At 67.0% G+C, this 55341-nt stretch carries 54 protein-coding genes and 2 pseudogenes (1 of these 56 only partly in view); 21 read left to right on the top strand and 35 right to left on the bottom strand.

Annotated elements, in window-relative coordinates; translation table 11 throughout:
- Positions 1-758, bottom strand: partial view of an ATP-grasp domain-containing protein gene (locus tag BLU84_RS26990; protein WP_074861603.1) — the 5' portion only. It extends 4 nt beyond the left edge of the window; 758 of the gene's 762 nt are visible here — the first part of the coding sequence; its start codon is at positions 756-758; the stop codon falls past the left edge of the window.
- Between the two features lie 172 nt (positions 759-930).
- Between BLU84_RS26990 and BLU84_RS26985 the strand changes: the two genes are divergently transcribed.
- A complete protein-coding gene (locus BLU84_RS26985; RefSeq protein ID WP_074861602.1) occupies positions 931-1878 on the top strand; it encodes a hypothetical protein in 948 nt (315 codons plus the stop codon).
- Between the two features lie 230 nt (positions 1879-2108).
- Here BLU84_RS26985 and BLU84_RS00245 read toward each other — a convergent pair whose 3' ends face one another.
- Positions 2109-2621, bottom strand: coding sequence for a DUF1697 domain-containing protein (locus tag BLU84_RS00245; RefSeq protein WP_074863182.1), 513 nt, complete (start codon positions 2619-2621; stop codon positions 2109-2111).
- Positions 2622-2806: 185 nt separating this feature from the next.
- On the opposite strand from BLU84_RS00245, the gene BLU84_RS00240 reads away from it, so the two are divergent.
- Complete coding sequence (locus tag BLU84_RS00240; protein WP_139174493.1) at positions 2807-3682, top strand: tetratricopeptide repeat protein; 876 nt, start codon at positions 2807-2809, stop codon at positions 3680-3682.
- 4 nt (positions 3683-3686) lie between these two features.
- Positions 3687-4658 (top strand): tetratricopeptide repeat protein, encoded by a 972-nt coding sequence (locus BLU84_RS00235; protein ID WP_139174491.1) that lies wholly within the window; start codon positions 3687-3689, stop codon positions 4656-4658.
- Between the two features lie 206 nt (positions 4659-4864).
- Here BLU84_RS00235 and BLU84_RS00230 read toward each other — a convergent pair whose 3' ends face one another.
- Positions 4865-5410 (bottom strand): DUF2058 domain-containing protein, encoded by a 546-nt coding sequence (locus BLU84_RS00230; protein WP_074861599.1) that lies wholly within the window; start codon positions 5408-5410, stop codon positions 4865-4867.
- A gap of 178 nt (positions 5411-5588) precedes the next feature.
- On the opposite strand from BLU84_RS00230, the gene BLU84_RS27435 reads away from it, so the two are divergent.
- Both BLU84_RS27435 and BLU84_RS00220 read left to right on the top strand, forming a co-directional pair.
- Positions 5589-6257 carry a hypothetical protein gene (locus BLU84_RS27435; protein ID WP_074861598.1) on the top strand — a complete coding sequence of 223 codons (669 nt, stop codon included), beginning with the start codon at positions 5589-5591 and terminating at the stop codon, positions 6255-6257.
- 128 nt (positions 6258-6385) lie between these two features.
- Positions 6386-7303, top strand: a complete 918-nt coding sequence (locus BLU84_RS00220; RefSeq protein WP_074861597.1) for a hypothetical protein — start codon at positions 6386-6388, stop codon at positions 7301-7303.
- 28 nt (positions 7304-7331) lie between these two features.
- Here the strand turns inward: BLU84_RS00220 and BLU84_RS00215 are convergent, their stop codons facing one another.
- From BLU84_RS00215 to BLU84_RS00205, 3 genes are all read right to left on the bottom strand, one after another.
- Positions 7332-8564, bottom strand: a complete 1233-nt coding sequence (locus BLU84_RS00215) for an MFS transporter (RefSeq protein ID WP_074861596.1) — start codon at positions 8562-8564, stop codon at positions 7332-7334.
- 77 nt (positions 8565-8641) lie between these two features.
- The gene (locus tag BLU84_RS00210) at positions 8642-8890 is read right to left on the bottom strand and encodes an Imm32 family immunity protein (RefSeq protein WP_074861595.1); all 249 of its coding nucleotides are present in this window, start codon (positions 8888-8890) and stop codon (positions 8642-8644) included.
- Positions 8887-9495 carry a hypothetical protein gene (locus BLU84_RS00205; protein WP_074861594.1) on the bottom strand — a complete coding sequence of 203 codons (609 nt, stop codon included), beginning with the start codon at positions 9493-9495 and terminating at the stop codon, positions 8887-8889. Before BLU84_RS00205 ends, BLU84_RS00210 begins: the two co-directional genes overlap by 4 nt.
- A gap of 92 nt (positions 9496-9587) precedes the next feature.
- Here BLU84_RS00205 and BLU84_RS00200 point away from each other — a divergent pair, with 92 nt between their 5' ends.
- The 4 genes from BLU84_RS00200 to BLU84_RS00185 all read left to right on the top strand — a co-directional run bounded on the left by BLU84_RS00200 (position 9588) and on the right by BLU84_RS00185 (position 14112).
- Positions 9588-10265, top strand: a complete 678-nt coding sequence (locus BLU84_RS00200) for a winged helix-turn-helix domain-containing protein (RefSeq protein WP_074861593.1) — start codon at positions 9588-9590, stop codon at positions 10263-10265.
- Positions 10249-11493, top strand: a complete 1245-nt coding sequence (locus BLU84_RS00195; RefSeq protein WP_139174489.1) for a sensor histidine kinase — start codon at positions 10249-10251, stop codon at positions 11491-11493. The genes BLU84_RS00200 and BLU84_RS00195 overlap by 17 nt, the downstream gene beginning before the upstream one ends.
- A gap of 344 nt (positions 11494-11837) precedes the next feature.
- The gene (locus tag BLU84_RS00190) at positions 11838-12971 is read left to right on the top strand and encodes an agmatine deiminase family protein (protein ID WP_211664489.1); all 1134 of its coding nucleotides are present in this window, start codon (positions 11838-11840) and stop codon (positions 12969-12971) included.
- 490 nt (positions 12972-13461) lie between these two features.
- Positions 13462-14112 carry a DUF2306 domain-containing protein gene (locus BLU84_RS00185; RefSeq protein ID WP_074861591.1) on the top strand — a complete coding sequence of 217 codons (651 nt, stop codon included), beginning with the start codon at positions 13462-13464 and terminating at the stop codon, positions 14110-14112.
- 29 nt (positions 14113-14141) lie between these two features.
- On the opposite strand, the gene BLU84_RS00180 is transcribed toward BLU84_RS00185, so the two are convergent.
- From BLU84_RS00180 to BLU84_RS00165, 4 genes are all read right to left on the bottom strand, one after another.
- Complete coding sequence (locus BLU84_RS00180; protein WP_074861590.1) at positions 14142-14390, bottom strand: hypothetical protein; 249 nt, start codon at positions 14388-14390, stop codon at positions 14142-14144.
- 148 nt (positions 14391-14538) lie between these two features.
- Entirely contained in the window at positions 14539-15237 is a 699-nt protein-coding gene (locus tag BLU84_RS00175) for a hypothetical protein (protein WP_074861589.1), read from the bottom strand.
- Positions 15238-15530: 293 nt separating this feature from the next.
- Positions 15531-16106 (bottom strand): hypothetical protein, encoded by a 576-nt coding sequence (locus tag BLU84_RS00170; protein ID WP_074861588.1) that lies wholly within the window; start codon positions 16104-16106, stop codon positions 15531-15533.
- A gap of 176 nt (positions 16107-16282) precedes the next feature.
- Entirely contained in the window at positions 16283-16975 is a 693-nt protein-coding gene (locus tag BLU84_RS00165) for a hypothetical protein (protein ID WP_074861587.1), read from the bottom strand.
- Positions 16976-17316: 341 nt separating this feature from the next.
- Between BLU84_RS00165 and BLU84_RS00160 the strand changes: the two genes are divergently transcribed.
- Positions 17317-18858 carry a tetratricopeptide repeat protein gene (locus tag BLU84_RS00160; protein ID WP_074861586.1) on the top strand — a complete coding sequence of 514 codons (1542 nt, stop codon included), beginning with the start codon at positions 17317-17319 and terminating at the stop codon, positions 18856-18858.
- A gap of 167 nt (positions 18859-19025) precedes the next feature.
- Here the strand turns inward: BLU84_RS00160 and BLU84_RS00155 are convergent, their stop codons facing one another.
- The 4 genes from BLU84_RS00155 to BLU84_RS00140 all read right to left on the bottom strand — a co-directional run bounded on the left by BLU84_RS00155 (position 19026) and on the right by BLU84_RS00140 (position 22133).
- Positions 19026-19505: a VOC family protein gene (locus tag BLU84_RS00155; RefSeq protein ID WP_074861585.1), complete on the bottom strand. Its 480-nt coding sequence runs from the start codon at positions 19503-19505 to the stop codon at positions 19026-19028.
- A 181-nt stretch (positions 19506-19686) separates the two neighbouring features.
- Entirely contained in the window at positions 19687-20361 is a 675-nt protein-coding gene (locus BLU84_RS00150; RefSeq protein WP_139174486.1) for an SRPBCC family protein, read from the bottom strand.
- Positions 20362-20571: 210 nt separating this feature from the next.
- A complete protein-coding gene (locus BLU84_RS00145; protein ID WP_139174479.1) occupies positions 20572-21132 on the bottom strand; it encodes a hypothetical protein in 561 nt (186 codons plus the stop codon).
- Between the two features lie 374 nt (positions 21133-21506).
- Complete coding sequence (locus BLU84_RS00140) at positions 21507-22133, bottom strand: hypothetical protein (protein ID WP_139174477.1); 627 nt, start codon at positions 22131-22133, stop codon at positions 21507-21509.
- A gap of 72 nt (positions 22134-22205) precedes the next feature.
- On the opposite strand from BLU84_RS00140, the gene BLU84_RS00135 reads away from it, so the two are divergent.
- The gene (locus BLU84_RS00135) at positions 22206-23405 is read left to right on the top strand and encodes an XVIPCD domain-containing protein (RefSeq protein ID WP_139174475.1); all 1200 of its coding nucleotides are present in this window, start codon (positions 22206-22208) and stop codon (positions 23403-23405) included.
- 232 nt (positions 23406-23637) lie between these two features.
- On the opposite strand, the gene BLU84_RS00130 is transcribed toward BLU84_RS00135, so the two are convergent.
- The 8 genes from BLU84_RS00130 to aceE all read right to left on the bottom strand — a co-directional run bounded on the left by BLU84_RS00130 (position 23638) and on the right by aceE (position 33020).
- Positions 23638-24057 carry a DUF6869 domain-containing protein gene (locus BLU84_RS00130; protein ID WP_074861580.1) on the bottom strand — a complete coding sequence of 140 codons (420 nt, stop codon included), beginning with the start codon at positions 24055-24057 and terminating at the stop codon, positions 23638-23640.
- Between the two features lie 220 nt (positions 24058-24277).
- Positions 24278-25255 carry an HNH endonuclease gene (locus BLU84_RS00125; RefSeq protein ID WP_074861579.1) on the bottom strand — a complete coding sequence of 326 codons (978 nt, stop codon included), beginning with the start codon at positions 25253-25255 and terminating at the stop codon, positions 24278-24280.
- A gap of 643 nt (positions 25256-25898) precedes the next feature.
- On the bottom strand, positions 25899-26147 hold the full coding sequence (locus BLU84_RS00120; RefSeq protein ID WP_139174473.1) for a hypothetical protein: 249 nt from the start codon (positions 26145-26147) through the stop codon (positions 25899-25901).
- A 77-nt stretch (positions 26148-26224) separates the two neighbouring features.
- Complete coding sequence (locus tag BLU84_RS00115) at positions 26225-26572, bottom strand: helix-turn-helix transcriptional regulator (RefSeq protein WP_074861577.1); 348 nt, start codon at positions 26570-26572, stop codon at positions 26225-26227.
- Between the two features lie 114 nt (positions 26573-26686).
- The gene (locus tag BLU84_RS00110) at positions 26687-27628 is read right to left on the bottom strand and encodes a 5'-nucleotidase (protein ID WP_074861576.1); all 942 of its coding nucleotides are present in this window, start codon (positions 27626-27628) and stop codon (positions 26687-26689) included.
- Between the two features lie 656 nt (positions 27629-28284).
- The gene (locus BLU84_RS25985; protein ID WP_139174471.1) at positions 28285-29217 is read right to left on the bottom strand and encodes a sce7725 family protein; all 933 of its coding nucleotides are present in this window, start codon (positions 29215-29217) and stop codon (positions 28285-28287) included.
- 26 nt (positions 29218-29243) lie between these two features.
- Entirely contained in the window at positions 29244-30098 is an 855-nt protein-coding gene (locus BLU84_RS25980; RefSeq protein WP_139174469.1) for a sce7726 family protein, read from the bottom strand.
- A 216-nt stretch (positions 30099-30314) separates the two neighbouring features.
- Positions 30315-33020, bottom strand: a complete 2706-nt coding sequence (gene aceE, locus BLU84_RS00105; RefSeq protein WP_074861575.1) for a pyruvate dehydrogenase (acetyl-transferring), homodimeric type — start codon at positions 33018-33020, stop codon at positions 30315-30317.
- Positions 33021-33398: 378 nt separating this feature from the next.
- Here aceE and BLU84_RS28055 point away from each other — a divergent pair.
- Positions 33399-33854, top strand: a pseudogene (locus BLU84_RS28055) (REP-associated tyrosine transposase); the annotation flags it as partial.
- A 182-nt stretch (positions 33855-34036) separates the two neighbouring features.
- On the opposite strand, the gene BLU84_RS28050 reads toward BLU84_RS28055, so the two are convergent.
- Both BLU84_RS28050 and BLU84_RS00090 read right to left on the bottom strand, forming a co-directional pair.
- Positions 34037-34297 (bottom strand): DMT family transporter, encoded by a 261-nt coding sequence (locus tag BLU84_RS28050; protein ID WP_233431058.1) that lies wholly within the window; start codon positions 34295-34297, stop codon positions 34037-34039.
- A 65-nt stretch (positions 34298-34362) separates the two neighbouring features.
- Positions 34363-34983 (bottom strand): glutathione S-transferase C-terminal domain-containing protein, encoded by a 621-nt coding sequence (locus tag BLU84_RS00090; RefSeq protein WP_074861572.1) that lies wholly within the window; start codon positions 34981-34983, stop codon positions 34363-34365.
- Positions 34984-35069: 86 nt separating this feature from the next.
- On the opposite strand from BLU84_RS00090, the gene BLU84_RS00085 reads away from it, so the two are divergent.
- Both BLU84_RS00085 and BLU84_RS28990 read left to right on the top strand, forming a co-directional pair.
- Positions 35070-35951 (top strand): LysR family transcriptional regulator, encoded by an 882-nt coding sequence (locus BLU84_RS00085; RefSeq protein ID WP_074861571.1) that lies wholly within the window; start codon positions 35070-35072, stop codon positions 35949-35951.
- Between the two features lie 15 nt (positions 35952-35966).
- Positions 35967-36017 (top strand): DUF6053 domain-containing protein, encoded by a 51-nt coding sequence (locus tag BLU84_RS28990; RefSeq protein WP_484502527.1) that lies wholly within the window; start codon positions 35967-35969, stop codon positions 36015-36017.
- Here BLU84_RS28990 and BLU84_RS28045 read toward each other — a convergent pair.
- Both BLU84_RS28045 and BLU84_RS00080 read right to left on the bottom strand, forming a co-directional pair.
- Entirely contained in the window at positions 35999-36049 is a 51-nt protein-coding gene (locus tag BLU84_RS28045; protein WP_425479309.1) for a DUF6053 domain-containing protein, read from the bottom strand. The two genes, BLU84_RS28990 and BLU84_RS28045, sit on opposite strands and share 19 nt — an antisense overlap.
- Before the next feature lie 120 nt (positions 36050-36169).
- Positions 36170-37072, bottom strand: a complete 903-nt coding sequence (locus BLU84_RS00080; protein WP_074861570.1) for a LysR family transcriptional regulator — start codon at positions 37070-37072, stop codon at positions 36170-36172.
- 104 nt (positions 37073-37176) lie between these two features.
- Here BLU84_RS00080 and BLU84_RS00075 point away from each other — a divergent pair, with 104 nt between their 5' ends.
- Positions 37177-37806: a flavodoxin family protein gene (locus tag BLU84_RS00075; RefSeq protein WP_074861569.1), complete on the top strand. Its 630-nt coding sequence runs from the start codon at positions 37177-37179 to the stop codon at positions 37804-37806.
- A 152-nt stretch (positions 37807-37958) separates the two neighbouring features.
- Here the strand turns inward: BLU84_RS00075 and BLU84_RS00070 are convergent, their stop codons facing one another.
- From BLU84_RS00070 to BLU84_RS00045, 7 genes are all read right to left on the bottom strand, one after another.
- A complete protein-coding gene (locus BLU84_RS00070; protein ID WP_074861568.1) occupies positions 37959-38312 on the bottom strand; it encodes a hypothetical protein in 354 nt (117 codons plus the stop codon).
- A 115-nt stretch (positions 38313-38427) separates the two neighbouring features.
- Positions 38428-38493, bottom strand: a complete 66-nt coding sequence (locus BLU84_RS28040; RefSeq protein WP_425479308.1) for a DUF6053 domain-containing protein — start codon at positions 38491-38493, stop codon at positions 38428-38430.
- A 1-nt stretch (position 38494) separates the two neighbouring features.
- Positions 38495-39499, bottom strand: coding sequence for a glycosyltransferase (locus BLU84_RS00065; RefSeq protein WP_074861567.1), 1005 nt, complete (start codon positions 39497-39499; stop codon positions 38495-38497).
- 60 nt (positions 39500-39559) lie between these two features.
- Positions 39560-41872 (bottom strand): NADP-dependent malic enzyme, encoded by a 2313-nt coding sequence (locus BLU84_RS00060; protein WP_074861566.1) that lies wholly within the window; start codon positions 41870-41872, stop codon positions 39560-39562.
- 236 nt (positions 41873-42108) lie between these two features.
- Entirely contained in the window at positions 42109-43254 is a 1146-nt protein-coding gene (locus BLU84_RS00055; RefSeq protein ID WP_083382199.1) for an ABC transporter substrate-binding protein, read from the bottom strand.
- A complete protein-coding gene (locus BLU84_RS00050) occupies positions 43251-44669 on the bottom strand; it encodes a sensor histidine kinase (RefSeq protein WP_074861564.1) in 1419 nt (472 codons plus the stop codon). The genes BLU84_RS00055 and BLU84_RS00050 overlap by 4 nt, the downstream gene beginning before the upstream one ends.
- Entirely contained in the window at positions 44662-45366 is a 705-nt protein-coding gene (locus BLU84_RS00045) for a response regulator transcription factor (RefSeq protein WP_074861563.1), read from the bottom strand. Before BLU84_RS00045 ends, BLU84_RS00050 begins: the two co-directional genes overlap by 8 nt.
- A gap of 354 nt (positions 45367-45720) precedes the next feature.
- Here BLU84_RS00045 and BLU84_RS00040 point away from each other — a divergent pair, with 354 nt between their 5' ends.
- From BLU84_RS00040 to phbB, 3 genes and pseudogenes are all read left to right on the top strand, one after another.
- Positions 45721-46917: an OprO/OprP family phosphate-selective porin gene (locus tag BLU84_RS00040; protein ID WP_074861562.1), complete on the top strand. Its 1197-nt coding sequence runs from the start codon at positions 45721-45723 to the stop codon at positions 46915-46917.
- 104 nt (positions 46918-47021) lie between these two features.
- A pseudogene (locus BLU84_RS00035) lies at positions 47022-48359 on the top strand (CitMHS family transporter); the annotation flags it as partial.
- A 122-nt stretch (positions 48360-48481) separates the two neighbouring features.
- Complete coding sequence (phbB, locus tag BLU84_RS00030; protein ID WP_074861560.1) at positions 48482-49222, top strand: acetoacetyl-CoA reductase; 741 nt, start codon at positions 48482-48484, stop codon at positions 49220-49222.
- Positions 49223-49444: 222 nt separating this feature from the next.
- Here the strand turns inward: phbB and BLU84_RS00025 are convergent, their stop codons facing one another.
- Both BLU84_RS00025 and rsgA read right to left on the bottom strand, forming a co-directional pair.
- Positions 49445-50719, bottom strand: a complete 1275-nt coding sequence (locus tag BLU84_RS00025) for a flavohemoglobin expression-modulating QEGLA motif protein (RefSeq protein ID WP_074861559.1) — start codon at positions 50717-50719, stop codon at positions 49445-49447.
- 90 nt (positions 50720-50809) lie between these two features.
- Positions 50810-51940 (bottom strand): ribosome small subunit-dependent GTPase A, encoded by a 1131-nt coding sequence (gene rsgA, locus BLU84_RS00020; protein ID WP_074861558.1) that lies wholly within the window; start codon positions 51938-51940, stop codon positions 50810-50812.
- 233 nt (positions 51941-52173) lie between these two features.
- Here rsgA and BLU84_RS00015 point away from each other — a divergent pair, with 233 nt between their 5' ends.
- From BLU84_RS00015 to BLU84_RS00005, 3 genes are all read left to right on the top strand, one after another.
- Entirely contained in the window at positions 52174-53424 is a 1251-nt protein-coding gene (locus BLU84_RS00015; protein WP_074861557.1) for an aminotransferase class I/II-fold pyridoxal phosphate-dependent enzyme, read from the top strand.
- 11 nt (positions 53425-53435) lie between these two features.
- On the top strand, positions 53436-54050 hold the full coding sequence (locus BLU84_RS00010; RefSeq protein WP_074861556.1) for an SGNH/GDSL hydrolase family protein: 615 nt from the start codon (positions 53436-53438) through the stop codon (positions 54048-54050).
- 167 nt (positions 54051-54217) lie between these two features.
- The gene (locus BLU84_RS00005; RefSeq protein ID WP_074861555.1) at positions 54218-54889 is read left to right on the top strand and encodes a methyltransferase domain-containing protein; all 672 of its coding nucleotides are present in this window, start codon (positions 54218-54220) and stop codon (positions 54887-54889) included.
- Positions 54890-55341: the final 452 nt, after the last annotated feature.

Here is a 55341-nt window from a genome sequence, read left to right as displayed (position 1 = left end):
GCGCCGGCCAGCGCCCGCGTAGCCATCAGCTGCGCCCAGCGCGCCAGCAGCAGATCGGTGTACGGCACGGCGTCGACGGCGTAGGCGCCCAGCGCGTAGCCGTCGTTGGCTTCGATCAATGCGGTGCGGCCGTCGTCGAGGACGCCGAAGTCGATGCCATAACCCGCCGGCGCCGCACCGCTGGCGTGGTAGGCCCGCACGGCCTCGGCGATCTCGCGCTCGCACGGGCGCAGCGCCGGATCGCCGTGGTAATGATCCAGCGCGACCACCTGCGCGCCGATCACATAGGCGCGGAATTCCGAGCGCCAGCGCACTGGCTGCGAGCACCATACCGTCTGCCGGCGCGACGCGCCGCCGAGAAAGTACAGATCGCCCGGATGGTCGAACACCCGCCCGGTGAAGGTCTTCAGCCGTTCGGCCGGCTTGACGAACACGCCGCCTTGGGCGCCTTCGCTCACCCGGTTCGCGACTGCGTCCAAGCGCTCGCGCCATACGCGCCGCCGCAGCCAAGGCTGCAACGACTCGGGGTAATCGTCGGGCGTCGGCACCGCGATGCCCAACTGTTTCATCGCTCCGCGCACGCATGGCTCGGTGCCCATCACGAAACAGGTCTCGTCCAGCGGCAGCACGCGCCGCTCGATCTGCTTGCGCCGGTACAGGCGGACTTCGATCCCGCGTTCGGCCAGGACGCCGGCGGCCAGGCGCTCCTCGTGACCGAGTCGGTCCCCGCGTTGTTCGAGATAAGCGATGCGGAACATGCGGCTGGGCCAGCGATAAAGCGATACCGGCAGTGTAGCCAGTGCGCCGGCGGTTGCGTCCGGCCCGGCGGCCGGCTTCGCCCAGGACTGGCCGCTAACCCGCACCCTCGCCGATAATCGCGCCGTCCCGTTCCGCCGCCGCTGCGGCGGCCCCGCGCCAGGAGGCCGGTCCTTGTCGATCCAGTGCCGCAGTTGCCACCGGCCCATCCGCTCCGGCGATTGGCGCTGCCCGCATTGCGGCATTCCGCTGCCGGCCGGCGGCAAGGCCTCGACCTGGGGTTGGTGGCTGGCCAATCCGATGTACCGGCGCATGGTCCCGATCCTCGCCGCGGTCGTGCTGACGCTGCTGGTGGCGTCGACGATCCGCGACGACGTCGTCGAGTTCATCGACACGCGCAACAAGGCCCGCAACGACGCCGCCGACAGCCGCGAGCTGCTGCTGCGCGAACAGCAGCGCCTCAACCGGCCCGACGGCCGCGAAAACCTCGCCGGGCCGATGCCCTCGGCCGCGACCGCGCTGCCGCTGGCGCGCACGCCCGAGGCGGTGCGGGCGGGCATCGGCACGATCATGCGCGAGGTCGGCGACCGCAGCCGCTATCGCCAGGCCCAGGTCGAGGCGCGCATCGCCGCGCTGCGCCTGGACAACCAGCTGATGCCGGAAACCCTGCTCGGCGCCCAGGGCACCGCGGCCGCGCGCCGCGCCAACCAGCAGTACGCGCAGTTGCTCAACTACTCGCTGTCGATCAAGCGCGCCAGCCAGCTCGACGCGTCGCGGCGCCTGCAGGCGCTGGTCGGCGAAGGGCCCGACGCGCGCGCGCTGATGAGCGAGTTCGCGCGCAACCTCGCGCGCGAGAGCGAGGAAGACGCGGCGCTGATGAGCAACCGCCGCGCCACGATCGAGAAGACCCAGCGCGTCTACGACCTGGTCGACGCGCAACGCCAGCACATCGATCTCAACGACGACGGCAACCTGGTGTTCGCCGATGCGCAGGCCGGCGAGCAGTACAACCGAATGATCGCAGACATCGCCCAGTTGATCCTGCAGCGCCAGCAGATCGAGATCCAGCGCCAGGCGCGCACCCAGGCGGCGCTGGACGAAATCGGCAAGATCCGTCGCTGAAGGATCGTGCGCGGCGGCAGCGGCGCGCGGTATCCCTGGTTGCAGGCAGCGCATCGGCCGGCGATGCGGCCGCGTCGCGGCTCGCGCCGCTCCTACAGCGGCTGCGGAAGGTTGCGATCTACCTGTAGGAGCGGCGCGAGCCGCGACCGCGGGGTAACAGGTCGCAGCGAAAACACCCGCGTGACGGCATCGGTTCGCTGAAAAAGCCGCCGCTGCGTGCTCACCGATAGCTATTGGCCCGCCGCCATCTCGATCAGCTTGGCCACGGTGTTGAGATTGCGCGCCGTGCCGGCCTTCGCCGCCGGGACGACCAGCCTGGAATCGGCCATGCCCTCGCCGTAATGCACGTAGATCTCGCGCGCGCCGAGCGCGATCTGCTCGTCCTTGCGATGCTTGACCGCGTCCAGCGCATCGGCCGGCGGCGGCGCGTCGAGGAAGATCAGCACCGCGCGGTTCGGCGCGGCGTCGGCGAAGGGATTGGCCGCCAAGGCCGCAGCCATGTCCTGCGCCGTGCGCAGCACCGCGCCGACCGGCTTGCCGGCGTAATCGCGCAACGCGTCCTCCAGCGCCGCCTTGGCCTTGGCCTCGCTCAAACCCGTGCGGAACACCACGTTGCCGCTGGCGATGTAGGTGCGCACGTCCTGGAAGCCGAGCGCTTCGCACATCGCGCGCAGATCGGCCATCGGCAGCTTGCCGGTGCCGCCGACGTTCACGGCGCGCAGCAGGGCGATGTAGGTGCGCAAGACGGGCATGGATGCGGCTCCGGGACGGGATCGCCATTTCAGGCCAGCGCGCGCCGTCGCGCAAGCGCCGTCGGGGCCGCGTGCGGCGGCGCCGGTTTCGCGTTCGTCGGCAAAGGGATGACGCCGCCCGCGCGCGCCGGGCACACTGCCCGCGCACGCTCACGGACGAACAGGAGAACACGGCCATGCGCATCGTCATGATCGCGACGCTCGCCCTGCTGATGCTGGCCCCGGCCGGCGCGCGGGCCTGCCTCAACGAAATGGCCACCGACCGCGCCGGGCGGCCGTACTCGTCCGACGGCCTGGTCGGCGCGAGCCTGGTGTATTCGCTGACCCATCCCTCTCGCGACCCGGAGATGGACCGTTTCCTGATCCAGGAAACGCGCAAGGAGCCCAGCTTCCGCAACCTCAACAACATCGGCGTGCTGCTGGTCCGCCAAGGCAAGCTCGACGCCGCCCTGCGCCATTTCCGCACCGTCGAACGGCTGTTCCCGGGGCGGCCGCAGACCGCGGCCAACCTCGGCACCGCGCTGGAGCTGGCCGGGCAGGACAAGGAAGCGCTGCACTGGATCCGCACCGGCCTGCAACGCAACCCGCGCGAGCATTACGGCTCCGAGTGGCTGCACGTGCGCATCCTGGAAGCCAAGCTCGCCGCCGCCGGGAACCCCGCCTATTTTCGCCGCCATTCCATCGCCGGCCTCGCCTTCGGCCCCGGCCTGGTGCCGCCGTTTCCGCGCAAGCTGCCCAACGGCAACGACGGCAAACCGCTGCTGCCTTCGTGGCTGGATTCGTCCCTGGACTACCAACTGCACGAACGCATCGGCCTGGTCAAAGCGCCCGACCCGGTCGTCGCCAACCTGCTGAGCGACTGGGCCACGCTGCACCTGTCCGGCGGCTCGCTGGAAACCGCGAAAGCGCTGTACGAGTTGGCGGCGACCTACGGCGCTCCGCGCGACGCGCTGATGCAGCGGCGCATCGCGCATATCGACCAAGTGGTGGCCAGGGCGGAGAAGCGGCCGACGCCGGGCAAGCCCGATTGCCGGCTGTGCGGGTGGGATTGAGACAGTGAGGCGCAGCGCCACGCTGGAATCGAAAATACCGGGACAAGGAACGATGAGACTATTAAGGACGATCGCCGCACTGGCCCTGCTGTCGCTCGCACCCGCGGCGCCGGCTTGCATCAACACCATCGGCACCGACCACAGCGGACATAGATTCTTCCCGAACTGGTATGCCGGCGACGACCTGACCGCGCTGATGAAGCCGCATCCGCCGCGTCGGGATTGGGTGGAGTTCGCGATCGAACGGGTCCGCAAAGATCCGGACTTCGGCAATCTCGTCAACATCGGCGTGGTCCTCATTCGCCAGGGCCAGCACGTCCGCGCCGTCGAGCACTTCCTCACCGTCGAGCGCCTGTTCCCCGGGCATTCGGAAACTGCGGCCAATCTCGGCACCGCGTTGGAACTCAGCGGCCACGACCGCGTCGCTCTGCGCTGGATCCGCATCGGCATGCGGCGCGATCCCGACGAGCACCATCGCACCGAGTGGCTGCACGCACGCATTCTCGAAGCCAAGATCGCGATGGCGTCCGATCCCGGCTACCTGCAAGGCCGATCCATCGCCGGCGTCAGTTTCGCAGCTGACTTGGTGCCGCCGCTGCCGGCCCAACTGCCGCCGGGGAACGACGGCCGCCCGGTCGCGGCGTGGGAATTGAACAAGGCCTTGAGCTACCAGTTGTTCGAGCGCACCGCATTCGTTGCGCCGCCCGATCCGGTGGTAGCGAACCTGCTCATGGACTGGGCGACCTTGAATCTGGCCGGTGGTCCGATCGAAAGCGCCGCCGCGCTCTATCCCATGGCGGTGCGTTACGGCGCCCGCCGCGATGCGCTGATGGAGCGGCGCCTGGCCCACATCCGCCGCGTGTTGGCCAAGGCAGGGAATCGGCGCCCGGCAGGAGACTACGCTTGCGCAATCTGCGACCCGCCGCCACCGCCGTTGCCTCCGCCGCCCCCACCGCCGCGGAAGCAAAACGGCTGACAAACGTGCGGAACGTCGGCAAAGGTACTGACGCTTTCAGCGTCGTTCCGGCGAAAGCCGGAACCCATTTTGACTGTGCTCCGGTCAGCCAGAGCCGACGCGACTTCGCCAGCGACGCTCAGTCCGACTGCAAGAAGTCACACCACTGCAAGTTCCCGCGTGTGGAGTTTCAGGCCCGACGCTCTCGCCCCGTTCGCCGCGCAGCCTTACCAGACCAAATCGTCCGGCACCTTGAACTGCGCGTAATACGCCTCGTCCTCGCTCAACTCCTGCGCGGCCGCGGCGGGCTTGGCGCCGTGATCGAGCACGACCATCGCCGCGTCGCGCTCGCGCACCTTCTCCGCCGCTGCGCGCGGGATCAGCGCGTAGTCGTCGCCGTGGCGCACGATCGCCAGCGCGCCGCTGGCCAGTTGCGTGCGCAGCGCGGTATCGACGTAGAGCGTCCTGATCGCTTCGCCGTCGGTGAAGCGATAGGCGATCTCGCCCTGCCGCTTGACCTTGTTCTGCTCGACGATCTGATGGATCTGCGCGCGCAGCTCGTGCGCGTGCGCCTGGGCCTTGCGCTGCGCTTCCAGCGCGCGGTCGCGCTCGACCTTTTCGGCGCGGGCGCGTTCGGCCTCGCTGGGTTCGGCGGCGGGCGCCTGCGGCTGCTTGGACTGGCGCTGTTTGTTCTGCTCGCGCACGGCCTGGGTGGCCTGCGACTTTTTCGCCAGGCCGGCCTTGAGCAGCTGTTCTTGTAGGGGATTTCGCATAGGCCGCAGTCTAGTACGCCGGCCCGGCGCGCCGGAAGCGGGTGGCGGCGCGCGCCCCGGCCCCCACCCGCCGCGCAACACCGCCCGCGCGGCTCTGGCTAAAATCGGGCGGCACCGCCGGCGCCGGTCGCGCGCCGGACGCTGCGCATCCCCCGCTTCAAGGAACGACAGGAACGTCATGAAGATCGCTCAGTCTCTGCTCGCGCTGGCCGTCGGCCTGCTCGCCGTCGGCGCCCAGGCCGCCGAACCCAAGGTCCGGTTCCGGGTCCACACCGATGCCGCGCCTTCCACGCCGGCGGCCGCCGCGGCGCCAGCCGCCACGGCCGCCGTGAAACCCGCAGCAGCGCCGGCCGCCGCAGCCCCCGCGCTGTCCGCGGCCACGGTCGCCGCCCCCGCCGGCGGCGCGCGCGCGCCCTGGCAGGGCGCGGCGGTGCCGGCCCAATCGGTGCCCGCGGTCTATCTGGCCGAGTGGAAGAAAGCCAAGAACCGCGACCGTTGCGCGCCGCTGGCGCTGGTCGGCGCAGAAAAGGAAGCCGGGCTCAAGGTGCGCCGCGCCAGCTTCTCCGACGGCTGGGCCGTGGCCTACGACGCGCCGGACCAGCGCAGCGCCTTCGGTATCGCCGGCACCGGCCTGGACATCGACGGCAAGGGCTACCGCTTCCCCAACAACCTGAGCTGGTCCGACGGCAGCAAGGTCAGCTACGGCCTGGAGGGCGGGACCGGCCCGGGCTATCTGGGCTATCTGGAAGTCGCCGGGCAGCGCTGCCTGTACAACATCTGGTCCGCGCGCGGGCAGAAGCATCTGGAATCGTTGCTGCTGAGCCTGCGCAAGGTGCAGACGCCGTAACACAGCGACTGCGCTGGCGGCCGGCTCCCGACTGCCGGCCGCCATCCTGGCTGACGCCGCCGGCGCGGCCTCGCATACTGCCCCCACGCGGAACGCAATCCCGCCGCGGCGCATCGCCTGGGGGCACGATGGCTTCGAACCTGTGTGGGAATTGCAAGCGGGCGCTCGATCGCGCCCGCACCTGTCCGAACTGCGGCTGGACCTCGCCCGCCGCGCAGCCGCGCGCGGCGTACTCCAACACTTCCGTACTGCTGTTCGCGCTCGGCGCAGTGGTGCTGGTGATCAGCATTCCGTTTTGCTACGGCGTCTATCAAGGCTATAGCGGATTCAACACCGCGACCGCAGAACGGCGCGAACTGCTGGCTCGGCGGAACGATCGGTTCGTGAGCGACGCGCAGGCGGAGCGACAAGACCGAGCGCCGGCTGCGCCTTCGCCCGCACCGTCGCGCAGCCAAACTCACGCGGCCGGCAACGAGACGGAATTGCAACGCGGCCTCAACGCGATCTATCGCGAAGAAGGCCCGCTCGCGCAGCAAGCGCAAGCGCGGGTGTACGCCCGGATCGACGAGCTGCAACTGGAGCAGGTTCTGGAAGCCAAACGACTGACCAGCCCCGCGGATATCGCCGACGGGCGCGAGCGGCTGCGCCGCTACCGCGAATTGCTCGACGAACTGGTGCGATTGCGCGTGGAGCACCGCGCCATCCTCGGGCAACGGCTGCGCACCCTCGCCGGCGATCTGCCGTCCGGGCAGTTGGTGCTGCAAGGCTTCGAATCGGCGGGGCGCGAGATCTCCGTACTGGAAACCCAGACCGACGACAACCGCCGCGCGATGGCCGATGCCTTCGCCGCGCTGCTGGAGTTCGCCGCCACGCACCAGGACCGCATGACCGCCCAGGGCGATCAACTGGCGTTCTACGAGCAGGCCGATGCCGACGCGTACGGCCGCCTGATCGGCGTGTTGGCATCGACGCAAGAAGTGGAAAGCGCGCTGGCGGAACAGCGCCGGGCGGAGTCCGTCAAATTGCGCGACGCGGCAGCACTGTGATCGCCGAGCAAGCGGCGCAACCGGCGGTTTACTCGGCTTCGCCGGCCAGCACCGCATCGGCGCGCGCATCCGCGCGCGCCCACAGATAGATCATCAACCCGCCCAGCGCCGTCATCGCGCCGACCACGCCGGTCGAGGTCCAGCCGAACCCGGCGTTGATCGCCATGCCGCCCAGCCACGGGCCGAGCGCGTTGGCCATGTTGAAGGCCGAGTGGTTCGACGCGGCCGCCAGCGTCTGCGCCGAGCGCGCCACGTCCATCAGATGCGCCTGCAACACGGTGGCCAGCGCGCCCATCGTCCCGACCGCCAGCACCGCCGGCAGCACCGTCCACACCGAGCGCGCGGCCAGCGGGAACAACAGCAGAATCGCCATCGACCACAGCAAGATCCACGCCGCCGCGCGGAACTGCAGCTTGTCGAACAGCCAGCCGCCGCCGAGCGTGCCGAGGATGCCGCCGATGCCGAAGGCCATCAGCCCGAACGGGATGAAGGATTCGCGCACGCCGGTGACGTGGACGAGGGTCGGCGCCAGATAGGCGAACACGCAGAACATGCCGGCGAAGCCGATCGCGCCGATGCCCAGCGCCAGCCACACCGGCTTGCGGTTGAAGTCGCGCAACTCGCCCAGCACGTCCGGACGCGGCGCGTGCATGCCCGGCGGCAGCACGCGCGCAGTCATCGCCACAGTCGCCAGGGCGATCAGCGACACCAACGCGAACGCCCAGCGCCAGCCGAAGCTCTGGCCGAGCCAGGTCGCCAGCGGGTTGCCGACCAACAGCGCGATCGACAGCCCCAACATCACCCGCCCGACCGCGGTGCCGCGCTGCTCCGGCGGGCTGATGCGTGCGGCCACCAACGCGGCGATGCCGAAGTACGCACCGTGCGGCAAGCCGGCGACGAAGCGCGCCAGCGCGAGCGTGTAGTAGCCCGGCGCGAGCGCGCTGGCCAGATTGCCGACCGCATAGAACCCCATCAGCGCCAGCAGCAGGCTGCGGCGCGGCATTTTCGCGCCGAGGATCGCCAGCGTCGGCGCGCCGACCACCACGCCCAGCGCGTAGGCGCTGATGACATGGCCGACCTGCGGCTCGTCCACGCCCATCGCGCGCGCGATCTCGGTGATCAGCCCCATCACCACGAATTCGCTGGTGCCGATGGCGAAACCGCCCAGGGCCAGGGCGAACAGGATCAGGCCGACCTGGCGCGGGGACAGGACGGGCGCGGGCGCGGTGGCGCCCGGGGCGGTGGGGGTGGCGGGGGTCATGGGGGGATTATTGTGCTTTGCAGCATCTGGCGCCATGACGGGATCGGCCGGGACGGTTCAGCGTCGGCCCGCCGGGGCTAGCGGGCGAACAATTCGGCGTTGAACACGACCAAATGCGGGGAGTCGTCGAAACCGGGCTGACGGTCGGACAGATGCTCGTGGCTGTAGGTCGGCCCCATGCGCTCCATGGTATCGGCCGCATTGCTGAAGAACGCAGCCATGCGGCGCAGCTCGGCCGGGGTCGCCAGCAGGGTGATCTCGGCCAGCTCGATATGACGAATCTCTTCGATGGGCAGGCCTTCATCGCGGTAGCCGGTAATTTTCATGGCGCAACGTCCTGGGAATGCGGTCGATCAACGCGCAGGCTGGCACGCTCGCGCAGGCGCTTCAACACGTCTTGCAGGAAATGGTTCGGTGGCGCCAGCGACAAGGCCTGTCGCGGATCGTCCTGCAACACCACCTGCGTCTGGATTCCGTGCTTGGCGAGTTCCGCGCGAGCGTGACGCAGGCAGCGCCCGGTGCCGGTGAGCCAATCCCTGTTGGCGGCGTCCAACAACCAACGCGCGTCGATCAGCGAGCAGCCCAGGCGCTGATGCAGATGGACGATCGCCCGCTTGTCGCCGGCCGCGCAGTCCGGCCGCAGCACATAGTGAGCGCCGGCCGCGTCGTCGCGGTCGTAAATGTCCTGGATGCTCTCGTGCCAGGTCTCGTAGCTGGGCGTGACGTCCAAACGCCCGCTGGCGACATGGACCAGATACGCGCCGGCGCCCACCAGACAATGGTCCCACCGCCCGTTGACCACGTACTCGTACGAGTTGGCGTGGATCACCCAATACTGGCCGCGCGGATCGAGCTCGCACGCGGCGATGGCGCCGCGCGTTTGGGTGAACCCGGCCAGGACCAGGTCGCAAGCTTCCTGTTGCGTCAACATTCTCGCCTCCGTGAGCTGCATCATAGTCGCCGCCCGGCGCCCTGGCTGCGGGCTTCATCTTCTCCCGCGCCCGCGGCGGTAAGCTCCGCCCCATGCGCATCCTCCTGCTCGAAGACCAAGCCGACCTGCGCGAAGCCGTCGCCGGCCGCCTGCGCGCGCACGGCCACGCCGTCGACGAAGCCGGCGACCTCGCCGAGGCCGAATCCTTCGTGCAGTCCTACGCCTTCGATGCATTGGTGCTCGACCGCACCCTGCCCGACGGCGATGCGCTGGGCGCATTGCAGCGCTGGCGCGAGCGCGGCATCGCCTCGCCGGCGCTGTTCCTGACCGCGCGCGACGCGGTCGCCGACCGCGTGGAAGGCTTCGCCGGCGGCGCCGACGACTATCTGGTCAAACCCTTTTCGATGGACGAGCTGATCGCGCGCATCGGCGCCATCGGCCGGCGCGGCGGCGCGATCCGGCCGAGCACGATCCGCATCGCCGATCTGGAAATCGACCTGGGCCGGCGCGAGGCGCGCCGCGCCGGCATCGCGCTGCCGCTGCGGCCGAAGGAATTCGCGCTGCTGCAATTGCTGGCCGAACGCGCGGGCCAGGCGGTGCCGCGCCAGGACATCCTCGCCGCGTGCTGGGGCGAGGAGCAGCAGCCGGCGTCGAACGCGGAGGAAGTGTTGATCGCTACCTTGCGCCGCAAACTCGGCGAGCCGGCATTGCTGCGCACGGTGCGCGGCTCGGGCTACCTGCTGGATGCGCCCGATGCCGCGCGCGCGTGACCGTCTGCTGCGGCGGCTGCATCTGCGCCTGACCGCGGTGTGGACCGGCGCCTGGCTGCTGTGCGTGGCCGCGCTGTGCGCGGTCGCGATCTTCACCCATGCGCGGCTGACCCAGCTCGATCTGGCCTCCAACCTGCGCTTGCGCGCGACCGCGGTGTACGGGCTGGCGTGGTTCGACGCCGAAGGCCGCTTGCACGACGAGGTGCTGCGCAAGGAGCCCGGCCTGCTCGATGGCGACGCCGACATCTGGGTGATCGGCAACGGCGCGCCGGCGCGAGTGCTGCTGGCGCCGGCGCGGCCGCGCTTCGATCTGGCCGATCCGTTCGCGCTCGCCGACGCGGCGATGAGCGACGGCCCCGAAGGCCTGCGCGAAGGCCGCGACCGCAACGGCCGCGCTTACCTGCTGCAAGGCAAGGAGACTTACGACGATCGCGACCGCCCGGTCGCGACGATCCTGGTATTGGCCGATCCGGCCGCGCGCGACGCCGCGCAAGCCGCGTTCGTGCGCAACACCTTGTTGCTGGCCGCGGCGTTCGCCGCGCTCGGCATCGTGCTCGGCAATGTGTTGTCGCGGCGTTCGCTGCGGCCGGCCATCGCTTCGTTCGAGCAACAGGAACGTTTTCTCGCCGCGGCCGCGCACGAGTTGCGCACGCCGGTGGCGCGCCTGCAGGCGCTGTGCGAGAGCGCGCACGACGGGCGCGAGCCGGCCGAACGCGTGCTGGGCAAGGTCGAGCGCGTCGCCGGGCAGACCGCCGGCCTGGTCGACAAGCTGTTGCTGTTGGCGCGGCTGGACGCGGCGGCCGCGCCGGTGAGCAAGGAGCCGGTGCGGCTTGATCTTCTGGTCGAAGCGGTGATTCCCGAAGACCGCGCCGTCGAGTTCGAGGCCGTCGAATCGGTGATCGAGGCCGATGTGCGCCTGCTGCAGACCGCCGTGCGCAACCTGATCGAGAACGCGCTGGTGCACGCGGCGAAGAGCGGCAGCGCCGAGCCGGTTGTCGTCACCGTCGAAGCCGGCAAAGTGATCGTCGAAGATCGCGGGCCCGGTTTCCCGGCCGAATCGCTCGCGCGCTTGCGCGAACCGTTCGTGTCCGGCCCCGGCAGCCCGGGCAGCGGGCTGGGCTTGTCCATCGTCCAGCACATCGCCGAGCTGCATGGCGGCGAGTTGCGGCTGTTGAACCGGGCCGGCGGGGGCGCTCGCGTGGAGCTGATTTTGAAGGCGCGGATTTAGCGCGGACGCGAAAGCGGCTCGGCCATGAGCCCGCGGGAGCAAGATCAAAATGGATTCCGGCTTTCGCCGGAATGACGGTGGTGGGAATGCCGGACGAGTGGTGGGGATGCCGCACTGGTGGTGGGGATGCCGTGCGGGTGCTGGGAATGCCGTGCGGGGGGTGGGGTTGCCGCATGGGCATCGGGGATGCCGTATGCGCCGAGGGAATGCCGCAGAGCTTGGGGCGGCGCTTGGGGTTGTGGCGCCCCGGCCGGATATCAGCTGGATATCAGGTTCGCTGGATAAGGTGCGTCCCGTTGTCCGGTTCCCCTTTCCCCCGACCCGAAACCCACAGGCCCGCCGCCATGCCCACTCCGAACCTCCCCGCCGCCCGCCCCGCCTGGCTCGCCCTCGCCGCCGGCGCGCTGTTCGCCGCCGCCCTCGCTCACCCCGGCGCGGCCCGCGCCCAGTCCGGCTACATGCCCGACGAGACCGCGCGCCACGACGCCACCTGGCTGCAGTGGCCGCACGCCTATACCTACGGCCGCGCCTACCGCGACCGCCTCGACCCGACCTGGATCGCGATGACCCGCGCCCTGATCGCCAGCGAGCAGGTCAACATCGTCGTCTACGACGCCGGCGAACAGGCGCGCGTGCGCAAGCTGCTCGGCGCCGCCGGCGTGCCGCTGGCGAAGGTGAAGTTCCTGGTCCGCGCCACCGACGACGTGTGGGTGCGCGACAACGGCCCGCTGTTCGTGTTCGACCGCAACGACCGCCTGAGCATCGGCGACTGGGGCTTCAACGGCTGGGGCCTGGACGCGCCGTATCGCAAGGACGACGCCGTGCCGGCCGCGGTCGCGCGCGACCTGGGACTGCCGAGCGTGGACTTGAACGACGTGGTGCTGGAAGGCGGCGCGATCGAAGTCGACGGCCGCGGCGTGCTGATGGCCACGCGCAGCTCCACCCGCGAGCGCAACCGCAACGCCGAACTCAGCGAAGCCGAACTCGAAGCGGTGCTGCGCGACCAGCTCGGCGTCAGCAAGTTCATCTGGCTCGACGGCAAGGACGGCGGCAAGGACGACATCACCGACATGCACATCGACGGCTTCGCCCGCTTCGGCACGCCGGACACCCTCGTCACCATGAGCCGCGCCGACCTGCGCGAATGGGGCCTGTCGGCCAGCGATATCGACCGCCTGTACCGCGCCAGCGACGTCGACGGCAAACCGTACCGCTTCGTGCAGTTGCCGCTGACCGCGAACGATGTGGTGACGACGTATGGCTACGAGCTGGGCTACAAGGGTTCCTACGTCAACTTCTACGTCGGCAACACCGTGGTGCTGATGCCCGAGTACAAGGATCCCAACGACGCGGTGGCCAAGGCGATCCTGCAACGCGCCTTCCCGGGCCGCACGGTGGTGGGCATCGACGTGCGCAACCTGTACCGCAACGGCGGCATGGTCCATTGCGTGACCCAGCAGCAGCCGGCGGCGTTGTAAGCCGCGGCGCGGATGAGGAGCGGTGCGGTGCGGTGCAGTGCAGTGCAGTGCAGTGCAGTGCAGTGCGCATCGATGATGATGCGAAAACCGCCATCGACGCTACCGCTCCTCTTCCGCGCCCTCTCCTACCGTCATTCCCGCGAAAGCGGGAATCCAGGGCTCCATCGCGACATAACTCCGAAACCTCGGGATTTTTCTTCCTCTGAGATTAAAGACCAGAGAGATGGCGCTTAAGTCTCTGGATTCCCGCGTTCGCGGGAATGACGGAATGTAGACGACGCCGAAACGGTCGTTTTTTCGCAGAACAGCTTCAATGCCACTGGATTTCCGCGTTCGCGGGAATGACGGGGGTAGGGACAGCGGCGAAATCCCTGGATTGTTACAGCCAAATTGCAACCGCCATCCGGTCGGCACGCCGACGAATGGCACAGGCGCACCGACACCGCCGACCGCTTAGATGCGAGCGCCGCAACGATCCGCAAGGAAGCCGATGTCCACGCCGCACCTGCTCAACATCGCCCTGCACGTGCTGGCCGGGACGATCGCGATGGCCATCGGCTGCTACCAGCTCGGCAACGCCAAGGGCGGCGATGCGCACCGTCGCTGGGGCCGGCGTTTCTGCTACGCCGGCTTCGTGGTCTGCGCGTCCGCTGCCGCGGGCCTGGCCGCATTCCGGTTCCTGCCGAACTTCGCCGTGCTGACGGTGCTGGTGCTGTATCAGTTGGTCGGCGGCTGGCGCTCGGCGCGCACGCGCGAGCGCGGGCCGCAGGCGGCCGACGCCGCCTGGACTATCGCCGCCGTCGCCGTCGCGGCCTGGCTGGCGCCGATCGTGCTGCGCGCGGGCGGCAACGTCCTGGTGTATTCCTCGCTCGGCGCGCTCGCCACGCTCATCGTCTACGACACCGCGCGCTGGTGCTTCCCGCGCCGCTGGTTCGGCACGCTGTGGCGCTACGACCACAGTTACAAGCTCATCGCCTCGCTGTTCGGGATGCTGTCGGCGCTGGTCGGCAATGTGGTGCGCTTCGGCCAGCCGTGGTCGCAGATCGTGCCGTCCGCACTGGGCCTGGCGACCGTGGCGTTTTTCTTCGCCCAGCTGTACCGCCAGGACGCCGCGCGGCGCGCGGCGCGGCCGCCGGCCTGAGCCGCGGATCAGACGGCGAACCGCACGGATCAGGCGCGCTGCAATAGACTGACGCCCGCGTCCTCGCTCAGGCGTTGGGCCGGGTAATGCACCAGCCCGGCCGCTTCGGCCCGCACCACGCAGCCCTCGCCCAGGTACGCCCACTCGTCGGCGAAGTAACCCTGCACAGCGGTCTGCGCGTCGATCAAGACCACCACCTGGCAAACATCGCCGTCGCCGAAACTGGCAACGTCGCCCAACTGCACGTCCTGCCCGTCGTGATAACGCATCGTGGCCATGCTCGGCTCCGCTGAGAACGTCCGCCGCGGCCTCGGGTGCCGCGGCGGACGTCAGCTTATCGCCGCCCGATCGATTCGGAGCGTCGCCTGGTTGGCAAAACTCCACGCGCGACCGGCGTCGGGCGGCGCGGCACAGCCGCCTGCGGCCTCACTCGGCGTTTTGCCAATCCTGCAACGCGCCGGACACGGCGCCCGAGGCCGCGCCGGCCGCCGGGCCCGCGGCCGGTGCGGTGGCGGGGAACGACCCGACCAGGGCCGCGGTCGCCGCGTCGGCGACCACGGTGGCGACCACGCGCACCACCACCTTCAACCACTTCGGCCAGCGCGCAGCGGCATTGCCGGACTCGCGCGCGGAGTAATACGGCGTCCAGAATTCCAGCGAGTGGCGCGCGGTGCTCAGCGAACCCAGGATCGCGCGCGCGCCGGTGCTCTTGTCGCCGAGCTGCGCCAGCGCCTGCGTTTCCAGTTCGGCCAGGGCCTTGTCGATCTCCTCCGGCGACTGCGCCTGCGGCGACAGCGCCGCATCGATGCGGTCGACGAAGGCGTACTCGGCGGCGGTGAACTGCGCGCGATACGGCGCCAGCCGCTCGCGGTAGGTGGACGTGGTGTCCTTCGGCATGAACGGCTGATAGGTGCGGATGAAGTCGTCGACCGAACCCTCCGGGCGATAGCCGCAGCGATCGACCAGCCGCTTGAGGGTCGGCATCTTGCCTTCGTCGGCCATCAGGCAGCCCAGGTAGGCGTTGTGTTCCACGCCCACCTTGTCCATCGGATTGGCGGCCCAGGCCGGCGAAGCGAAGCCGGCGGCGAGCGCCAGCGCGAGCGCGATGCGGTGCGTCTTGTTCATGGAAACGTCCTCTGCGTGAAAGTGCGGTGGGATGCGGACCGCAGTCGAGAGCCGATGCGGCACGGCCAGAGAGCCACGGCCGCAGCGGCGCTGACGAGGACGTTGTCGGGACGGTTCCGGGCAGGCGGGCAGGAAAAGTCAGGCCGATCCCGGGAATAAATCGACGCGGATGTGATGCAAGGCGCGGACCGCGCCGGATCGGCGTCAAGCTTCGGCGAGGACGCGCGAACGCACGGCGGCGCGCGATCCGGGCGCGATGCCGGCCGCGCGCGGCGCGGCCGGCGGCCCATCGCTCACGGTTGGCACTGGCCGGCGAATTTCCCGGCGCTCTGCACGAAGCGCTGTTCGTCGTCGTCGGCCGCCGCGGCCGGATGATCGACCCACTGCGCCCGCCAGATCTGGTTCGCGCCGCCGTTCCACGAGAAGGAAATCACCGGATTGCCCTCGCCGGTGCCCGACTCGCTGATGTCCACCACCGCGCCGTGGTACGGGTCGTTGAGCGCGAACCAGCATTGCTCGACGAAATCCACCGCGAACTCCGGCGGAGCGATATGGTCGCCGTCCTGCGGCTGGGTCAGCTGCTCCAGCACCAGTTGATCGCTGGCGGTGCCTTCCCACGACAGGTACTGGCTGGTGTCGCCGTCCCAGGCCAGGCTGAAAGCGCTGCGGCCGAGCGCGTTGACCCGCATCAGCGTCTGCCCGCCGCTGCCGGCCGACAGGCGATGCACCGCGGCGACCGACCAGCCGGACGAATCCGGCGTCGGCGGGAACACGCCCAGCGCCACGTCCGGATCCAGGTAGGAGATCAGGCGGATGCGCTTGTTGCCGGAAAATTCGTCGATGCTGGTGAGATTGCCGTAAGCGTCCATCGCGGGGCCCCTGTGCGCGGCGGAGTGCCGCCACCGTTCAACGCGGGGCCCGCGGCGGACAGGCCAGCCGCGGCGAACGGCGGGTTCGGCATCCCTGCGCGAACCCGCCCCGAGCTATCGGCGCGATGCGGCGGCCGCTCGTCCACCGACGCACCGACGCCCGGACAGCGCGCGGCTTACAGCTCCTTGGCCACGATCCCCGATGCCGCACCGGCGGCCGGGCCGGCCGCCGGCGCGGTCACCGGATTGGAGCCCAGCAGCGCGCCGACCGCAGCGTCGGTGGCGACGGTGGCCACGACCTTGATCACCACCCGCAGCCATTTCGGCAATTTCGCGTGCGAGTCTTCCAGGCGATCGATGTAGTACGGCGTCCAGAACTGCAGCGAATGCCGCGCCACGCTCAGCGAGGCCAGGATGCCGCGCGCGCCCTGCGACTTGTCGCCCAACTGCGCCAGCGCCTGCGCTTCCAACGCCGCCAGCGCCCGGTCGATTTCTTCCGGCGACTGCGCCTGCGGCGACAGCGCGGCTTCGATGCGCTTGACGAAGGCGTACTCGCCCGCGGTGAACTGGCTGCGGTACGGCTCGATGCGCTGGCTGTAGCTCAGGCTCGCGCTGGTCGGCATGTACGGTTGGAAGGTCTTGATGAAATCCTCCACCGAACCCTGCGGCCGGTAGCCGCAACGGCTGACCAGCAGTTGCAGCGACGGCGGCTGCGACGCGTCGGCCATCAGGCAGCCCAGGTAGGCGTTGTGCTCGACGCCGACGTTGTCGAGCGGATTGCCGGCCGCCGCGGCCGAGGAACTGAAGCCGGCGGCGGCGAGCGCGAGAACCAGGGTGGCCGACAGGCCGAGGCGATGCTTGGCGATCATGACGGGATCCTTTGCGAAGTCGTTCGGGTTGAGGGGAAAGCCGCATCCGCGTCCTGCGCAACCGGTGCGGTGCCGGCACAGTGGCCACCGCCGCGGCGGCAAAGCGAGGAAGGATTGGGGAGGTTTTGGGGAAGCACGCGGAACGCGGCGGGCGTTATCGGGAACGCTTCGCGCAAGCTGTGAACGGCGGCCGCGGCGACGACGACGCGCGTCAATATTCATTTTTGGCGACAGACTCAGCGCATCTGGCTATCCTCGCCGCTCAGGGCCGCCCCGACGCTCGCGCGCCGGCCGCGGCCACGGACCGGCGCCGCCGCGCCGGCATGAACCGGGAGACTTCCATGCGCCATCGCTTGCGTATCGCCGCCCACGGACTGAACCTGGCGCTCGCTTTCGCCGCCGCCGGCGCCTGCGCGCAGACGCCGTCCGCCCGCAGCGACGCCGCGCCCACGCGCAACGAAGTCGATCACCGGTCGTTCTATCAACGCCTCGCCGACGCGCACGCGCTCGCCCGCGACGGCCAGCCGCAGCAGGCCGGCAACGCCTTCGCCGAATTGATGGCGCAGCCGCCGTTCGCCGTGCTGCCCGACGCCGAGCGTCGCGCCGCCCTGGCCGCGGCCGGCGAAAGCGCCATCGCCCGCGACGACTTGCCGCTCGCCGCCGAGCTGTATCGCCTGGCCGCGCAAGCCGACGGCACAGCGGATGAGTGGTACCGGCTGGCGCTGATCGAATTCGACCGCCAGCGCCCGGACGCCGCCGCACAGGCCATGATCCACCTCGTCGAGCACTGGCCGGAAACCCTGCCGCGGCTCAACGAAACCGTGCTGTTCCAACTGCAGTACCGGCTCGAGCCCGCGTCCGACACGCGCCTGGCCCTGCTGCACGCGCTGTTCGACGCCAACTGGACCAGCCGCACCAGCGACCTCAGCGCGATCTGGCTCAACCTCACCCAGATGCTGGTCGAACGCGGCCACCTCGACGACGCGCGCGTGGCGGCGCGGCGCATCCACGGCCCGCTGCAACTGGTGGCGCTGCGCAGCGACAAGCGCTTCGACTTCATGGTGCGCAGCGACAGCCCGACCTTCGACGTCGACAACGCCGCGCGCCGCCTGGTCGAGACCTTGCGCGAAAAAGCCGAACTGGCGCCGCGCAGCCTCGACGCGCGCAGCCAGCTCAGCTACGCGCTGCTGATCGCCGGCCGCGACGCCGACGTGCTGGCGCTCAACGACGAGGTGAAGCGGCGCATCGCCGGCGCGCCGGCCGACCAAGCGCCGTACGACGACCTCGACGAACGAGTCTGGGTGATGAACAACGCCGCCATCGCCCTGCGCCGCAGCGGCCGCATCGACGAGGCCCTGGCCGAACTCGACCGCGCCAGCCGGCTGAGCGAGCAAGGCTCGGTCAACGTCAGCCAGACCCTCAACCTCGCCACCACGTACTGCAGCCTCGACCGCCCCGACGACGCGCTGGCCACGCTGGCGCGCACCGGCGACAGTGTCACCGGCTACGCGCGCCTGATCGTCCACGGCGTGCGCCTGTGCGCCGCCACCGCCAAGGGCGAACGCGCGGTGGCGCAAAAAGCCCTGGACTACCTGCGCGAACACCGCAGCGAGGGCCAGCAGGTCTACCTGGAAGCGCTGCTGCGCACGCAGCGCCTGGACGACGCCGCCCGGCTCGTGGCCGAACTGATGGCGTCCAGCACCGATCGCCTGGAAACGCTGAGCTGGCTGCAGGACTACCGGCGCGCCGACGCGCTGCCCGGCGATGTCGCGTTGCGCAAGGCGCGCGCCGAGTTGCTCGCGCGCGAGGACGCGCAGGCGGCCATCGCATCGGTCGGGCGCATCGAGCGGTATGCGATTTATGGCTCGGGTGAGATGGACTGAGGCGCCGCGTTCCATCGCAGCGCAGCGCACGATGCGTTCGTGCGCCAGCACATCGCAGCAGCGGTCGACCCGTCAGAAGTATCGACCGCTCCCGGCAACGCTCACTGAGCCGGGCGCGCGGAAGAAACATCGCTCCGCCACGCGCCCGATCCGCAACGCGCGGCGCCTCAACCCCGCCGCGCCGCCTCGATCTTGGCGATATCGATCTTGCCCATCTGCATCATCGCGTCGAACGCGCGCTTGGCCGCGGCGCGGTCCGGATCGGTGAAGGCTTCGAGCAGCGCGCGCGGCGTGATCTGCCACGACAGCCCCCACTTGTCCTTGCACCAACCGCAAGCGCTTTCCTTGCCGCCGTTGCCGACGATGGCGTCCCACAAACGATCGGTCTCGGCCTGGTCGTCGGTGGCGATCTGGAACGAAAACGCCTCGTCGTGCTTGAACGCCGGCCCGCCGTTCAAGCCCACGCAGGGAATGCCCGCCACGGTGAACTCCACCGTCAACACATCGCCCTGATGGCCGTCGGGATAATCGCCGGGCGCATGATGCACCGCGGTCACCGCGCTGTCCGGAAACGTCTTCGCATAGAACTCGGCCGCTTCCAGCGCGGTGCCGTCGTACCACAGACACACGGTGTTCTTCGCGATCATCGCCGCTCTCCTGCCGTAAGGATGGAACCTGCGTAGGTACCGCATGCACCGACAGCGGCGCTAGTGCCGAAGCAACCGAAATCGCCATGACACCGCCACGCGCGCACGGCCGGCAGCGAATCACATCGATGAACGGGGCCCCGCGTCACACCCCGCACGGCCGCCGAGCGGACGCGCCCACTCAGTCTTCCAGACCCCGCGGCAACGCCAGACCCGCCGAACCGGCCACCACCTTGCGCACGCTGGAGACCGCCGCGGACGACAACGTCCCTTTGACCACGAACGCCGGCGTATTGCCGCCGATATCGGTCAGCGAGGCGTACACCAAGCGCGTTCCCGCGGCCGTCGGCGTCATCAGCCACTCCCCGCGCGAACGCAGCGCGATGCAATCCGCAGGCGGCTTCGCCTCGGCCCCGTCCAACGACGCGAACTTCACCCGGATCGCCCCACCGGCCAAGGCCTCGCGCTCGAAGCGCATCGAATAACAACGATCCGCCGCCACCGGCGCGCTGAGCACGTCCGACCACACCGCCACCTCCGGCGAGCGCTGGAGGAAACTGCGGCGGATGCTCTTGTTCTTCGCGTCGAGGTACTTGCCAAGCAGAAAATCCGCGACCGCATCGGGCGAGACCTTCACCGACGTGCTGACCCGCAGCTCATCGAAGCGCTCGCCGGGGATGCGGCGGGCTTCCAGGTGGATGCCGCCTTCGTTGCTGAGGGTGCGCCAAGGCGCGGCCTGCGCGCTGGCTGCCAGCGGCCAGACGATCGCCACGCACAGCAGCGCCGCCGCGCAACCTGCCGAGACGCTGCGGACAACGGGATACCGGCCCTGGGCTGGAATACGGATCGACGCCATGGCTCGTCTCCTGGCACGGGGGCCGTTAGCCGGATTCGATGCGATGGGTGTGACAGGGGCAAGACACCGGCTTATCGGATGGGTGTCGTTCTGGCCGGCCCCTGTCGTACGGGACGTCGTGGCCACACTCGAATGATTGGTATCAAACGGCTGCGGCGCAGTGGGGTTGCGGGAATTTCCCAAAATCCACCTGTAAGCGAGGCCGTAGACTCAGTCCGCACTGTGGACGGAAATGGATTCCAGGCAAGTCTTTTCGGCCTCACCCTCGCGCGGTGCAGGCATTGCCCATTCACGGATGACGACGTACACCTTTCCTCGACTCAGCGAGTAGTTCTCCAGTTGCCCTATCTCGCCGTATTCGGGTCCGCCCACGAACCCGGCCCGTTTCAGTTCGGCAAGGGCATCGTTCAATCCGACCTCGCACACCGCGCCCGCATCGCTACCTCGCTGATCGTTCGCGAAGTCCAGACTGAAGGTCGTGCGCTTCGGCCGATCGGACTTCAGCAGATCGACCCCATATGACCAGCCGCTGTCGGGAAGAACGATGCGGAAGGCGTAGCCGCCGGAGGCGGTCCGCTTCATTGGAAAACCCAGTCCTCGGGACGCATCGGCCGGAGACAGATCTGAAACGCTGTTCAGAGACGCCAAGTATCCGAGAAATCTACGAGACACCGCACCGGGCGTCAGATCGGGATACTCAGTCGGAGAATTCGGCTTGAAAGCGTCGTTGAACGCCGCAGCCTGATGCTCTTTGTTGGATACAGGATGCAAAAACTTCGGCTCGTGCGCGCACGCACCGGCCAGTACGAGGAGAGTTCCTGTCAGCGCACATCGAACTATGCAGCCGATCCTGAAGCGCACCCCGCTTCCGCAGAACGACCAAAGCCTCGACCGCGTGAGGCCACCGCGAACCGCTCCGAAGCCACCCGCTGAGCACTCGTGACATCCATGTAAGCGAAACCGAAAGTTGCGCATTCCAAGCCCCGCTGACGTCTTGCAGATGGCGCAAGCATAAGCGAGCTCTCAGGCAGACATCAGCGCCCCTTGAGTTCGGCTAAACGGCAATGCAAGGGACGATCTCAAAATGCGTGTTTTCGACGCGTATGCATGACGACGACAAAACGCAGAAAGCGAGACCGCGCAGCTTAATGTCCCGCGCTTCTCGGACCGAGGTTCTTGGCTGGAAGATCAACATCGTTGTCTTCGATGAATTTCCGTGCCTTCTGGACGTCCACCAACCGGATCTCCGTCAGGCACTTTTCGCCGGCGGCGAATCGTCCAAGATTCACTTCCACTCCCATCCCGATCGCCGACCGCGTGTCGTAGTTGGGTCCCTCGGCGTACGGGTAGCTGACCGCCGCCACCGGTTGCGCGCCGGTAATGGCGGCAGCCCTGTCCAGAGGGAAGCAAGGTATCTGGGCCACCGCGATACCGAGTACACCGGCATTCGTGTAGTCGACGATAGCGCTCAGGCGATAGCCATCGGCAAGCGTCAGCCCGTCCTTGGTCACGATATCGCCGGCCAGGGTTCCCGGCTGTTTCGGATAGCCCGCCTGCTTGAACAAATCCGTCGTCACTTGGAGCAATCCACCCGGACCTTGTGCCAACGGCTGCTTGAGAATGCGCTCCAGCGTCATCGATTGAGTGACCGCAGATGATGTGTCAGTGCGCTCGGCCCGGGGTTGACCTGAAGAACACGCGCTACCGGCTGCGACCATGGCTATGATCGCAATTAACCTGGCGTGCGATCGGGGGCTTTCCTTGATATCCATGATCTCTCCGTTTCTCTTCCAGGCCGTGAGCGAAACCGGTGTCGCGATATCTTTCAGACAGGAGCTGTAGCGATGACGTCAACGACTGACGACCCTCAGGCTCACGCCGACAACAAAAATTTCCTCAACCGTACTTCGCAATTTGACCAGCTTCCGGAACGGGTGCGTACTTGGGTCAACGATTCCCCGATGGCCAGCGGGCAGTTCGCACAATTCTTCCGCGATGGCGGCGCCATCAAACCGGAAGCGGCCGAGCCCTTGGCATCCTACCGGGAACGCACTCCGCCCGAAATCGCGATCAATCCAAGCTACTACCCGCTCGTCAACCTCAGCGGCAAGAGCACGGAGCTCCAGGAGGCCCGGCTGTTCGCCATGATGGCCCACGAAATCGGCCATCACGCCATCAACAGCCGCAGCCATCCGTTCACCGGGACCACACGGGAAGAGAACGTCCAGTACCGCGCTGAACACGAGGCGCGAACGATGCTGAATGCGTTCAAAATCTTCGACGAACTCCGCGAGAAAGATCCAAGCTACCGCCCCCGCTACGACAGCATCGGCTACGGGTCCGACCTGCAAATGGCGGTGACGTACCAGAACTGGACGAAACACCGGGACGAGAAGGCCACCGTCAGCGAGCTGGCCGGCATAGTGCTCGCTACAAGGGACTCCAGGACCACGCAAGGCCTCGACAATGTCCCGGATTACAACGGCGACGGTGCCGTTAACAACGCGGAACGCTTCAGACGCGACTGGGATCGTAGTCAGGAGCTGAAGAACAACGGGCCGCGCGTCCCGGACGCCCCTGCCGAACCGGAGCGGCCCTCCGAATCCCCAACACCTGATCGGCGTCGCCGGCCCGATGGCGTCGGCATAAGCGATGCCGACGGCGCGTACCTGGCCGGGATACGCGACAAAACCGAAACCGCGTTCGTGCAAAGCGGCAGCCCGCGCTCCGAGTCGGAGATCGACAGCATTGCTGCGTGCCTGGCTGCCCAGTCGAAACAGGCCGGGTTGGGGCAAGTGGACCATGTTGTCGTCAGTCGCCACGCCGATGGCGCCGTTGGGCGCAACGTCTTCGCGGTCGAGGGGAAACTGGATGATCCCGCCTGCCGGCGCGCTCATGTGGCCGTTGCCGAGGCTATCGCGACCTCGCCCGAAGTAGCGCTGAAGCAGTTCGAAGCTGTTAGTTTGAACGCCATACAGCGCGCTGTACCCGCTGAGAACTTGGTTCAGGGGCAAAACGAGCGCACTCCCTTGAGGCAGATGTGAGCGTGCGCCAGGGGGCGGACTATACCGCGGCGGCCGGCGGCCCTGCCGCCGCGGCGGCCAGCAGGGCCGCGGTATAGCGCGCTGGGTTGTCACGGGCAGCGAGATGCCGGCCAGTAGCCGGAGTGCCGATCGACGCCATGGCTCGTCTCCCGGCAGCGGGGCCGTTGGGCGGATTCGATGCGATGGGTGTAACAAGGGCAAGACAGGGGTAGTGCGAGTGGGCGACGACACGTCACTCGGGTCGATAGTCGAGCCCATCGGCACATAGCGGCTCGCGACCGCGGGCAAGCTTCACTCGCTCCCACAACACATCCGGTGTTCTGTTCTTCCAGACGCCATGCAGCAAATCTCGGAACTCCGGATCGTGCCGAGCCGTGTCCTCGATCCGCTCGATGAAGTAGTCGCCGAAGTGGGCGATCATGTCTTCCAGCGGCCCCGCGGCCAGAACGCCGAGCACCGGTCTAGGCGGCTTGCGAGCCAGCACGCCAATAACGAACTGCCACATTGTTTCGAAGCCGACGGTTTTTAGCGGAAACAGGGTGCGCTCATTGGCCCACCACAGCGGGTGGTCGGGCCCACACGAACCGTCGGGAGCCAGATTGATCTCGATGAAAGCGTCGATCCAGGTGTCGAGCGAAATTTGGGGATGCATGGATCAGGCGGCATGGCCGCGAGTCGGGAAAAGCAACGTTGAGCGCACGCATTCACCACCGGCTTTCAAAGCCGGCAGAACGGGCGGGAAGGGATCGTACCGACAGGAGGCGGGCTCGAAGGGCCCGCGGCGCCAGTGTGGCGCGAGAAGATGGCGCAGATCATAAGTCGTCGGTCGGCGAAATCAAGGCCCAGCGACGAAAGACAAGCCGCTGCGGTATCTAGCCAGCGACTCGGGCTTTCAAGAACACGTTGGCCCGGTGATAGTCCAAATAGCCGCGCTGCCCGTCGCTGAAACCTCGCAACTCCGCAGGCCTGCTCGGGTCGATGCCCATCTTCTCCAGCGACGACTTGTCCGCGACCGGCGAAATCAACACGTGGCCGTCATCTTCAAAGCTGAGAAAGCCGCGGTCGAATAGGTGATCCGCATCGGGCGTAAGCAGCAGTCCGTTCTCGCCGTCCAAACGCTCTTCGTTGTTCGCATCCCGCCAAGGCTTGCAGTGGCTGGCCCGCAGATGCTCGATCCGATCGACCCCGGTTAGCCGGCATCGACGCTCGATCCGCATCACCCGCTGCTTGAACAAACCTTGCCCACGACGGGCTTGGATCACGGCCTGCTTGGTCGTCTCCGCAAGCGCGGTGCTCGCACGCAGCTCAGCGAGCTGATGCTCCTCCCATTCGACCAAGCCCTGCTCCAGCGGCTTGTCATCGGCATCCGCGAGTTGCCGCCCTTGGATGATCGAATGCGCCGGCCGCCCGATCAGATCCGCAAGGGCCAGCGCAAAAGTTTCCGGCAGCAAGGTGAGGTAGACACTCTGCAAGCCATGACCGTTCGCTTGCAGCGGCGCGTAGCGCTTAGGCAGCAACGGCGCCAAACGCGCCATGTGCTCGCTGGGCTGCAACGGCCGCGTGAGCTCGTGGAAGCGGACATCGACCCGCCACCCCACCTGCTCCCAGTACGCCCCCACCTCACCGAACTCGTGAGGCTTAGGCGCCTCGTACCCGTGCGAGGCGATGATGCCGACGGCCTTCACTCCGCCACCGGCGAACGAGAACACCACATCGCCCGGCGCCACCTCCCGCATGTACTCATAGAAGGGGTTGCGGTGGCCGTTGGCCTTGCGTTTCGGCGACCACAAATAGCCGCCGGGCACCTCGTGCCCGTACGTCTTGTTCTGATTGACCCACCAGTAGCGCATCAGCAAATGATGCCCAATAAAGGCACACAGGAGAATCGTCTGCCGTTGATGGGTGGGAGGGGCCGCGTCGGGCGCAGATTTCTCTAGCTGTTGCGAGACGGAACAGCCTCAGAGTGGCTTCAATGCAGCAAAAAGCTTTATCGAAGTCCCTCTGAGCTGCTTCGGAAGCCGCGAGAGCTCCATCGATAAAGCTTTTTTGGACTCGCGTGAGTAAATTTTGGTCTCGCGCCGAGCAAATCTAGGCTCGCGCCGAGAAATTTGGGATTCGCATGAAGCAATTCGGGACTCACGTGAAGAAATTTCGGACTCACGTGAAGAAAATTTGCTGTCGCGTGGGCAAATTTCGAACTCGCATGAAGCAAATTTGCTCTCGCATGAGCAAGTTTCGGACTCGCGAGAGCTTATTTGGGCCGATCGAATCTCCGGACGGCCTTACGGGAAGCCGATCCGCCGCTCGCGAGACTGGCAGCGAGGCCGCGGCGGCGCACTCGCGAGTTAGGGGGCGGCCCCGACGCTCATCCGTCCGCGGCCAACCAGCGCGAACGGGCCTCGATCCATTGGCTAAAGCCCGCTCGTAGCAATCACAGAGGACGGAAGGCAGCGAACCGGGCAGACGACAGCCTGACCCTGCGCCGCCGGCGGCTCAAGCTCGAGCCAGCAACACCAGGTTAGCGTCATGCGCCAACCCCTCGGCGTCGTAGTGAAACAGCCCGACCGCATCGACCGAGATCATGCAGCCGCGGATCAGGTAGCCCCACTCCGCCGCGACATAACCGGACAGCGCGGTCTGCTCGGCGATCATGACCACGACGGTCCCTTGCGCCTCGCTGCCCCAGCGGACGCGGTCGCCCAGCCGAACCGGCGGGCCCGCGTGATAGTGCAGTGGCGTCATCGCCGGCGCGGTCTCAGGTGCCATCGGCCGAGTCTACGCGGCGGCACCCACCCGCCGCGGCGAACGCGCGACCGGCCCTAATCGCCCGCCCCGCCCGCCTGCGCCAGCCGGGCCTTGAGGTCGGCCACGGCCTTGCGCTGCTCGGACTTGGACAGCAGGCCCAGGGTCAGGATGGCCTCGGCCAGCACGTCGGTGTCGGCGTAGAGGAAGGCGAGCGGGACGCCCAGTGACTGCGCGATGCGGCGCGCGGTGGCCAGATCGGCGTCGTGGACGCCCTTTTCGTAGCGGTTGATGCGGACCGCGGCCGTTTCTTGCGGCAAACCCACAGACATGCCCAGCTCCTTCTGTGTGAGCCCGGCATCTTCCCTGGCTGCTTTCAGCCGCTGCGCAAAGATGGAGCGGGCGTCTACTTCGGTCTGGGCCATGCGCAAAGGATGGCTTCAAACCTCAGGAGCGTAAATTACGTTAAACGTAATTATTTGTCTATAGCCAGTGCCATATCGCTTTGCCTCAACGGTCAGCACAGTATGTGCAAGATCTCAAGACACTTGCTCATTTGTGATCCCAAATGGCACATGTACAGACGGCACGAGCGCGCTAGCCGCCCTTAGATGGCCAGACTGATCATCGAAGAAGATGTGAGGTCGCAGAACACCTAGCACCTTACCTTTTTCTATGCCTCCGAGGAAAAAAGCGTCGTTTGCCATGACGCCCCAGTTCTTCAACGTGTTGAGCGCCCTCTCATGAGATGGGGCATTCCTCGCAGTCACGATTGAAACCCGCAATCTATTCTTGTACTTCGGGTCCGAAATTTTCCTCTGCTCCTCAACAGATTGAATCTTTGAAATACGAACCAGGAATTCCTTCAACGGCCCAGGATTATGCGGCTGAGTGACATTCCGGACCTCATGAGCGTGAAACTGCGTCAAACCTTCGCTTTGCATCACCACTTCTGACTCATCACCTGCCAGAACACCGTCAAAGTCAAAAGCAATACGAAGGCTAGAATCCCCCTCGTCGTCTATGATTTTAGAATCTAGAACATGACCAGCCGGATAGCCGGATTTGATTGCCGAATCAACATCACTACGATTGCCCGACAAAAAAAGAGAGATATTCAAGGCGGGAATGTAGTCATAAGGCGACTTCCCCTGCATAAAGATAGCGCGAGTTATCTTTAGTCCGTAGTGCTCGATAGTTTTCATGACCCGTAATCCTGTATCCGGATCGTTTCTTGACAAAAGGACGACCTCAACCAGTGGATCATTGACTGGGTCAGCACTTAAATCATTAAGCGACAAAAGCCTCCGAACGAAAGAAAACGACATCCCCTTTGGCAATGGCGAGTCGAGATTTTTCTCCTGAAATTTCCGATAATGCTCTTCACCGTCCCTCTTAAAAACTGCATCTGACTCTGAAAGGTCAAATACAGCACTCGAAGAAACGCCAATCACTAGCCGACTCTCAAGGTCGTACGCCATTCGCCCTCCGTTGGCTAAAACAACCAACACTATGCGTTAAGTAAATATCGCAAACCTCTCCAGAAACTACAAAGCGAAAACGGACAACCCCTGTTTCTGAAAGCTTTTACGCATGACATTCAGATGTTTGTCAGCTCCAATTGTCGAACGCCTGTACGCCTCGAGCACTTTTTCATCCTTTAGCATCGCATTTATAGCCGACGCAAACATCGGCTTACATGCCAAGTGCAGGCAATAAGCATCTTCGATAAAGCCAGCGCGCCAATTAATTAAACACACTATATCTATCTCCTCAGCTCTACCTGTGACTCCAACCTCCATAAGTTGATTGTAAAGTTGAGCTAGATATTGCCACTGGGAAGAAAACCTCGCGTACAGCGCAACATACACGCCACCAACTATCGCCCCAAGCCAAGGAACCGTTTCCGACACCCTTTTTCGAAGCTCCTGAAAACTGAACTCTAGAATGCTATTTGGGTGGGATATCTCCGCGATAATTACCGCAAATGCGTACATAAATACAGAGACCCAAAATGTACGCAAAATTATTATCAATCCCCCGTTTGATCTAGATTGAAGCATCCACTCCCCACTGAGCACTAAAATACAGATCTCTAGCGCCTTCATCCCCCCTCCCGATCAAGCTTCTCGAGCAATCAGATGAATGGCACAACTTTCTGCGCCACCAAAAAGTCAACCATTAGTTCGGTGTGATGCTTTATAGACCAGCGCTTGGGCATGCCCAATCCAGGATAAGAATGCGGCTGATGGTAATCGGCCACACCGCGCGTGCTGAACCCTGAGATCGAGGGCAAAGCATAAGCTCGAAGCTGTTTCAACGCGTCGTCGTATTTCACATGGATGTGTGAAGTTATTGGCGTACCACTCGACACAAAATGATTGCAGACCAGCCCCTCTTGAATAAACTGCGTCAAATGCAAAGCGACGTGTGAGGCTTGCCCCCCACCAACTCTGTAGAAATCTCCGACAGGACCAAAGTCCCCAAAGCCGTTGTAGCCGGCTCCCGAGTACGAAGTCGCATAGTTATTAAAATACGAACGCGCGGGATAAGCGCCATTAGTCAATTGACGAACAAATCCGTCCGTCAAAATTACTTTTCCAGCGGAAAGAATTGGCGCAGGCGCACCAGGCAGCGCACTTGCCATGTATATATGGACGGGAGCGACAGAGAAGCCCGCCAAGTGAGCATGTATATTTCCGCCTATCCAGCCATCCCGGTGAACGATAACGCACCGTCTGGCAGAATATTTCGCTGTGAAATTCACCACTTCTACAGCAGGTGTATCAGCTTTTATCTCGATCCCCGGAAGAACAATTCCAGGATAATCAGCATCGATCCGCTCGATCAACGCCTCAGCAGAACCAATCGATACCGCTTGGTAGGCGTTTACCAGAAGACAAAATCTCTGCCCTAACTTTGCAATACCCTTCGCACGATTTATGAAATCCGTGTCGATAGCTATTAATTGAAAGATTGGCACAACCAAACCTGTCGATGCTATTCCCGGCGCCAGCTCCTTGATAGCAAAGACTTCATTCATCCGATTCCTTAGATACGGCCAGTACATTAACCACCCCGTAGTCCATTACTCGATCAAATGAAATCCCTCACGCTCTTGTCGAGGGCCTTTATTAACCCATTCCACTCCGAAACTTTTAACTTGTGCGAGTAAGCCGCAGCCCACAAAGAAGGAGGCAGCAAACGCATATCCTTTACTCGCTTACCGCTCAACTTCCGCTGCCGCAATATTTTCACAAATTGGGCGTGAAGATCATCAATCGGCATTGCATCAACAAATTCCAAAATTTTTCCATACGAAGACTGGTCAAAATGCGGCATAGAAAAGTCATCTAACAACTTCTCATATTCCACTCGATGCATACACGAAAATAATGATCGGGCATTGAGCAGATCAGACCGCCCTACAGCCTCTCTCACCACCTTTACTCGCCTGCGAGCAGAAATACTAGAAACCCCAACTTGCCAAGGCAATGACGCCAGAACAGCATCTATATGCTTCTCATCAACAACAAAGACAATCTTCTTAAAGCAAGAGAAATACTCTGAGACCTGCTTCTCTGCTTTGGTCAGATCATCCATTTCTGTTTTTATTTCATAAACAACTGCATCCCCATTGACGAGGACAAGATCAGCTCGACTCAGGCCAATTCTGAATTCACTATAGACCGCCATGGTATTGGGGCTATGAGTGCCTCGAACAATTTTTTCCACCAGAGTAGATTTATAGAAATATTCGCTTCTGTAGTCATCTGCCAGCCTTTTTTGAGCCCATGCGAATGCATCACGCACGGTCGCCTCATATAACCCGGCCCCTTGTAGATCTGACTCGATACTTTTTAAATACGAAGACTTCTGACTAGCGGCCAATTCCCTTATAACCGCCGCACTGAAAATTCTATTTATGTCGAAATTCTTCTTTTGTTCCATGCTATCCGACCTCTGACCTCCTGCAGCGAGGCCGCAGAACTGCGGGTTTAGCCGCCTGATCGCACACCGTCGAGAGCTAGAACCGTTAGCGCCATCAACTACGGCCAAAGGTAAGGCCGATGTCAGGAGATTGCACGCGATACGTGGTTCTAGTTCTAAACCGGCCAAAAAAATGGGCGGCCTATGGAGGCCGCCCAGGATAGAAACGGATGAACGTCATACCCCCAACGGATTCGGCTTCTCCACATCAATCTTGTACTGCTTGATCGCCCGAGCCACATCCTTCCCGGTCATCTTCCCTTCCGCCGCCAGCGCCGCAATGGCCGCGTGGGCGATGTAGTACCGATCAACCTCGAAGTGACGCCGCAGGTTCGCGCGCGTATCCGACCGCCCGAACCCATCGGTGCCGAGCACGGTGTACCGCATCGGCACGTAAGCCCGCACCTGCTCCGGATACACACGAATGTAGTCTGTCGCCGCGATCGCCGGCCCCTGACGCCCTTCCAGCAGCTCGGTGATGTACGGCTTGCGCGGGGTCTTCGCTTCCGGGTTGAAGCGATTGAAGCGCTCGCAGTCGGTCGCATCGCGCGCGAGTTCGTTGAAGCTCGGGCACGACCAGATGTCCGCGGTGACGCCGAAGTCCTTGTCCAGCAGTTCGGCCGCGGCGATGGCTTCGCGCAGGATGGTGCCGCTGCCCATCAGTTGCACGCGCAGTTCGCCCTTCTTGGGCTTGCCGGCGTCCTTGAGCAGGTACATGCCCTTGATGATGCCTTCGGCGGCGCCTTCGGGCATGTCGGGGTGCGGGTAGTTTTCGTTCATCAGGGTGAGGTACCAGTACTCATCCTGCTGTTCGGTCAGCATGCGCTGCATGCCGTGCTGGAACAGGGTCACGACCTCGTAGCTGAAGGTGGGGTCGTAGCTGCGGCAGTTCGGGATCAGGCCGGCCTGGACCATGCTGTGGCCGTCTTCGTGCTGCAGGCCTTCGCCGTTGAGGGTGGTGCGGCCGGCGGTGGCGCCGAGCAGGAAGCCGCGCGCGCGCATGTCCGCCGCTTGCCACGCGCTGTCGCCGATGCGCTGGAAGCCGAACATCGAGTAGTAGATGTACAGCGGCAGCATCTGCAGGTCGTTGGTGCTGTAGCTGGTGGCGGCCGCCAGCCACGACGCGAACGCGCCGGCTTCGGTGATGCCTTCTTCCAGCACCTGGCCGGTGACGTCTTCGCGGTAGTACATGAGCTGGTCGCGGTCGACCGGCTTGTACTTCTGGCCATGAGGGGCGTAGATGCCCAGTTGGCGGAACAGACCCTCCATGCCGAAGGTGCGCGCTTCATCCGCCACGATGGGCACCAGGCGCGGGCCGACCTGCTTGTCGCGCAACGCGATGTTGAGCGCCTGCACGAACGACATGGTGGTGCTGATCTCGCGCTCGCCGGTGCTCTTGAGCAGGCGGTCGTAAGTTTCGAGCTTAGGCGTTTCCAGCGAGGTGCTGGCCTTGCGCCGGCGCTGCGGCAGGTAGCCACCGAGGGCCTTGCGGCGCTCGTGCATGTATTCGATTTCCGGCGACTTTTCGCCGGGGTGGAAGAACGGCACGGCGCCGTCTTTCAGCTGTTCGTCGGTGACCGGGATGTTGAAGCGGTCGCGGAACAGACGGACGGCTTCGTCGTCCATCTTCTTGGTGCCGTGGGTCGGGTTCAGCGATTCGCCCGACGCGCCCATGCCGTAGCCCTTGACCGTCTTGGCCAGGATCACCGTCGGCATGCCCTTGGTGTTCACCGCCTCGTGGTAAGCGGCGTAGACCTTGTGCGGGTCGTGGCCGCCGCGGTTGAGGCGCCAGATGTCCTCGTCGGACAGGTTCGCGACCAGGGCGGCGGTTTCCGGGTACTTGCCGAAGAAATTGTCGCGGGTGTACTTGCCGCCGAAGGCCTTGCAGTTCTGGTATTCGCCGTCGACGGTTTCCATCATCAGCTGGCGCAGCTTGCCGGTGGTGTCGCGCGCCAGCAGCGGATCCCAGTAGCTGCCCCAGATGGTCTTGATGACGTTCCAGCCGGCGCCGCGGAACTGGCCTTCGAGTTCCTGGATGATCTTGCCGTTGCCGCGTACCGGGCCGTCGAGGCGCTGCAGGTTGCAGTTGACGACGAAGATCAGGTTGTCGAGGCCTTCGCGGCCGGCGACGGAGATCGCGCCAAGCGATTCGGGTTCGTCCGTCTCGCCGTCGCCGAGGAAGGCCCAGACCTTGCGGTCGGACTTCGGCATCAGGCCGCGGCCTTCGAGGTACTTCCAGTTGCGCGCCTGGTAGATCGCGCTGATCGGGCCCAGGCCCATCGACACGGTCGGGATCTGCCAGTAATCCGGCATCAGCCACGGGTGCGGGTACGAGCTGACGCCGCGGCCGTCGACTTCCATGCGGAAGTTGTCGATCTGCGATTCGCTGATGCGGCCTTCCAGGAACGAGCGCGAGTAGATGCCCGGCGAGCTGTGGCCCTGGATGCCGATGAGGTCGCCCGGGTGGTCGGCCGAGGGCGCGCGCCAGAAGTGGTTGAAGCCGACGTCGTACAGGGTGGCCGCGGACGCGAAGCTGGCGATGTGGCCGCCGAGGTCGCCGGGCTTGCGGTTGGCGCGCACGACCATGGCCATGGCGTTCCAGCGGATCAGCGAGCGGATCCGCCATTCCATCGCGGCGTCGCCGGGGCTCTTGGCCTCCAGGTGCGGCGGGATGGTGTTGATGTATTCGGTGGTGGGCTGGAACGGCAGGTGGGCGCCGGCGCGGCGGGTCACCTCGACCATGCCTTCGAGCAGCTGGTGGGCGCGCTCGGCGCCGTCGCGGGCGATGACCGCCTGAACGGATTCGACCCATTCCTGGGTTTCGGTCGGGTCGGGGTCGTTCTGCAGCAGGTCGTGCAGGGAGCTGGCAAGCGGCTGGTTCATCGATCTCGCGGCCCCGTGGCCGCGCCTCGTGGTGTGGGGGCGGATTAGAGCGTCGAGTCTAACAAACGGGGGGTGCGTGGCGGCTTGCTTTAGGTGGTCGGAGGGGTGGGATAGTCCGTTTTGGCTAGGGGGTTTGGGTGGGGGTTTGGTGGATACGCGGGCGTGTGGTTGGGGGCGCCGGCGGTTGTTGGTTCGCGGTCGCGGCTTGCGCCGCTCCTACAGGGGCCTGCGGATCGATCTGGGCTACCTGTAGGAGCGGCGCGAGCCGCGACCGCGCTGATTCGACGGCCGGCGCTACACCCCTACCCGGCGTAATCCGACCCGGCCGGACGGCTTTTCCCGATTTGGCGTCACCACCGTGCGGGCGACGCTGGCTTCATGGACGAATCGATGGCTCTCGCGCCGATTCGCGGCCACGCGGCCTTGCGCCGCGGCCGGGTGTCGGAGACGCAACGGATTTATCTGCTGACCTTCGCGACCGAGGGCCGTGCGGCATGGTTCGCGAGCGGGCCGTTGGCCGAGGCTGCGGTGGCGGCGTTGCTGGATCGACGCTCATGGCAGCAATCCACGCTGTTGGCCTGGGTGCTGATGCCGGATCACTGGCATGGGGTCGTCGAACTCGGGCCGGATGAATCGCTGTCGGCGTTGGTGCGGCAGCTCAAATGTTCGAGCTCGCGGCGGGTGCGGGCGGCGATGGGTGCGACGGTGCCTTGGGCGATTTGGGCTTCGGCCTATCACGACCGGGCGTTGCGCAAGGACGAGGGGTTGGTGGCGATGGCGAGGTATGTGGTGATGAATCCCGTGCGTGCTGGCTTGGTGGAGCGGGTGCGGGAATATCCTTATTGGGATGCGGTTTGGGCGCAGCGGAAGGTTGCGGTCCCGGCGGAAGGTTGCGCGGTCGCGGCTCGCGCCGCTCCTACAGGGGCTTCGGATGCCCCTGGGCTACCTGTAGGAGCGACGCAAGTCGCGACCGCGACAACCGAACTACGGCGAAACGATCCGTTCGCCGAGACGCCTCACGCCGGCGCACTGCGCAACAACACAATCCCACCCACGATCAACCCCACCCCACCCAACTTCAACGGCGTCAACGACTCCCCAAACAACATCGACCCGATCAACACCGTCCCCGCCGCGCCGATCCCGGTCCACACCGCATACGCCACGCCGACCGGCAACGCCGTCAACGCGCGCCCCAGCAGCCACACGAACGCACCCAGGGCGATCAGCGACACCGCGGTCCAGCCGGGCCGGGTGTAGCCGTTCGACAACTTCATGCTCAACGCCCAGGCCACATCGATCAGGCCGGCGGCGATCAGCATGATCCACGCGGTCCCGGCGCTCATGGCTTGGCGTCCTCGCGTTCGGCGCGCAGGGCTTCGCGGATGCTGGGGCGCTGGTCGAGGCGGGCGAGGTACGCGGCCAGGTGCGGGTACGGGGCCAGGTCGATCTTCAGCAGCTTGGTCCAGCCGGCGACGGTGTAGAGATAGGCGTCGGCGATGCCGAAGCGCTCGCCGAGGAACTCGCGGCCTTCCAGATGCCGGTCGACCAGCGCCAGGCGCGGCTGCAGGCGCTCGCCGGCGACGCGCACGGACGCCTCGCCGTATTCGGGATGGAACAGCCACGGGCTGAAGGTCTTGTGCAGTTCGGAGTTGATGTAGGTCAGCCACTGGTCCTGTTCGGCGCGTTCGAAGCTGCCGAGCGGGGCGCTGAGGCCGGCGGCCGGGTCCTGGTCGCCGAGGTAGCGCAGGATCGCCACGCCTTCGCGCAGCAGGCGGCCGTCGTCGAGTTCCAGCAAGGGGACGTAGCCGAGCGGGCTGAGTTCGCGGTAGTCGCGGTCCTCGCTCAGCACGCGGGCGTCGGCGCCCAGGCGCACGCGGCGCATTTCCAGCGGCAAGCCGAGCTCGCGGGCGACGATGTGCGGGGCGAAGGAGCAGGTGTACGGGGTGTAGTAGAGCTTCATGTGCTGGGGTCCGTGAGGAGATGGCGCTACTCTCCTCGTCCGGCCCGGCGCCTGGAATACGGCGCGCTTACAAGGATCGCTTGCGTATGCGGCAAACCGCCCGCCTGTCGTTGGAAGACTTCGAACTGCTGCGCGCGATCGGCGCGCACGGCAGCCTCAGCGGCGCGGCCAAGGCGCTGGCGCTGGATCACTCCAGCGCGTTCCGCCGGCTCGGCGCGATCGAGGCGCGCGCGGGCACGCCGCTGTTTCGGCGCAGCCGCACCGGTTACACCGCCACCGAAGCCGGCGCGGTCGCCATCGAAGGCGCGCAGCGGATTCTCGACGACGCCGATCAGTTGCAGCGGCAGTTGGCCGGACGCGATGCGCGCGGCGGGGCGCGGCTGCGGATCACGATTCCGGACACGCTGGCCGAGGTGGCGGCGCGGTTGTGCGCGGCGTTCACCGCGGCGCATCCGCAGATCGGCTGCGATCTGTCGGTGTCCAATGCGTTCGTCAATCTGCAGCAGCCCGAGGCGGATGTGGCGCTGCGGGCGTGCGCGTTAATGCCGAACGGGTTATCGGTGCGACGAGTCGGATCGATCGCGACGGCGGTGTATGCGGCCAGCGGCGCGAAAGTCGGCAAGCGCGAGGCATTGAACGAGGGCGTGTGGGTCGGGTTCGACGACAACCTGTCGCATCTGTCCTCAGCGCTGTGGCTGCGCGCGAACGTGGACGAGGCGCGGATCGCGATGCGGGTGAATTCGTTGCCGGCGGCGTTGGCGGCGTGCAAGGCGGGCGTGGGGCGGGCGTTGTTGCCGTGCTACTTCGCCGATGCGGCCGGTGGGGTGAAGCGGGTGTCGCAAGCGTTGGCGGAGGTGCCGACGGAGTTGTGGTTTGCGATCCATCCGGATTTGCGCAGGTCGGCGCGGGTGCGGGCGTTGCGGGAGTTCGCGTTGGCGTGGCTACCGAAGGAGATGGCGCTGACCTGAGCCGGCTTTGCTCTTGTGGGAGGGCCTTCAGGCCCGATGCTTTTGTCTCAGATCGCCGCGACCTGAGCGAAGAGCATCGGGCCTGAAGGCCCTCCCACAAGAGCGGCTTTCGACGTAGTTGAATTGGCGCGGTCGCGACTTGCGTCGCTCCTACAGGTAGCCCAGACCGATCCGCAGCCCCTGTAGGAGCGACGCAAGTCGCGACCGCGAACCCGCAGCTACGACGCAGGCCCCGAAGCGCCCATCTCTTCATCCAGCCAACGCAAAAACGCCTTCACCGGCGGATGCCGCTCGCGCCCCGGCACGCACAACACGTGATACGTCTCGCCAGGCACCACGATCTCCGGCCGGTACGGCTCCAACAACCCGCGCGCCAGGTTGCCGGCGACCACCACCGAACTCGCCAGCACCAGCCCCTGCCCCGCGCCGGCGGCGTACATCGCGTAATGCTCTTCGTCGTAAGCGCGCACCGTCGGCGCGCGCTGGGTCCAATCCACGCCGGCGAGTTCGCACCACGCATCCCAGGTGCGGCAATACAGCTGCGAATCGCCCCACTCCACCGTGATCAAGGTCGGCGGCGATTTCGCCGCTTCGATCTGCGTCTGCCCCGGCGCGCCGTACACGCCGAAGAACTCGCGCAGGCCGCCGTGCCGGTGCAGGCCCGCCGGCACCGCACCGCCATAGCGGATGGCGAGGTCGACGCCGGCGTTTTGTTCCAGGTCCACGACCTGCGCGCTGGTGTCGATGCGCACGGCGATGTCTGGGTGGCGCGCGTAGAAGCGGCCCAGGCGCGGCACCAGCCACAGCGCGGCGAACGAGGTCGAGGTGGTCACGGTCAGGCAGCCGCTGTCGGGCCGCGGCCGCAGCGCGGCGACGGATTGGCCGATGTCGAGCAAGGCGCCGTGCACGTCGCGGAACAAGCGGCGGCCGTCGTCGGTGAGGGCGACGCCGCGCGGCTGGCGCTGGAACAGCGACCGGCCGAGCCAGCTTTCGAGCTGGCGGATCTGGTGCGAGACCGCGGTCGGGGTGACGTGCAGTTCTTCGGCCGCGGCCTTGAAGCTGGCCAGGCGCGCGGCGGCTTCGAAGCTGCGCAGGGCGGTCAGGGGGAGCTCGGCGAACATCGGTCAGGCCTGAATCTGGCTCATGCCGGATCAATTATGGTCATTTGAGCCAGCCGGTGGCGAGAAATAGATTCATCTCAGCCCTCTACCCGACAGCCACCTGGATGACCGCCGACCGCCCCTACCGCCTGCTGATCCTCGTCGCCAGCCCGCGCCGCAACGGCAACAGCGCCGTGCTCGCGCAAGCCGCCCTGCGCGGTGCGCAGGCGGCGGGGCTCGACGCCTCGCTGCATTTCGCCGACGACCTGATGCAGACCTTTCTGCGCGACTGCCGCGACTGCCGCGACGAGCACGGCCGCTGCCGCATCGACGACGGCTACGCCGATTTCTTCTTCGAGCATTTCCTCGACGCCGACGGGTTCGCGCTGGCCTCGCCGGTGTACTGGTACGGCATGTCGGCACAGGCCAAGGCCTTCTTCGACCGCATGTTCTGCTATGTGGCGCGCAGTTATCCGGATTCGCAGCGGGTGCGCGAGCGCATCCAGGGCAAGCGGGTGGCGTTGCTGACGGCGTCGGAGGAGATGTATCCGACCATCGCGCTGAGCCTGGTCAACCAGATGCAGGAGTACGCGCGCTACACCCATTCGCAGTTCGTCGGCGCGGTGCATGGGCAGGGCGACCGGCGCGGGTCGGTGGCGGAAGACCGGCACGGGGCGATGGCGGCGGCCGAGGCGCTGGGGCGGCAGTTCTTCGAGCGGCCGCATGCGGATTACCGCGTGGATTCGGTGCGGTGAGGGGTTGAGAAGCAGTTGCGTCGTGGGTGGAGTGTCGCGGTCGCGACTCGCGTCGCTCCTACAGGTAGCCCAGATCGATCCGAAGCCCCTGTAGGAGCGACGCGAGTCGCGACCGCGCCGCTTCGCCTACGACGCAACCCACAGCCACGCGCTCATCGCGGCCAGATCTGCCGCTCTTCGCTTTCCTCTACGGCCACCCAATCCAGCTCGGCCGCGATGCGACACGCCAGTGCTTCGTACCAATCCGGCGGGCCGCCGTCGCCACACAGCAGTTCGACGAGGTCGATCCGCTCCGGCGCCGCGGCCCCGACAGCATAGGAGTAACCGCCGCCCGGGCCGGTTTCGGCAACGATGACCCGCAGCCACGGCTGGCCGGCGGCGCTCTCGAATTCGTAGGGTTTGATGCGGCGCAGCTCCGGCTGCGCGGCGAGGTAGTCGATGACCGGCTGCGCCGGGATCGATTCGGGACGCGGCGGCGGCGGGTACAACGTCAGGTACCAGGTCATGCCTCAAGTCCTTGGCGCAGGCGACGACCGCTCTCTGTAGGAGCGACGCGAGTCGCGACCGCGAAACCTCAGATACGTCGTATGCGCGATGTCGCGGTCGCGGCTCGCGCCGCTCCTACAGGTAGATGGCGCGCATCGCGGCGAACTGAGACGAAAGCATCGGGCCTGAAGGCCCTCCCACCTCAGCGCAGGCCGAACCACGCGCGCGGCAGCAGCAGCTTCAACGCGCGCTCGGCGCTCTTGCGGCGCAGGCCGCGCTGCCCCAGGCCGCGCAGCATCGGGCCGAGCCAGCGCCAGCGCGGATGCAGCAGGATCGCTTCGCGCGCGTCGGCTTCGATGCGGTACATCGCCAGCACCTGTTCGGCCAGGCGGCGCTTGCTGCGCGGCAGTTCCGGCATCTTGCGCAGGCAGGCTTCCAGGTCGTCGGCGGTGCCGCGGTAGAACTGCACGGTGCGTTCGTAGCGGCGGCGGGTGGCCAGCGCGCGCGGTTCGTCGCGGGCGAACACGGTGCCGCTGACGCTGCCGGGGTGGCGGCGGTACTGGATCAGCGGCTGGCGCAGGTTCAAGGACTGGCCGAGCAAGGCCCCGCGCAGGCTCAGCGCGTTGTCCTCGATCGGGCCCAGCAGCGGGCCGAAACGGTCGAAGACCTCGCGCCGGAACGCCATGGTCGCGCCGAGCAGGCCGATCAGCCGGCCGATGCGCACGTAGTACTCGAATTCGTAGCGCTCCGGGCGCTGGCGGAAGCTGACCTGGATCGGTTCGCCGCGGCTGCCGATGCCGTCGAAGTCGCTGCCCAGCACCTTGGCGTGCGGGTGGTCGTCGAAGGCGCGCACGATGGTCGCCACCCGCTCGGGGTAGGCGATGTCGTCGCCGGCCATCATCACGATGATCTCGCCGCGGGCCAGCGGCATCACGTCGTTGAAGTGGGCGGACACGCCGAGGTTGCGTTCGGTCCTGCGGATATGGACCCAGTGCGGGCCGCGATAGGCCGCGATCATTTCTTCGGCGATTTCGAAGGTGCCGTCGCCGGAACAGTCGTTGGAGACGATGATTTCGCAGGGCACGGTCTGGGCGAAGGCGCTGTCGAGCGCGGCGCGGATGTAGTCCGCGTCGCGGAAGCACAGCAGCAGGATGCTGACCCGCGGCCGGGGTTCGGCCACGGTTTCCAGCGCCGGCAGCGGGGTCACCGCTGGCAGCTCGTTCAGTACTGCGTTCAGTTCGCCCCCTTCGCCCGACCGCCCATCCGGTCAGGCTCCGCCCAGCTCGGCCAAGCCCTTGCGACCGGATTCTCGCGCCGAGCGGATCTGCGCGTCTACCGCGGCGATGGCGGTCATGTTGACCACTCGTCGGGGGGTCGAGGCCGGGGTCAGGACGTGGGCCGGCTTGTCCAGGCCCATCAGGATCGGGCCGATGGCCACGCCGTCGGTCATCACCCGCACCATGTTGTAGGTGATGTTGGCCGCGTCCAGGTTCGGCATCACGAACAGGTTGGCGCGGCCGTGCAGGGTCGCGTTGGGGAAGATGCGCTTGCGCAGGATGTCGTCCCAGGCGGTGTCGGCCTGCATTTCGCCGTCCATCTCCAGCTTGGGCATGCGCTGCTGGATGATCTGGCGGACCTTGCGCATCTTCGCCGCCGACGGGTTGTCGTGGCTGCCGTAGTTGGAGTGCGACAGCAGCGCCACCTTCGGCTCGATGCCGAACAGGCGCAGGCGGTAGGTGGCCTGCAGGGTGGCTTCGGCGATCTGCTCGGCGGTCGGGTCGACCTGCACGTGGGTGTCGAGGAAGAACCACGCGCCCTGGTCGTTGATCACGCCGGTCATCGCCGAGGTGCCGGACACGCCGGGGTCGAAGTCGAAGATGCTACGCATGTAGCCCAGCTTCTTGTGAAAGCGGCCGACCAGGCCCGAGATCATCGCGTCGGCTTCGCCGCGCTCGACCATCAGCGCCGCGATCAGGGTCGGGCGCGAACGCAGCAGGTTCTTGGCCGCCGCCGGGGTCACGCCGCGGCGCTCGGTCAGCGCGTGGTACTGCTGCCAGTAGTCGTTGAAGCGCGGATCGTCGTTGATGTTGGTCAACTCGAAGTCCACGCCCTCGCGCATGCGCAGGCCCAGACGCTTGATCCGGGTGTCGATGACGTCGGGGCGGCCGATCAGGATCGGGAACGCCAGTTCCTCGTCGATCACCGTCTGCACCGCGCGCAGCACGGTCTCTTCCTCGCCTTCGGCGTAGACCACGCGCTTGCGGTCGGCGCGGGCGCGGTCGTACACCGGCTTCATCAGCAGGCCGGTGCGGTAGATGTACTGGCTGAGCTTTTCCTCGTAGGCGTCCATGTCGACGATCGGACGCGCGGCCACGCCGGACTCCATCGCCGCCTTGGCCACGGCCGGGGCCAGCATCACCAGCAGGCGCGGGTCGAACGGGCGCGGGATCAGGTACTCGGGACCGAACGTGGGGACGTCCCCGCCGTAGGCGCTGCCGAGGTCGGACGATTCCATCCGCGCCAGCGCCGCGATCGCGCGCACGCAGGCCAGCTTCATGTCCTCGTTGATCACCGTCGCGCCGACGTCGAGCGCGCCGCGGAAGATGTAGGGGAAGCACAGCGCGTTGTTGACCTGGTTCGGGTAGTCCGAACGGCCGGTGGCGACGATGCAGTCCGGACGCACGGCCTTGGCGTCTTCCGGCAGGATTTCCGGATACGGGTTGGCCAGCGCCAGGATGATCGGCTTGTCGGCCATGGTCGCGACCATCTCCGGCTTGAGCACGCCGCCGGCGGACAGGCCGAGGAAGATGTCGGCGCCGGCGACGATGTCGGCCAGGGTGCGCTTGTCGGTGTCGCGCGCGTAGCGCTCCTTGTCCGGGTCCATCTTGCCGCGGCCGGTGTAGAGCACGCCGTCGCGGTCCACCGCGAGGATGTTCTCGGGCTTCAAACCCAGGGCCACCAGCATGTCCAGGCAGGCGATGCCGGCCGCGCCGGCGCCGCTGGTGGCCAGCTTCACCTGGCCGATGTCCTTGCCGACGATCTCCAGCGCGTTGAGCACGGCCGAACCGACGATGATCGCGGTGCCGTGCTGGTCGTCGTGGAACACCGGGATCTTCATCCGCTCGCGCAGCTTGCGCTCGACGATGAAGCACTCCGGCGCCTTGATGTCTTCGAGGTTGATGCCGCCGAAGGTCGGTTCGAGCGAGGCGATGATGTCGACCAGCTTGTCGGGATCGCGCTCGTCGATCTCGATGTCGAACACGTCGATGCCGGCGAACTTCTGGAACAGCACGCCCTTGCCTTCCATCACCGGCTTGCCGGCGAGCGGGCCGATGTCGCCCAGGCCCAGCACCGCGGTGCCGTTGCTGATGACCGCGACGAGGTTGCCGCGCGCGGTGAGCTCGCTGGCGGTGTTGGGATCCTCGACGATGGCCTCGCAGGCGTAGGCCACGCCCGGCGAGTAGGCCAGGGCCAGGTCGCGCTGGGTGACCATCGGCTTGGTCGCGGTGACCTTGATCTTGCCCGGCGGGCTGAGGCGGTGGTAGTCGAGCGCGGCGGTTTTCAGATCGTTGTCGGACATCGCAAAGGCAGCCGTGGCAAGGGGCGCGAAAGTGGATTGGATCAGCAGTCTAATGGATGCACCGGACGGATTCGCGCGGCCGACGGTACCTGTTCATTAGTACTTTGGAGTTGTGCCCGGTTGTAACCGGGATAGCACACAGCGGCTTTGCCCTGGCGGCCGGCCCGTCTCACCATAGCGGCCGGGACGCCCGACGCCAGGGTATGGACGGCGCATGGCGGGCATGCGGCGGCGCACTACGGCCCCGCCGCCGCGGCCGGTTTGGCCGTCTGCGGCTGCACCGTGCTGCGCCAGGCGTCGAGGAATTGCCGGCGCTTGAGCGCGTCCAGATAGACCAGCAGGCCCGGCCCGAGCGGGATCGGCCGCAGCGCGCGCACCCGCGCGCCGTCGCCGGCCTGCGGCGCCAGCGGGGCGCCGCTGGGCGAGCGGATCGGCTGCAGGCCGACCTGGCGGGCCAGCACCGCCTGCCCGCGCGGCGACAGCAGATAGTCCAGGAACCGCCCGGCCTCGACCGCGTTGGCGGCCTCGCGCGGGATCAGCGCGGTGCGCAGCAGCACCAGGGTGTAGTCCTCGGGCAGGACGATGCCGAGCGGGGCGCCGGCGTCGATCCGGGCCTGGGCGTAGGAGCCCAGCACGTTGTAGGCCAGGGCCAGCTGGCCGCGGGCGACCCGGTCCAGCAGCGGCCCGGTGCGCTCCTCCAGCACCACCCGGTTGTCGCCGAGCGCGGCCTGCAGCGCCCCGGCCATGCTGCCGAGCTGGTGGTCCTGGGTGGCCAGCAGGTAGCCGACGCTGCTGCGGCCGACGTCGTAGGTGCCGACCCGGCCGGCCAGTTTCGCCGCCGGGTCGCGCAGCAGCGCCAGCAGCTGGCGGCGGGTGCGCGGCACCTGCGCCGGGGCCAACAAACGTTTGTTGTAAACGATGACGATCGGCTCGTAGCTGATGCCGAAGGCCTCGTGCCGCCACTGCGACCACGCCGGCAGCCCGGCGGTGGCCGGCGAGCGGTGGGCCAGGGCGTGGCCGTCGTTGGCCAGCTTGGTCTGCAGGTCCATGCCGCTGCTGATCAACAGGTCGGGGCGTTGCCGTGGCGCGGTGCGCAGGAAGCGGCTGTAGATGTCCTGCGCGACCAGATCCGAATACTCGACCTCGGTGCCGGGGCTGAGCCGTTGGTAATCGGCGATGACCGCGGCGAAGTTCTCGATGTCGGTCGAGCCGTGGATGCGCAGGTGGGCGGTGGTGGTTTGCGGGCTCTTGAAGGTGCGCACGTCGCCGGGTTCGGCCGCGGCGGCGAAGGCCGCAAACGCGAGCACAGAGGCGAGGAACGAGCGAAACGCCCGCCGCCGCACTCTTCCTTCATTCCTCGCCGTCAGCTTCTCGTCCTTCATACCAGCACCCTCGGCAACCGCAACGTCACCACCAGCCCGCCGCCGACGCGGTTGCTCAGATCGATCGTCCCGCCATGCGCCTCGACGATGCGCTTGACGATCGCCAGCCCCAGCCCGGCGCCGCCGGCGGCGGCGTCGCGGCCGCGGGCGAAGCGCTCGAACACGGTCTGCGCGTCGGCCGGGGCGATGCCGGGGCCGTGGTCGGCGATGGTGAGCACTGCGGTCGGCCCCGCCAGCGGCGCGGCGCCCTCGCCCGCCGTGGTCAGGGCGATCTGCAGCGGCGCGCGGCCGTGCTTGAGCGCGTTGTCGATCAGGTTCTTGATCGCCTCGCGCAGCAGCAGCGCGTCGCCGCGCACGCGCGCGACCTCGCTGGTCGCGGCCAGGCGCAGCTCCGGGCGCGGGCCGGACTGCGGCACCGCTTCGAAGATCGCCTGATGCAGCAGCTCGGCCAGGTCCACGGTTTCGAACTGCTGCAGGTTGGCGCGATGGATCGCGCTGGCGTCGCTGAGCAACTGGTTGAGCAGACGGCTCATGTGGCTGGCATTGCGTTCGATGGTCTCCAGGCTGCGGCGCTGTTCGGCCGGGTCGTCCTCGTCCAGCGCCAGCTGCGCCTGCGCGCGCAGCGCGGCCAGCGGCGTGCGCATCTGGTGCGCGGCCTCGCCCATGAACGCGCGCAGGGTTTCGTTGCTGGCCGACAGCCGGGCCATGAAGCGGTTGAGCGATTCCACGGTCTGGTCGAGTTCGGCCGGCACTTCGCGCGCGACCGGGCGCAGGTCGGAGGGATCGCGCTCGGACAGCTCGCGCTCCAGCCGCTGCAGCGGGCGCAGCGCGCGATACACGCCGATCCACACCAGCGCCAGCGCCGCCAGCGACAGCACCACGATGGCGACCAGCGCGCGCAGCACCATGTCGTCGGCCAGCGCTTCGCGCGCGCGCCGGGTCTGGCCGACCTGGACGATGGCCTGGCCCTGCGAGGCCGGCCCGGCGACCCAGCGCGAGACCGCGACGAAGCGGGTGTTTTCGCCGCGGTACAGCGCATCGAACACGCGCGGCTGGCCGTCGCGCGGCAGGCTCGGCGGCGCCGGCAGGTCGGCGTAGCCGGTGATGGTCGGCCCTTCGCGGCTGGAGACGCGGTAATAGACGCGATCCTCCGGCGCCATCGCCAGCAGATCGAGCGCGGCGTACGGCAGATCGACCTGCCATTGGCCGTCGACCAGCGCGACCGAATCGGCGATCGACAGCGCCGAGGAAATCAGCAAGTGGTCGTAGGAACGGTCGGCGGCGGCGCGGCCGTAGCTGCGCGCGGCCAGGAACAGCAGCGCCGCGCCGATCAGCGACAGCGCGCCGAGGTAGATCAGCAAGGTCTTGCGGATCGAATCGCGGCGTCCGGCCGCGGCACGCGCGGGTTCAGCCATCGGCGCCGCCTTCGCCGGCGCCGGCGTCGTTCGAACCGGCCTCGATCATGTAGCCGGCGCCGCGCACGGTGACGATGCGCAGCGGCGCGGCCGCCAGCTTCTTGCGCAGCCGCCCGACGTAGAGCTCGATCGCATTGGGCCCGGCTTCGTCGTCGAAGCCGAACAGGCCGTTGCCGATCTCGTCCTTGCTGACCACCTGGCCGAGCTTGCCGATCAGGATTTCCAGCAGGCGGAACTCGCGGTTCGGCAGTTCGACCGCTTCGCCGTCGAGCGTGACCCGGTGCGCGCCGGCGTCGAACGCGAAGCCGCCGACCTGCACCACCGCCGCGGCCTGGCCGCGGTTGCGCCGCAGCAGCACCCGGCAGCGCGCTTCGAACTCGCGGAAATCGAAGGGCTTGCTGAGGTAGTCGTCGGCGCCGGAATCGAGCGCGCGCACGCGGTCGTCGATGCCGTCGCGCGCGGTCAGCATCAGCACCGGCGTGGCGTCGCCGCGATCGCGCAGGCCGGCCAGCAGGCCCAGGCCGTCGAGCCGCGGCAGGCCGATGTCGAGCACGATCAGGTCGAAGCTCTGGTAGCGCAGCACGCTGTCGGCCTTGAGGCCGTCGCTCTGCCAGTCCACGGCATGGCCGTCGCGGCGCATGCGCCGGACGATGGCGTCGGCCAGATCCGCGTTGTCCTCGACCAACAGGATGCGCACTCGATGTAGTCCTCGCGTCTGCTCGAAGTCGGCTGCGGTGGTTCGAATCGCGCCGAAGGCCCTGGCTCGTCATCCCCGCGCAGGCGGGGATCCAGGGCTTCACCGTGGCATGACTCTGAAGTCTCTGGATCCCCGCCTTCGCGGGGATGACGAGCCAAAGCGTGCGCACGACGGGCAAAAGCACTGGAACGACAAACGAAAAGCCACCGGGCGATGACAGGTCTTTGACAGCTTCGAGCGCCTAGCCTGCGCTGGAGGGGTTGGGAGAGCCGTCCGGGCCGACCCAACTATAAGCGCCCACCGCGCCGTTGTGCGCGGAAAGAGGCGGGAAAAGAAGGGTCGGGAGAGAAATCGATGGCTGTTGCCCCCCACGCCGGCGCGTGCGTCGCGCTGTGCCTGCTCGCCGCGTGCGCCGCCCCGGCGGCCGCCGCCGAAGGCGACGACGAACGCCCGGTGACCGCCGAACTCGGCGGCCGCATCCACTGGGATTTCGCCGAGTTCGACAACGACCGGCGCGGCGCGCCCAATCCCGACGACACCGAAGTGCGCCGGCTGTGGCTGGACGTCTCGGGCAAGTTCTACGGCTGGGGCTACAAGATCGAAGGCGATTTCGCCGGCCTGCAGGACAAGTTCAGCGGCGACAACGTCGAGGCCAAGGACGTCTACGTCACCCGCGATTTCAAGGCCGGCAAGCTGACCATCGGCCAGTTCAAGCAGTACTTCACCCTCGACGACCGGATCAGCTCGAACTACGGCGTGTTCATGGAACGCAGCATGTTCGCCAGCTCGGTCGCGCCGCTGTATCGCCTGGGCGCGGCGTGGATCACCGCGCGCGACCAATACACCATCGGCGGCAGCGTCTACAGCCTGGAAAGCATCGACGTGTGGCAGGTCAAGGGCCGCGCTCTCGGCGCGCGCGGCACCTGGGCGCCGCGCCACGACACCGGCGACACCGTGCACCTGGGCCTGTCATTGGCGCGCGAGTACTACGACCATCCGGGCCGCGACGGCGCCAACGGCCTGCGCATCGCGCCGCGCCCGGCCGGGCATCTGTCCGACAACAGCCGCGCGACCTTGGTCAACTTCAACCGCGGCCTGGACACCGACGTCGACAAGTACTCGCTCGAATTCGCGCTCGCGCGCGGCCCGGTGTACCTGCAGTCCGAACTCAGCGGCGCCGACTTCGACGACGGCAGCCAGCGCGGCGAGATCCGCTCGGCCTACGGCACGCTCGGCTGGTTCGTCACCGGCGAGAACATGCCCTACGACACCAAGACCGGCCGCTTCGGCCGGGTCAAGCCTTCGCGCCCGGGCGGCGCCTGGGTGGTCGCGGCGCGCTACGACACCATCCGCGGCAAGCAGCACCTCAACGGCGCGGCGAACTTCAGCGACGTGTCGATGGAGCAGACCAGCCTCGGCGTGAACTGGCACCTGCGCGCGAACCTGCGCTTCATGTTCGATTGGATCGAAAGCCGCAATCGCGACCGACTCGCGGGCGTCACGCTCGACCGCACGCGCGCGCTGACCGGGCGGTTCCAGTACGACTTCTAGAACAGGAGTGAGCGAAGAGGAGCGCGGAGCGAGCGAGAGCGAACTTCCCTCCCCCACGCTTTCGCTCGCTCCCCGCTCCTCTTCGCTCACTTCCCGCTTCAACGGAGTCTTCAATGCTGACCATCCTCGGCTTCGGCATGGTCCTCACCTTCATGTATCTGATCATGAGCAAGCGGCTGTCGCCGCTGGTGGCTCTGATCGTGATTCCGATCGCCTTCGCCCTGGCCGGCGGTTTCGGCGCCGGCATCGGCGAGATGATGATCGAGGGGATCAAGAAGATCGCGCCGACCGGCGTGATGCTGATGTTCGCCATCCTCTACTTCGGGGTGATGATCGATGCCGGTCTGTTCGACCCCATCGTCAAGCGCATCCTCAAGCTGGTGAAGGGCGACCCGGTCAAGATCGTGGTCGGCACCGCGGTGCTGGCGATGCTGATCTCGCTCGACGGCGACGGCTCGACCACCTACATGATCACCGTCTCGGCGATGCTGCCGCTGTTCCAGCGCCTGCGCATGAACGCGCTCAACCTCACCTGCGTGACCATCCTGGCCAGCGGCGTGATGAACCTGACCCCGTGGGGCGGGCCGACCGCGCGCGCGGCGACCGCGCTGCACGTGGACCCTAGCGAAGTGTTCGTGCCGCTGATCCCGGCGATGGTGGTGTCGCTGCTGAGCATCCTGCTGCTGGCGTGGTACCTGGGCCTGCGCGAGCGCAAGCGCCTGGGCATCGTCACCCTCGACGGCCACGCCGCCGACTGGAATCCCGAGCTCGACACCGCCAGCGACAACCTGCCCACGCTGGCCGACAGCGAGGACACCAAGCGGCCCAAGCTGCTGTGGGTCAACGCGTCGCTGACGGTGGCGCTGATGGCGGCGCTGATCCTCGGCCTGCTGCCGCTGCCGGTGTTGTTCATGATCGGCTTCGCGATCGCGCTGGTGATCAACTACCCCGACCTGGCCGAACAGCGGCGGCGCATTGGCAACCACGCCGGCAACGTGCTGGCGGTGGTGTCGCTGATCTTCGCCGCGGGCATCTTCACCGGCATCTTGTCCAACACCGGCATGGTCGAGGCGATGTCGCGCAGCTTCCTGGCGGTGATCCCCGATGCCTGGGGCCCGTACCTGGCGGTGATCACCGCGATCGCCAGCATGCCCTTCACCTTCTTCATGTCCAACGACGCGTTCTATTTCGGCGTGCTGCCGATCCTGTCGGAGGCGGCCGGGCATTACGGCATCACCCCGGTGGAGATGGCGCGCGCCTCGCTGGCCGGGCAGCCGGTGCATCTGCTGAGCCCGCTGGTGCCGTCGACCTATCTGCTGGTCGGCATGGCCAACGTCGATTTCGCCGACCACCAGAAGTTCACCCTGAAGTGGGCGGTGCTGATCTCGCTGATCCTGATGTTCGCTTCGCTCGCGTTCGCCTTGTATCCCTTCGCCGCTTGATGCCTCTCCTGTAGGAGCGGCGCGAGCCGCGACCGCGACCTCGCGCTTACGACGCAAGCCGAATGTCGCTGTCGCGGCTCGCGCCGCTCCTACAGGGGGCTTACCCACAGGAACCTGATGTCATGACTCTCCGCATCGCATACGTCACCAGCGGCATGGGCAGCCTGGGCACGGCGATCTGCCGCAAGCTCGCCGACAGCGGCCACACCGTGGTCGCCGGCTGCGGCCCGAACTCGCCGCGCAAGGCCGGCTGGCTGCGCGAGCAGCGCGAGTTGGGCTACGACTTCATCGCCTCCGAAGGCAACGCCGCCGACTGGGATTCGACCGTGGCCGCGTTCGCCAAGGTCAAGGCCGAGGTCGGCGAGGTCGACGTGCTGGTCAACAACGCCGGCGGCACCCGCGACGTGCTGTTCCGGCAGATGAGCCGCGACGACTGGAACGCGGTGATGGCCGGCAACCTCAATACCTTGTTCAACATCACCAAGCAGGTGGTCGACGGCATGGCCGCGCGTGGTTGGGGGCGGGTCGTCAACATCGGCTCGGTCAGCGCGCAGAAGGGCCAGATCGGTCAGGTCAACTACGCCACCGCCAAGGCGGCCATGCACGGCTTCACCCGCGCGCTGGCGCAGGAATTCGCCGCGCGCGGGGTCACGGTCAATACGATTTCGCCCGGCTATGTGGCCAGCGCCGCGATCAGCGCGTTTCCGCCGGACGTGCTCGACCGTCTGGCCGCCTCGGTGCCGGTACGCCGGCTCGGCAAGCCGGAGGAAGTGGCGAGCCTGTGCGCGTGGCTGGCGAGCGACGATGCGGCGTTCGTGACCGGGGCGGATTACGCGGTCAACGGCGGTCTGCAGATGGGTTGAAGCGGCGGCGGCGCTTGGTTCGACATCGCGGCGATAACCCGTGTTCCAACTGCTCACCGCCCCCAAAACCCGTCATTCCGGCGAAAGCCGGAATCCATTTTGACTTTGCTTCCCTCACCGGAACAGCATCGTAAGCGAACGAGCAAGATCAAAATGGATTCCGGCTTTCGCCGGAATGACGGATTCGGATTCGGATTCGGGTACGGATACAGCCGCAACCCTTCAGCCGATCTCGCTGAAATCGCCTTCGGCCATGTGATCCAACCGAATCCGGTTGGCGAACAGCGAAAACGCCAGCATCCCCGCCAGCCCGTTGGCGCGGGTGATCCATGCCGGCATCCAGCGCGGCTGCGCCAGCACGCCGGCCTGGAACAGCGGCTCGAAGCGCTGCACGTCGCCCAGGGTCATCTTGCCGGCGAACAGCCAGCGGCACAGGTGCAGCTTCTGCTGGCGCAGCGCCCAGCGGAAGAAGGTGTGCACGCCGACCAGGCCGCGCAGGTACACCGTGTCCTTGGTGAAGGCCGCGCCGCCGCTGGTGGGCACGCCGCGGAACACGCGCTGGGCCGAGGCGAAGCTTTCTTCCGGCGTCTGCCCGGCGTCGATGAAATAGCGGAACACCTGGATGAAGTCGGCGCCGTCCAGCGCCATCGCCACCGCGTCGATGCGCAGGCTCAGCCGCTTCATCCGGCCGATGTCGATGCTGCCGGTGATCTGTTCGGCGAAAGTCGCCAAGCCTTCTTGCGTGGCGGTGCTGCGCGGCGACGACAAGGCGAGACTCGGCAGCACCGGCTGCTCGCGCCCGTTGAGCGCGGTCAGCGAATGCACGAAGGCCTCGTGCTGCAGCAGTTGGTGGCGGTCGTAGTCGCTGAAGGCCGCACCGCTGCGCAGGCGGATGCGGGTGGCGCCGGCGGCGGCCTTGGCGATCAGGTCCGGGTCGAGCACGACTTCGATCACCCGCGCGTCGAAGTAGTCGTCGAGGTCGCGCTGCAATTGCAGGCTCAGCGCGGTGGCCGAAATCTCCACCGTCTCGGCCGGCGACATCAGCTCGCGATCGAGCTCGTTGGCGATGGAGATGAAGTGGTTGGCGGCCTCGCGCGTGCTCGGGCCCTGGCCCGGCAGGGCCACGTCGGGCTTGCCGAACAACTGCACCGAGTAGTCGGCGACCTGGTTGGTGCCCAGGCATTCGAGCAACTGCGCAGCGATGCCCCAGGAATGCGCCGATTCGATCAGGTATTCGCCGAGCGGATGGTCGCGGTCGGCGGCCGCGGCGATCGCCTCCAGCTCGGCGCGCACTTCGCTGAAATCGTGCTTGGGGTAGTGGATCACCGGCGAGACCGCGGCGCCGCGCGCGTAGTCGGCGAGGAACTGCGCTTCCAGCCCGGCCGGCCAGCTCACCATCGTCAGCAGCTTGATCCCGCGCGCGGCGCGGACCATGCGCGCGTCGAGCTGGGCGTGGTGGAGCAGGTCGGGCGACAGGTCGGTCGGGAGGGCGCTCATGCGGCGGCCTCTTGCGGAGGGAGGAAGTGCGGGGAGGGAAACAACGGCGCCGCATGCGGCCAGGCGGCGAGCGGGCGACGCGGCGCGCGCTCAATGCTTCCCATATTTCTCGTCCAGGCGCTTGTTCAAGGCCTTGCCGAGGACTTTCTCCTCGGACTTCTGCGCGCGCCGGCTGGCCAGCTTGTTGGCCGCGCCGGCAACTTCGTCGCGCAGCTTGAGGTAGTTGGCGAAGCGCTGCGGATCGAGCTTGCCGCCCTCGATGGCCGCGCGCACCGCGCAGCCGGGCTCGCGGTGGTGCGAGCAATCGCGGAACTTGCACTGCTCGGCCAGCGCCTCGACGTCGGCGAAGTTCTCGCCGATGTCTTCCTCGCCGGTCGGCTTGAGCTCGCGCATGCCCGGCGTGTCGATCAAACAGGCGCCCGAGGGCAACGGGATCAGCGCGCGATGGGTGGTGGTGTGGCGGCCGCGCGCGTCGCTTTCGCGCACCGCGCCGGTCTTCATCTTTTCGATGCCGAGCAGGCTGTTGGTGATGGTCGACTTGCCGGCGCCGGAGGAGCCCACCAGCACCACGGTGCGGCCCGGGCCCAGCCACGGCGCCAGCGCCTCGCGCACGCTGCCGTGGTCGCGCGCGTTGACCGCGCGCACCTGCACGCCCTGGCTGAGCTCGACTAGCGCATCGGTGGCTTGGGTCACCGCGTCCGGGTCGGCCGCCAGCGCCGCGTCGGCCTTGGTCAGCACGATGACCGGCTCCGCGCCGCCGCGCACCAGCAGCAGATAGCGCTCGATCCGGCGCGGATTGAAGTCGGCGTCCAGCCCGCAGACCACGAACACGGTGTCGATGTTGGCCGCGATCAGCTGCTGCTTGTAATGCTCGCCGGCCGCGCCGCGCTTGATCGCGCTGTGCCGCGGCAGCAGCGCCACGACTTTGTCGCGCGAACCCGAGCGCTCGATCAGCAGCCAGTCGCCCACGCCGGGGCGCTGTTCCGGCGGGAACCGCGGGCGCTGCCATTCGGGCAGGGAATCGACCGGGAAGCCGGCGCTGTCGGGGCCGTCGGACACCACATAGCCGCTGCGGTGCTGCTCGATCACCCGGGCCGGGCGGGCCTGGGGCTGTTCGGCCAGAAGCTGCTGCCAGGCCGGGTCGGCCGGCAGCGGAGTCTCGCCCGGGCGGGCCTCCAGGGGCCAGCCGATCGCCTGCAGGGCGGCCAGCTCGGGGGTCAAAGGCGCGGGGGGCGGATGGGCATGGCGCGATTCTACATAGGCCGCCGCAGGGTTTCGCTGCCGCCGGCCGGCCGGACTTTGCCGGAAACCGCTTGCAGCCGCCGCCGCGGCGGCCGGCGCGGCGAAGTTGTGCGCCAAGTCGGCCCCCTGGCCCCTGCGCAACGGCGATTCAGGCTGTTTACCGGGGCGGATTCGGCTAGGCTGGGCGTTCGCCCACTGCCCTTTCCGCTCCGATGTCCCAGCCGCCTTTGAAAACCCGCGAACGCCTGTCCGAAGTCCGTTACGAAATCCGCGGTGAACTGGCCCGGCGAGCTCGCGAGTTGGAAGCCCAGGGACGCAAGCAGATCAAGCTCAACATCGGCAACCCCGGCGCCTTCGGCTTCCGCGCCCCGGAACACCTGCAGCGCGCCATCGCCGAGCGCATCGCCGACACCGACCCCTACACCCACCAGCAGGGCCTGCCGGCCGCGCGCGAGGCCATCGCCGCCTTCTATAAGCGCCGCGGCACGCCCAACGCCTCGCCCGAGCGGGTGTTCGTCGGCAACGGCGTCAGCGAGCTGATCGACCTGTCGCTGCGCGCCCTGCTCAACCCGGGCGACGAAGTGCTGCTGCCCTCGCCCGACTACCCGCTGTGGTCGGCCGCGACCATCCTCAACGACGGCCGCCCGGTGTACTACCGCTGCCAGCCGGAGAACGGCTTCCTGCCGGATCCGGACGAGATCGAGCAACTGGTCTCCAGCCGCACCCGCGCGATCGTGCTGATCAACCCGAACAACCCGACCGGCGCGGCCTATCCCCGCGCGCTGATCGAGCGCATCGTCGCCATCGCCGCCAAGCACAAGCTGCTGCTGCTGTGCGACGAGATCTACGACTCGATCCTGTACGGGGACGCGAAGTTCGAGCCGGTGGCGCCGATCGCGGGCGATCTGCCGTGCTTGAGCTTCGGCGGCCTGTCCAAGGTGCATCGCGCCTGCGGCTGGCGGGTGGGCTGGGCGGTGCTGTCCGGCGATCCCGTGGTCACCGGCGAGTTCCACCACGCCATGGACCTGCTCGGCGCGCTGCGCCTGTGCGCCAACGTGCCGGGCCAGTTCGCCATCGAAGCCGCGCTCGACGGCGCCGACACCATCACCCCGCTGTGCCAGCCCGGCGGGCGCCTGTTCGAAGCGCGCCGCGCGGTGATCGAGGCGGTGGAGGCGAGCAAGCACCTGCAACTGGTCGCCCCGGCCGGCGCGCTGTACGCCTTCCCGGCGGTGACCGGCGCGGCCGCGCAAGGCTTCGACGACCACCGCTTCGCGCTGGAACTGCTGGAAACCGAGGACGTGCTGGTGGTTCCGGGTTCGAGCTTCAACGTGCCCTACCGCAATCATTTCCGCGTCACCCTGCTGCCGCAGCCCGAGGACGTGCGCGAGGTGTTCGTGCGCATCGAGCGCGTACTCGACCGCCACGTCGAGCGCGCCGGCGCCAACCGCGCCGCCGTCGCCTGAGCGCGGCGGCGATGGCGCGCTCCTACCTGGCGCTGGGCGACAGCTACACCATCGGCGAGGCGGTCGCCGAATCGGGCCGCTGGCCGGTGCAACTGGCCGCCGGCCTGCGCCCGCACGGCATCGAGCTGGACGCGCCGCGCATCATCGCCACCACCGGCTGGACCACCGACGAACTGACGCTGGCGCTGGATCTGGCCGAACCGCTGGGCGAGTGGGACTTCGTCAGCCTGCTGATCGGCGTCAACAACCAGTACCGCGGCCGCAGCGCCGCGCAATACGCCGGCGAGTACCGCGAACTGCTGGAACGCGCGATCGGCTACGCCCGCGGCCGCCCCGAGCGGGTGCTGGCGCTGTCGATCCCCGACTGGGGCGCGACCCCGTTCGGCGCCCAGGACAAGCGCGGCGCGGCGACCATCGGCGCCGAACTGGACGTGTACAACATCACCGCCGGCGAGATCTGCGCGCGCCACGGCGTGGCTTTCGTCGACATCGCGCCGCTGTCGCGCGAACTGGCGTCCGACCCGACGATGCTGGCCGAGGACGGGCTGCATCCCTCGGCGCGGATGTACGCGCGCTGGACCGAACGGGCGCTGCCGGTGGCGCAGGGCCTGCTGGGCCGCGACTGAACGCGGCGCCGGCGCCGAGACGTTTTTATCGGTAATCCTGCTGCCGCGGTCGTCGGCTCCGGCATCCGCGCCGGTTCCCGCGCGGCCCCGGCCGATGCCACACTGCGGGTACCGGCGACGACGACGCCGGAGGATGTACGCCGAGGATGAGTTCAGCGGTACAAGCCATGCCCCCCGGCCAGGCCGTGCGGATCGCGCGCGCCTACCTGCCCGAACACCCGCTCGGCAATCGCTGGGACTACTACTACAGCCGCGCCAAGCTCGGCAGCGACCCGCTCTATCCGGGCGTCAGCCAAGCCCTGCGCGGCACCCGCGCGCCGCTGCTCGACCTGGGCTGCGGCCTGGGCCTGCTGGCCCACACCCTGCGCGCCGACGGCATCGCCCTGGACTACCGCGGCGTCGACAGCGACGCGGCCAAGATCCGCCGCGCCGGCCGCGCCGCGGCGCGAGTCGGCCTGAACGAGGCGCGCTTCGCGGTCATGGACCTGGCGCGCGAACTGCCCGACCACCGCGGCAGCGTGGCGATGCTGGACGTGCTGCAGTTCATCCCCTACCCCGCCCAAGCCCGCGCGATCGACGCGATGATCGCGATGCTGACGCCCGGCGCGCGCCTGGTGATCCGCACCGGCCTGGACGACGGCACCGGCCGCGCCCGCATCACCCGCGCAGTGGACCTGTTCTCGCGCGCGCTAGGCTGGATGAACGCGATGCCGCGCTATTACCCCGACGGCGAAGCCTTGAAAACCCGCTTGCAAGCCGCCGGCCTGCGCGTCCAATTCACCCCATTGTTCGGGCGCACGCCGTTCAACAACTGGCGGATCGTCGCGGCGAAGGATTGAGCCGGGCGGTAGCGGCGGTACCGATTGCGTTTGCGCCAACGCAACGACGACGACACACCACGAGCCCGTCATTCCGGCGAAAGCCGGAATCCATGTTGCTGTTGCCGTTGACCTTAGCTCCCCCCGCCGCCCCGAACTCGCCACAGACAACCGTAGACCCGAAGGGCGGCGCGCAGGACGCGCGCCGTGCGCCACCCAGGCCATGGATGGCCTGTGTGGCGCATCCCCGCGCCCGCTCCGAACCTTAGTGGCTCTTGATTCGAAAACAAGGAAAGCGCCTTTCTTTGGTTACTTTCTTTGGCAAGACAAAGAAAGTGACCCGGCCGCTTGCGGACGGAAGCTGTTGATCTTGGCGGGTCGTCGCTCGTTGCTACGACAGAAGCACAAACAACATCAAAATGGATTCCGGCTTTCGCCGGAATGACGGCGTGAAGGTTGCGAGCTTCGGGAGA

The sequence above is a fragment of the Lysobacter enzymogenes genome (assembly GCF_900106525.1).
GTDB lineage: Bacteria > Pseudomonadota > Gammaproteobacteria > Xanthomonadales > Xanthomonadaceae > Lysobacter > Lysobacter enzymogenes.
This window is presented reverse-complemented; position numbering and strand designations above follow the sequence as displayed.

Coding starts and splice junctions, on each gene's coding strand:
- BLU84_RS00060 (WP_074861566.1), bottom strand. CDS start 41,872: ATGTCCGACAACGATCTGAAAACCGCCGCGCTCGACTACCACCGCCTC.
- BLU84_RS00200 (WP_074861593.1), top strand. CDS start 9,588: ATGCGCATCCTCCTGCTCGAAGACCAAGCCGACCTGCGCGAAGCCGTC.
- BLU84_RS00055 (WP_083382199.1), bottom strand. CDS start 43,254: ATGAAGGACGAGAAGCTGACGGCGAGGAATGAAGGAAGAGTGCGGCGG.
- BLU84_RS00185 (WP_074861591.1), top strand. CDS start 13,462: ATGTCCACGCCGCACCTGCTCAACATCGCCCTGCACGTGCTGGCCGGG.
- BLU84_RS00080 (WP_074861570.1), bottom strand. CDS start 37,072: ATGTTCGCCGAGCTCCCCCTGACCGCCCTGCGCAGCTTCGAAGCCGCC.
- BLU84_RS00130 (WP_074861580.1), bottom strand. CDS start 24,057: ATGCATCCCCAAATTTCGCTCGACACCTGGATCGACGCTTTCATCGAG.
- BLU84_RS00025 (WP_074861559.1), bottom strand. CDS start 50,719: ATGAGCGCCCTCCCGACCGACCTGTCGCCCGACCTGCTCCACCACGCC.
- BLU84_RS00210 (WP_074861595.1), bottom strand. CDS start 8,890: ATGAAAATTACCGGCTACCGCGATGAAGGCCTGCCCATCGAAGAGATT.
- BLU84_RS00220 (WP_074861597.1), top strand. CDS start 6,386: ATGGCTTCGAACCTGTGTGGGAATTGCAAGCGGGCGCTCGATCGCGCC.
- BLU84_RS28050 (WP_233431058.1), bottom strand. CDS start 34,297: ATGAAGTTGTCGAACGGCTACACCCGGCCCGGCTGGACCGCGGTGTCG.
- BLU84_RS00015 (WP_074861557.1), top strand. CDS start 52,174: ATGTCCCAGCCGCCTTTGAAAACCCGCGAACGCCTGTCCGAAGTCCGT.
- BLU84_RS25985 (WP_139174471.1), bottom strand. CDS start 29,217: ATGTACTGGCCGTATCTAAGGAATCGGATGAATGAAGTCTTTGCTATC.
- BLU84_RS00150 (WP_139174486.1), bottom strand. CDS start 20,361: ATGGCGTCGATCCGTATTCCAGCCCAGGGCCGGTATCCCGTTGTCCGC.
- aceE (WP_074861575.1), bottom strand. CDS start 33,020: ATGAACCAGCCGCTTGCCAGCTCCCTGCACGACCTGCTGCAGAACGAC.
- BLU84_RS00070 (WP_074861568.1), bottom strand. CDS start 38,312: ATGACCTGGTACCTGACGTTGTACCCGCCGCCGCCGCGTCCCGAATCG.
- BLU84_RS00115 (WP_074861577.1), bottom strand. CDS start 26,572: ATGGCCCAGACCGAAGTAGACGCCCGCTCCATCTTTGCGCAGCGGCTG.
- BLU84_RS25980 (WP_139174469.1), bottom strand. CDS start 30,098: ATGGAACAAAAGAAGAATTTCGACATAAATAGAATTTTCAGTGCGGCG.
- BLU84_RS00195 (WP_139174489.1), top strand. CDS start 10,249: ATGCCGCGCGCGCGTGACCGTCTGCTGCGGCGGCTGCATCTGCGCCTG.
- BLU84_RS00215 (WP_074861596.1), bottom strand. CDS start 8,564: ATGACCCCCGCCACCCCCACCGCCCCGGGCGCCACCGCGCCCGCGCCC.
- BLU84_RS00005 (WP_074861555.1), top strand. CDS start 54,218: ATGCCCCCCGGCCAGGCCGTGCGGATCGCGCGCGCCTACCTGCCCGAA.
- BLU84_RS00240 (WP_139174493.1), top strand. CDS start 2,807: ATGCGCATCGTCATGATCGCGACGCTCGCCCTGCTGATGCTGGCCCCG.
- BLU84_RS00170 (WP_074861588.1), bottom strand. CDS start 16,106: ATGGACGCTTACGGCAATCTCACCAGCATCGACGAATTTTCCGGCAAC.
- BLU84_RS00040 (WP_074861562.1), top strand. CDS start 45,721: ATGGCTGTTGCCCCCCACGCCGGCGCGTGCGTCGCGCTGTGCCTGCTC.
- BLU84_RS00230 (WP_074861599.1), bottom strand. CDS start 5,410: ATGCGAAATCCCCTACAAGAACAGCTGCTCAAGGCCGGCCTGGCGAAA.
- BLU84_RS00140 (WP_139174477.1), bottom strand. CDS start 22,133: ATGGATATCAAGGAAAGCCCCCGATCGCACGCCAGGTTAATTGCGATC.
- BLU84_RS00075 (WP_074861569.1), top strand. CDS start 37,177: ATGACCGCCGACCGCCCCTACCGCCTGCTGATCCTCGTCGCCAGCCCG.
- BLU84_RS00160 (WP_074861586.1), top strand. CDS start 17,317: ATGCGCCATCGCTTGCGTATCGCCGCCCACGGACTGAACCTGGCGCTC.
- BLU84_RS00135 (WP_139174475.1), top strand. CDS start 22,206: ATGACGTCAACGACTGACGACCCTCAGGCTCACGCCGACAACAAAAAT.
- BLU84_RS00205 (WP_074861594.1), bottom strand. CDS start 9,495: ATGTTGACGCAACAGGAAGCTTGCGACCTGGTCCTGGCCGGGTTCACC.
- BLU84_RS27435 (WP_074861598.1), top strand. CDS start 5,589: ATGAAGATCGCTCAGTCTCTGCTCGCGCTGGCCGTCGGCCTGCTCGCC.
- BLU84_RS00190 (WP_211664489.1), top strand. CDS start 11,838: ATGCCCACTCCGAACCTCCCCGCCGCCCGCCCCGCCTGGCTCGCCCTC.
- phbB (WP_074861560.1), top strand. CDS start 48,482: ATGACTCTCCGCATCGCATACGTCACCAGCGGCATGGGCAGCCTGGGC.
- BLU84_RS00090 (WP_074861572.1), bottom strand. CDS start 34,983: ATGAAGCTCTACTACACCCCGTACACCTGCTCCTTCGCCCCGCACATC.
- BLU84_RS00125 (WP_074861579.1), bottom strand. CDS start 25,255: ATGCGCTACTGGTGGGTCAATCAGAACAAGACGTACGGGCACGAGGTG.
- BLU84_RS00010 (WP_074861556.1), top strand. CDS start 53,436: ATGGCGCGCTCCTACCTGGCGCTGGGCGACAGCTACACCATCGGCGAG.
- BLU84_RS00175 (WP_074861589.1), bottom strand. CDS start 15,237: ATGAACAAGACGCACCGCATCGCGCTCGCGCTGGCGCTCGCCGCCGGC.
- BLU84_RS00110 (WP_074861576.1), bottom strand. CDS start 27,628: ATGGCGTACGACCTTGAGAGTCGGCTAGTGATTGGCGTTTCTTCGAGT.
- BLU84_RS00120 (WP_139174473.1), bottom strand. CDS start 26,147: ATGACGCCACTGCACTATCACGCGGGCCCGCCGGTTCGGCTGGGCGAC.
- BLU84_RS00180 (WP_074861590.1), bottom strand. CDS start 14,390: ATGGCCACGATGCGTTATCACGACGGGCAGGACGTGCAGTTGGGCGAC.
- BLU84_RS00165 (WP_074861587.1), bottom strand. CDS start 16,975: ATGATCGCCAAGCATCGCCTCGGCCTGTCGGCCACCCTGGTTCTCGCG.
- BLU84_RS00050 (WP_074861564.1), bottom strand. CDS start 44,669: ATGGCTGAACCCGCGCGTGCCGCGGCCGGACGCCGCGATTCGATCCGC.
- BLU84_RS00085 (WP_074861571.1), top strand. CDS start 35,070: ATGCGGCAAACCGCCCGCCTGTCGTTGGAAGACTTCGAACTGCTGCGC.
- BLU84_RS00155 (WP_074861585.1), bottom strand. CDS start 19,505: ATGATCGCGAAGAACACCGTGTGTCTGTGGTACGACGGCACCGCGCTG.